Genomic DNA, 57,671 nt, shown 5'->3' with positions numbered 1-57,671 from the left:
TTATTTTCGAAGAGTATTAATTTATCTAGTTGCAAATACTCAATACTCTATGGCACTTCTATAATAATCTGCAGATTTGCTACAACCAATCATTTCAAAAATACGGACAGCGTCCTCCATCTTTCTCTGTCCTTCCTCCGCTCTTCCTTGCTTACTATCAAGCAAACCTTCTGCCCATAGGTAGACTATTCGAAAATAGGTTTCATTTTCTTCAAAGAAGTTCTCTTCAATTTGTTTTTTGAAATAGAGGGCATTGGTAAAATCATCAACTTCAATACAGGCCATAAAACCATTGAGGAGCAAGGTGTGCATCATATTCCGATTTTTCCCCACTCCTTGCAAGAAATCTGACTTCCGCAACATTTCCCGAGTATACTTTGTCAAAAGCTGAACTGATAAAAGAGGAGAGCAGGAAGAAAAGAACGAAAGTTCATAGAGTCCCCAAATTTCAACAGAGAATAGATAATCATGTAGGACTCTTTCTTCCTCAAAGGTCAATGTAACCGTCTCATCAATAGCTTTCATATAGGATTTTATCAAAATAGCATTGAGAATGTGTTGCTGCTTATCCTTTGAAAAAGGAAGTTGTTGATATTCTCTCTGGTAGATAGTGCGCAAGGATGTCAAATCTTGAGGGTCGATAGCCTCAAACATCCTGTTTCTAAATTCAGAATAGGCATCCTGATGAAAACCTCTCGCCAAAAATAACAATTCTTCCATACTCGCATGAATATTCTCCAAAGCTGTGATTAACTTTGGAGCAGATATTTCACTCTGACCATTTTCAAAACGCGACAATAAGGATGCTGAAAAGCGACCACCTGTTGCTTTTCTCAAGGAGATTTTTCTGGACTCCCTTAACTCTTTAAAAACTTTTCCTAAATTCTTCATCCTCTTACCACTCGTCTTTTATTTTTTCCTATTTTACCACATTTCCTAATAAATACTAGTTCCACGCCAGCATTTACAATCTGAGCCAGGCATGATACAATGAATAACATCAGATATACGAAGGAGAACTTATGAAAAAGAATATCTTGACAACCCTTGTAGCTGCTCTTGTCTACTTTCTCTGCATCGGAATAGGGGTTCTACTAGGAAACCTTGTCGACCACACTGGAAATATGTTTTACGCCCCTGCCTTTTCTGCTCTTGTGGGCGGTAGCGTCTATATGATCCTTTTAGAAAAAGTGCCTCGTTTTGGAGCGATTACTACGATTGGACTTGTAATTTCTCTATTTTTCCTAGCTAGTAAGCATGGTGCTGGTGCCTTTCTGCCAGGAATCATCTGCGGTCTTGCAGCAGATGGCATTGCTCATCTTGGCAACTACAAAGATAAGGTCAAGAACCTTCTTTCCTTCCTAGTTTTTGCTTTTGGTACTACAGGTCCCATCCTACTTATGTGGATAACTCCTCAAGCCTATATCGCAACTCTCGTAGCTCGCGGAAAATCCCAGGACTATATCGATCGCATCATGGTTGCACCAAATCTCACTACCATCCTTCTCTTTGTAGCAAGCGTCCTTATCGGTGCTCTACTTGGTGCCTTGATCGGACAAGCCCTTAGCAAGAAATTAACACATAAACAGTAACAAAAAAGCTCCTTGTCTCTAATATTTATTTGAGACAAGGGGCTTTTTTAATGAAATATTTAAAATTCACTGTAAATAAATTCTTGGATGTTTGAAAAATCTGTGACAAGAGAATAAATCACGATGCTTAAAATAACCGTGTAGAAAAACAAGGTCCACAATAGTAAACGTTGTGTGTCAGTTAGTTTCATTTGCAAATTTGTAAAGTTCTTTTTCAACTTCCATCCATCCTTTCACCCCAACGTGCATCACGTCAAATAAAAAGTAATCTTCATACTCTTTATTTCCATAGTTTAACACAGTAGCACCATGGCTTTTGGCAACATTTTCTATTTTTTTGTAAGTTTCTTCACGCATTTCTCGTGAAACACCTGTGTAATCATTCCACTTACCATTTACTGGGAGTATAATAACTTCAACTTCAATTCCCAATTCCTTAGCAACTGTCAAGAAGAGTTCCATATCTGAATACTCTGGTGACTCCAGATAGCTCAAATCTTTGTTAGAATCTTTCAATGAAGCATAGCGATCTCTCAAATAAGTATTGTAATAGTTGTTATCCACAGCGTAATCATTGTTGTCTGTTTTCTTTTTAACTTCTGCTACAAATTGATCTGTCAGCTGCTCCCAATTATAGTCAGGTGTTTTATCTCCTAATGAAGGATAATCTGATTTGGCATGATTTTCATAGAATTTTCGTTTAAGCTTAAAGGAATAAATCGTGTTATCTAACTCCAATAGTTTTTTATCAACAATGGTTCCTTTTCCTTCTATAAAGTAGCTTTTATACTTTTTATAGATATCGTTCTGTTGTTTATTCCCTTTGGTAATCTCAATAATGCGATTGATCAGTTTTTCTTTGGTTTCCTTACTGATTTTCTCGTTATCTAGCATGTGAAAAATGTGTTCCTGAGAAGCCTTATTTAAAAAAGCATCTTGATGGGTTCCATCCTTTTCGAACCATTGAACAGACTCTACGATGGCTACTTTTCGCTTACTCATAGCTCCTTCAATCGAGCCCAAGGTTGTAGCTTGAATGATATTTTGAGAATAACTGGTTCCTATCTGCATGATATTAAAATCATTGTAGTTAAAAATTTTATTAGGATGGTAATCTTCCTTTACCGTCGCAACTAACTCTGAGGAACCCAGTAGAACTAGTGTGTTGGGAGTGATATTATTTGTTAGAATATCCCTACTTTTATACTTTTCATAAGAAGTGCTGTAGCGAATACTATTGTCCTTGACTTTATAATAATCATCAACCTTCTTGACATATGTCACATTTAAAAGGGCAAGTGTCGCAATTACGAGCACAAGCGATAGTAAAAATGCTTTTAACTTAATCATCTTGTTTTGTCCAATCTCCTTGATTTAGCAGATTCCTTTAAATTTCTTTATCTACTTAAAATTATCCTGATAATCTTATAAGGTTCTCCTGAAAAGATAAAGAAACCAACCATAACTAAATTCATGGTCACAAACCAACTCATTAGTTTGTACCAAGTTTTATTCTTATGTTTCTTATAAAAAGTGCTTTTCTTTTGATAAATTTCAAATCCAGACATCAGAACGCCATGGTAAAATCCATAAGCGATATAGCTGACACTAATTCCATGCCAAAATCCCATGACTAGCATATTGACCATATAGGCATAGGCTGCATTGTGCAATCTATTCTTAAACCATTTTTTTCTGATAACCTGCATCAAAACTCTTGAAAATACAAAATCTCTCAACCAAGTTGACAAGGTGATGTGCCATCTAGTCCAGAAATCCTTGATATCAATACTCAAGAAAGGCTTATTGAAATTCATCGGTGTCTGAATGCCCAAAATATTACTGCTCCCAACAGCCATCAAACTATAACCCGCAAAGTCAAAGAACAGATAGAGTGTATACAAATACATATATTTGATTGAGTAGACAACTGTACCAGTATTGCTTAGAGCAAGCAGCATCTGGTAAATATAGGTTGATAGAACCACCTTGTAGAGAAGGCCTAGAACAATGCGATAAATACCATCACCTGCTAACTCTAGGTAGTCTTTTCTAGGCATGACTTCATTGATCTCTTTTAGAAATCTTCTGCTACGATCGATTGGTCCCGAACTAACTGTAGGGAAAAAGAGTAGAAACTGAAGATAATCTTTTACACTGATTTTTTCTTTGATTAAACCATCCGATATTTCCAGCATGATTTGGATAGTTTTAAAGGACATATAAGAAATCCCAATAAAAGCCAACAAATGTAGCTGGGTTAAGGCAAAGACTTTATTGACTACTAAAGGTAAAATGGATAACATAACCAGTGGCTTCAACCGTTTTGAATCCATTCTTTGTGCTATGAAAACCAGAAAATACTGGTAAATGATGAATGCCAGTAAATAAACAACCATGGCTTTACTCTTACCATAGATGGCTCCTGCAAATAAAATTGACAGACTTAAAATATAATAATCCTTACGCTTGCCAAAGTAGTTTAAAACAAAGCCAATCAGTAAAACTACAAACAATAGAAGGAAAAACTCATTCCCCTCAAAATAATTCATACTAGCCGAACTCCTTTATCATTTCATAATTCTCTACAGATAGATCACTACCTTAGTCATATCGAAATATGCTTTCTCATTATACCATACTTCCAAAAGTTTATTCCACTTGAATAACAAATATAGTTTATAAAAAGAGCCACACGGCTCTTCAAAAGTAGTCAACCCCTATCCATAATTAAAAATTGCCCCTATAGAGGTTGGTTACCATATAGTGAAAACTCTTAGAATTGCTGTTCTATGCTCTTTTTATACTCAATGAAAATCAAAGAGCAAACTAGGAAACTAGCCGCAGGCTGTACTTGAGTACGGCAAGGCGACGTTGACGTGGTTTGAAATTGATTTTCGAAGAGTATTAAGAGTTTTTTATTTTCTCTAATAATAGAAAAAGATTGAAGAAAATTGTCCAAAATTGACTTTTTCTTCAATCTGAGAGCCAGCTGGCTCTTTTTTATTTATGGCTTAATTTCTTGGTCAAAAAGTCTCCCAAGAACTGAATTGTAAAGATAATCAGGATAATGATGAGTGTCGCAAGGACTGTTACATCATGATTGAAACGGTTAAATCCATAGGCGATAGCTACGTTACCGATACCACCTGCTCCGACCGCTCCCGCCATAGCTGTTTCACCAACTAGTGAGATCAAGGTCACAGTTGTCACACGGATCAAGTCTGGTAGACCTTCCGATAGGTAAACACCTACGATGTCCCAGAAAGTAGCTCCGCTAGCTTGAGCTGCCTCGATGACACCGCCATCTAGCTCTGCCAATACCACCTGTACCTGACGAGCAAAGAAGGCAAAGACTGCAAAAGATAGGGGTACAATAGCCGCATTTGGTCCGATACTTGTCCCTACGATTAGATGAGAGAAGGGTGACAATACAGCCAAGAGAATGATAAATGGCACCGCACGGAAGATAGAGGTAATCTTGTCTAAAATCCAGAAAACAACTTTATTTTCCAAGACACCACCTGGAGCTGTCAAGACAAGGAAAAGCCCTGCAACCAGCCCTAGGAAACCTCCGATGATGAAGGAAAGAACCGTCATATAAAGGGTCAAGTAGATTGCTGTTCCCCAGCCAGCTTGACCAGACCAACCCATCTTATAGACGTTTGGTAAGTATGCTTTAATCAATTCTGCCATCTTACTGTCCTCCCTTCAATACTTTTAGTTGCACACCAGCCTGACGGATAGCATCTTGAGCACTTGCCAAGGCTTCTTTTTCTCCTGACAAGACAACCACAAGTTCACCCACAGGAGTACCATCCAAAATTTCAATGTTTCCATAGAGAATATTGGCTGTTACTTGGTAATGTTTGTACAATTCATTCAAAAGTGGCTCATCTGTAGAAGCTCCTGCGTACTTGAGTTGCACCAAGAGGCTATTCTCAGATAGGTGTTCCACGATTTCTTGTTTCTCAATCTTGACCATAGCTTCATCGATACCTGTCGCAGTCGAGATAAAGTCCTGAGTCAATGGTTGCTTAGGATCAGAGAAGATTTCAAGAACGGTACCTTCTTCAATCAATCGACCATCCTGCATAACAGCAACACGGTTAGCAATATCTTTGACAATCTGCATCTCGTGTGTAATCAGGACAATGGTCAAACCTAGTTTACGGTTCAATTCTTGCAAGAGTGACAAGATCTGTTTCGTTGTCTTTGGATCAAGAGCTGAAGTTGACTCGTCTGAAATCAAGATTTTTGGATCATTGGCCAAGGCACGCGCAATAGCCACACGTTGTTTTTGACCACCAGATAATTGTGAAGGATAGTTTTCGGCACGATCTGCAAGACCAACTAAGTCCAACAACTTAGCTACTTTAGCCTTCTTTTCTTCCTTGCTGAGGCCAGAGTGTTTGAGGGCAAAGGCTACGTTTTCCTCTGCTGTTTTCTGGCTCATCAGGTTAAAGTGTTGGAAAATCATCCCTATATCTTGACGTTTATGACGTAATTGCTCCGCAGTTAAGGTAACCTTGCCATCAAAAATTACATCATTGTCTACAGTAATTCGACCTGCAGATGGTTTTTGCAAGAGGTTAATCACACGAACTAGGGTTGATTTCCCTGCTCCAGAATATCCAACGATTCCGTAGATATCCCCTTCTTGGATGTGAATTGTCACATCCTTGACCGCTGTGATGGTTCTTTTCTTTTGGTGAAAAGTCACGTCGATCTGATCTAACTTGATAATATCTCTACTCATAGCTTCTAATCAGCTCCTCTACTAATTCAATATGGGTGTAATAATCTGCGATTCGCACATTTTCATCTCCACCATGGTCTCGGCTATTAGCATTTCCTAGACCAAAGGCAACCATAGGTACTTCTAAGGCATCAAAGACCGTATGCATAGGTCCTGTCCCTGCAGTTGTTGGCAAGACAGATACGCCCTGTGGATAGAATTTCTTGGCCAACTCAATAACATTGAGAATAGATGGTGCACTCATATCGCTTCGATAACTCATCTCACCCAAGGTATAGTATAATTCTACCTTATCAAAGCCGTTTTTGTCTAGTTGTTTCCGGATTTTATCCAAAACATCATGCGGGTCCAAGCCAGGAACCAAACGAACTTCTAGCTTGGCACTAGCCTCTGCTGGTAGAATCGTTTTAACTCCTTGCCCCTGATAACCAGACTGAATCCCTTCGATATTGAGTGCTGGTTCAAAGAAGAACCGTTTGAGAAAGGCTGTACGTTCCTCTTGTAAAAGTGGCAATTCCAAGCCATAAATCTGGCTGACTTCCTCTGGATTGCGTTGGGCATAGGTTTCAACCAAGGCTAACTCTCGTTCATTCGGCTCTTGTACTTCTTCGTACAGACCTTCAACCAAGATACGGCCATCTGCAGCTCGCAAACTGGTCAAGGCTTGAATGAGATACCATGGAGCTGACTCCACAATACCTCCATAGCTAGAGTGGATATCCACATCGGCACTCTTGACCTTGGCATCAAAAGTCACAATTCCCTTGTTTCCACCAGAGATTTCTAGCTGTTCCAAGGCATTTTTGGTTCCTTGTTCCCAGACCAATAAATCTGCACCACGAAGCTTGTTCGCATGTTTTTCTAGATATTTGTCCAAGTCCATAGAGGCAGATTCTTCTGCACCTTCCATGATGAAACTGATATTGACTGGTAGATCATCATGATGCTGCATGTATTTTCTAAGAGCACTCAAGCGGGCGGTGATATGTCCCTTGTCATCATCAACCCCACGTCCATACATGATGCCATCACGGACAGAAAGCGTAAATGGATCCTCTGTCCAGACTTGGTCGCCATCCGCAGGTACTGTGTCATAGTGGTTGTAGAAAATGATAGTCTTGGCATTTGGGCGTGAACTTTTAAAATGCGCCATGACAAAGGGTGCCGTATAACTCTCATCAATCTCGACCTCTGCACCTACACGCTTGAAGATTTCGCCTAGATAACGAGCCACCTCTTTAAGGCCGACTTGTTGGGCAAAGACTGATTTTTTAGAAATCAAGGTCCGCAACACTTCAAAGTAATGTTGCGCTACATGATCCTTTTCAAACTTTTCAATTTGTTCTTCTTGGCTAGGGAAAACCATTTTCTCTCTACCTTTCTACTAGGACTTGTACCTTTGGAATCAATACAAGTGGATGTTCCTTTTCTTTAGTCTCTATATAAAAGCAAGAGGTGGAAAAAATCTCTCCCACCTCCCTGTGTTTATTACCAAACTGGTTGATCCAAGCCGTCTGAAGTTTCTTCGATGACTTTTTTCACTTCATCAGTATGGTAAGCTGCGATAATTTTCTTGATTGCATCAGCTTTAGGTGATGATTCCCAATCTTTTTTCGCAACGATGATGTTGTACCATTGTTTTGAGTTTTCGTCAGCTTGCTCTTTAAAGAGTGCTTTCTTGTAGTCCAATTTTGCTTCTGTAACAAAAGTGTTGTTGACAACAGCCGCATCAACGGATGATAATGAACGAGCTGTTTGACTTGCGTCTAATTCAGTGATTTTCAAGTTCTTTGGATTTTCTGTGATGTTTGCGATTGTCGCAAGCGCAGTTCCTGAAACGTCCAATTTGATCAAACCAGCTGATTGAAGAAGGTAAAGAGCACGACTTTCGTTAGTAGCATCGTTAGGTACAGCGATTTCTCCGTTTGCTGGGATTTCTTCCACTTTAGTGTACTTGTTTTCTTCTCCGTTTTTACCTGAGTAAAGGCGGATTGGTGAGATATAAGTATCTGCAATCGCTACAAGGTCTTTCCCGTTTTCTTTGTTCCAGTTGTTCAAGAAGTTGTAGTGTTGGAAAGCGTTCAAGTCTACTTCACCATCAGCAGTTGCTTTGTTTGGTTGTGAGTAGTCTGTAAACTCTGTGAATTCCAATTTAATTCCGTCTTTTTCAACCAATTCTTGGACTTTGTCCCAGCGTGCTTCTTCTGAACCGCTACGGTTAACAGTCGCGATTTTAACTGTAGTTGTGTTGTCTGCTTTCTTGTCTGAATTTCCGCAAGCTGCAAGTGCAAGGCCTGCTACTGTAGCGATAGCTGCTACGCCTAACCATTTTTTAATTTTCATGATTCGTTCTCCTTTAAAAATAATACTGTAATAGTATCTCACACTTTATTTGATTTCGCAAATTGTTATTAGATAGGCAGACATATAGTTTTAAACTATATGTCTAAAAGTTACAAAATCATCCACCTACGAGAGAATGGATGATTTACAAACTTATTTGATGTCAGCTTCTGCTGGGAGGTAAGAACCACCAAAGAACTGTTGAGATAATTTTTCAAGAGTTCCGTCTTTGTAGAGTTCTTGGATGCGTTTGTCAACAAATGATTTCAATTCATCTTGACCTTTTGCAAGAAGTGGGTAAACGTAAGGTTGTTGGTCACTTGGAAGTTCGATGACTTTCAAGTTATCCAAACCTTGGTTTTTGATAACTGTTTCTACACCGATTTTATCAAAAATCTTGTAGTCAAATTGTCCATCGCTCAAACGTCCCATGATTTGTTGGAAGTCAGCTTTTGTATAGTTAAGGACAGTTGGGTTATCTGCGTGTTGTTTGTTGTATTCTTCCAATTGTTTAGCTGATGTTGTTCCTTGAACGACTTCAGTAGATTTTCCACCGATATCATCAAGTGATTTGATGCTGTTATCATCTTTCTTAACTACGAGAACATTAGGGTTTTTAGCAGTTGGTGCTGCGTAAAGATATTTTTCTGCACGTTCTTTAGTGTAGCTGATGTTGTTAACCGCCATTTGGTAACGATCTGCGTCAAGGCCTGCAAAGATACCTGACCATTCTGTCTTTTCAAACTTGACATCATACTTGTCAGAGTCTTTAAAGATAGCGCGAACAACCTCAATCTCAAAACCAGTCAACTCACCGTTTTCTTCATAGTTAAATGGTTTTGGTGACGCGTTAGTTGCTACAACGATTTCTTTTTTACCAGATGTTGCTTCACCAGATGCAGCATCTTTCTTTTCACCACCTGAGCAAGCTGCCAATACACCTGCGGCTACAAGCCCTAGGGCAGCAAGTGATGAATATTTAACGATTTTTTTCATGATATTTCCTCCAAAATAGAATACAATCTTATCTTAACAGAAAAAAAGGAATTACGCTATTATATGATTTCTATATTTGTGATAGGTTTTCTTTATGGCTGATTAAAAGACCAAACGTAGGACTGCTATCAAGACCACCCCAAAGAGAACAGTCCCTACCAGATTGCGGTAACGAAAGGCTACAAAAGCCGTTGGAAAGACTGCTAAAAAGTCTAACCACTTTATCTGCGGAAGACTTCCAACTTTTCCTGTCACCACGCTTGAAAGAATCAAGGCAAAGATAATAGAAACTGGTAGAAATTTCAAAAAGCGCTCTACGATAGGCGGCAAACCCTTGTACTTGGCTAGGATAAAAGGAATCATTCTTGGAATCCAAGTCACCAAGCCAGAAAAGACAATTGCTAATAAAATATACTTACTGACCATCCAAGACCACCCCCATGGTACAACCTAGCAAGGTCGCAAACAGAACAGCTAATGACTGAGACACCACCGTCAAGAGCAAAAAGAAAGATACAGCTACAACTGCTAAAATTATGAAGAGATTGCGCAAAGGAATCCGTTTTTGCATAATCTGAAACTGGGAAGTAAAAATCCCAATAAACATCCCCACTAGGGCAAAATCTAAGCCAAAAATTTCTGGATTTGGTAGAAGTCCACCTAGAGCAGTTCCGACAACAGTTCCAACAAACCAAGCTACATAGCTGTTAAGGTTGTTCCCGTGCATCCACATAGGATTGACCTTATCCGTATGCACCAACTCGCCCATCAAAACGCCATAGGTCTCATCGGTCAAGAGGCTGGACATGCCGATATTGTGCCAAAGACTAGTATGACGAAAATAGGTCGATGCATGCAAACTGAGCAAGAAGAGACGCAGATTAATCAAAAAGACCGTCATGGCAATAGCAGCTACTGGAGCTTGAACTGCTATCAAGGCTATCATAGCAAACTGGGCACTCCCAGCATAAACAAAGAGACTCATCAGCCCCATTTCTACTGGTGTCACATAGGGCGAACCGATAATCCCACAGGCAAGGCCGATGCTAACATAGCCCAGAGCCGTCGGCACCGCAGCCTGCACACCTTCCCAAAATCCTTTTTCTTTCATAGATTTCCTCACTAATCATTCCTTCAGCAACTGCTTTCCAAACAGTCACAGCAAACATCATTATAACATATTCGTGAAATAGAAAAAAGTCTGCTGACTGACAAGAACAGAAAAAGACTGGGAGGCCAGTCTCAAACATATATTATACAAATTCTCCGTTAAATACTTTCACGAATATTCGAGAGCATGACAAAGGCAACTAGAAGGAATAGCAATAAAACAAGGCTAACTGCCAGAGTTCCAAAGCTAGTAGCAATGGTTACCAAAGCTATTGTAAATAAGCTAGGTAAAACAACCGTAATGGCGCCGATAGAGGATTGAACTGCTCCCATTGACTCCTCAGGTATTTGTTTAAAAACGAGTTCCTGTAGTCGAGGAGAGAGAACACCTGCGAAAAAGGCGTCCAAAGCACTAAAGATGAGAATCCAGTCAAAACGAACTGCCACAAAGCCAACTAAAAGGAGTAATTGGATAATAAGCGAGGCATATAGGGCTAGTTTTATGGAGATTGTATTCTTCAGATAGCCACTCACAAGGCTTCCGACAATAAGGGCTGACAATTCAAGGGTGGATAACAAGGCAAGAGATTGACCTGTTTGTAAATTCAAAAAGGGCTGATTCCTCAAAAACAGAGTAGAAACAGGAACTGTAACATTTATCACTGCTTGACTAATAGAGATAATAAACAAAACCAAGAGCACCTTATTCATATTCCATATCAATTTTGATGATTGGAGCAGATGCTGGCAAAAGGATTTTACAGAGAGTCCTTCTTGATAGCTAATCGTTTTTTCTACTTTCAAGAGGTCTGTTTTTATGAAAAGAATACCTAAAAATGCGATTAAAAAGGTCAGAGCATTCAGTAAGGAAATAGACTGGATAGATAGAATACCTAGTAAGACTCCTCCTAGAATATTACTGATTGTTTTCACTAAACTAACAGTTGACTGTTTAAATCCAATAGCTTCTGCCAGATGGTCTTGCCCAATAATTCTAATGAAAATCGGAGTGAGCATGGCGCCTGAAAAATAACTCAATGTGTCAGATAAGAGGTTAATCAGACAAATAAATGCTACTAATAACAAGGAAAAGGACTGCCCTGAAAGTGATAAAGAAACGATAGAGTAAAGCAAAAATTTTGCAAAACTAATCATTGTATATTTTAGGACACGATGATGTTGAAAATCCGCCAAAACTCCCAGAAAGATTTGCAGAACTTGAGGAAGGGTTTCTGAAATCGTGATCAGTAAAATCGCCAAAGGGGCAAAAGATGCATCTGCCACATAATTCAAAAAGGCCAGATAAAAAATCGTATCCCCAACCGTTGAAATCCACTGGTTGATAGTTAATTGCCTAAAATCTCTATTTTGAAGAAATACTTTCATCACAACTCCTTTTTAAGTTCAAATGGGAATCTTTCCCCAAGGATAGACCGCGATACTACTAACAACCAAAATTACAGTAACATCAAAAGCTGACCAATACCATTGTAGACTATATGCAGTCCAATAGGCCAATAAATTGACTTTGTCATTCTAAATAAGACTGCAAATATAAGACCTCCACCCATATAGAAGACAAAGTCTGTCAATACCCAACCATGATTACTAATATGCAATATTCCAAACAAAGCAGCAGAACCAAGTACATCTAGCCCCCATTTCTTTCCTTTTTCCAGAGCAGTCATCACTAATCCACGATAAATCATGTCTTCAAAAATGGGACCTGCAATCACAGGATAAAAAAAATACATCAAAAATGCCGTAGCTCCTGTAAAAGTAGGAGCAGCATGTTGATAAGAAATTTCATTTCGAGTAGGTGGGAAAAGAAAAAAGGTGACAAAATTCCAAGCAACAAAAGCAAGCAGAGCTAGGAAGGAATAGAAAAGATAGGATCTTTTAAACTTTCTATTGTTGATTTTCTGCCATTTCCCCGACCAAATCATAACAATAAGAGCAAATAAAACCACAAGAAAATTCAACATCATATCCGACAGATAATAGGTAAAGTCAGATAGACCAAGAGCAAAGTCGCTAGATAAAACCAGACCACTGAACTTCTGGTCAGCAATAACTAGTAGAGCAGCTATAATAAAGTAGTAGCGTGAGATTATCTTTTTCATCCTATTTTCTCCTATATTACGAAATAAAGAAAGCCCTAACCCAAACAAAGGCAAGGGCTTTAAATATCAATGACGACGATTAACAGTGGAAGAATCATGGTTAAAATATTTCTTCCAGAAATTAGTGATTGACCAAGGTGCTCCTAAACCTACTCCAATTCCACCGCCTGGGTTAACCACAGTGTTGCCTCCTCTAACATCTTGCAACTCAGCTTCTGTCAATTCCATTGTTTCTGCAAATTGTAAATTTAACATTTTTTACACTCCTTCAATTATTTTCATTTGTAAACCACTTCTGCGACCTAGGATTTGCTTCAAGTGCTTTACAAAAACACTATAACACGAAAATTAGCTTATTGTAGAAAATCGCATATTTGATATTTTTTCTTATAGAAATTTCAGATTTGCGATTTTGGTAGATTTGATTATTTCACTGGTATAATAAAGTTATTACTAATGAGGAGTGGAGGAACTATGAAAAAACAAATTTTAACATTATTGACAATCGTTGCTGAGATTATTATCATTTTCCCGTTTCTAACTAATCGATAAGTTCTTTGTATTGCTGAAAACGCAATTCGAAGAGGGCTATCAATTGTGGATTTTCTAATACTTGCAGAGATTGGATAAAGTGTTCAATCTCTTTTTGATTGTTTCCTTTGGTTTGAAGGAAAATACTCATTTTCTTTAAAAATTGCCACAATACTTTTTCAAAAACATCGTATGGACGAAGCATACTCTCCAGCTCAGCTTCAAAGATTGGGATGTAAGAGAAAAGTTTGCGCTCCATGAGCTCTGATATAATATTCAGAAAGCCACTTTTCATATATAGTCTATTATGTACCAACTCTTTAAATTCCTTAGATTTCTCAAGTAAAGTGGTTGATAAAAATATCAAATCTTGATTGCTCAAGAAAGGCATGGTATTACAGAATATATAGAGTTCAAACCAGGTCCAAGACTCAATAGCGTAGAGGTAGGTAGTTAAAAACTCGCTATCCTCCTCTGCTAGCGGATAGCTTTTATCTAAGGAATGGATAGCATCTTTAATCACAATGGCATTCAAACGACGATAGGTCTCTGCCATCTGTTCTCGCTCGACTTCCTCCAACAGTTGCTCTAAGCCAGCGATATCTTGGTGGGCAAAGCGATCCACAACCTTTCTGCCAAATCGCATATGTGGAGATTCTTGATAATTGTTGAGCTTATGACCAAACTCATCGAAGGTCACATTGATTCCTTGGATGGCTAAGATCAGTTTGTCCGCAGATAGCATAGACTGTCCTAGTTCAAACTTGGACAACTGAGAAGCTGTTAGACCCTCACAGGCCACATCTGACTGCTTGAGTTTTCTCGCCAAGCGCAATTCCTTGTAAAATTCTCCCAATTCCATTCTCTCAATCATCTGACCACCTCCTATTTTTTATATAGTATATCATTATTTTTATGGTTTTGTCAAAATATTCTGACATTTAAGAGAGCAAAAAAGCCAGCCTTAAGCTGACTCCTTATTCCATAGTATCAAAGGCGAGACTTGGTTTGGCATTGAGGTCCAAGTTTGCAAAGTTTTCTTTGTTCCACTCGCTGACGCTGGCATAAGCAATCATACCTGCATTGTCTCCGCAGAGGCGCAGAGGTGGAATGATGACATTGACATCTGTGATTTCAGTTGCTAGGCGTTCTCTGAGACCTTTATTGGCTGCCACACCTCCTGCCACAACTAGGGTTTTAACAGGATATTTCTCCAAAGCCTTCTTAGTTTTTGCCATAAGAATATCCAGTACAGCTGCTTGGAAGGAAGCACACAAATCCTCTGTGGACAAGCTTTCTCCCTTTTGCTCGGCATTGTGATGAAGATTGATAAAGGCCGATTTCAAACCTGAGAATGAAAACTCCAGATTATCTTCCTTAATCATGGCACGAGGAAAATCATAAATATCCTGCCCTTGATGAGCTAGCTCATCAATCTCACGACCTGCAGGATAGGTCAAACCCATGACACGGCCGACCTTATCATAAGCCTCACCAACCGCGTCATCTCGCGTTTCCCCAACAATCTTGTAGTCACCAGCCTCAGAAACATAAACCAACTCTGTGTGTCCACCGCTGACCAAGAGGGCTAGCAAGGGAAACTCCAAAGGCTCCACGCTCTGAGCTGCCATGAGGTGACCAGCCATGTGGTTAACAGGGATAAGTGGAAGTCCATGTGCCCAAGCAAAGGCCTTAGCAGCTGATAAGCCAACTAGCAAGGCTCCGACCAAGCCCGGTCCATAAGTAACCGCAACAGCTGTCACGTCCTCTTCGGTAATCCCTGCTTCTGCCAACGCCTCCTCGATACAGGCTGTAATGACCTCGACATGGTGACGACTGGCTACTTCTGGCACTACGCCCCCAAAACGTTTGTGACTCTCAATTTGACTAGCAATAACATTGGACAAGAGCTGGTCGTTGTTTTTCAAGACGGCAACACTAGTCTCATCACAGGATGTCTCAAATGCTAAAATATATCTATCCTTCATCTATTTCTCTCTTCATGATAATGGCGTTCTCAACTGGATCATGGTAATAGGCCTTTCTCTCAGCGATGATAGCCATCTTTTCTTTCTTGTAAAATGCTTGCGCTCGGTGGTTGGACTTTCTAACTTCGAGGAAAATCTCCTTATCTGTCGGCAATTGAGCAAACAAGGCTGACGCAATTCCCTGACCCTGATAGTCTCCTTTAACAGCGATTTGCAAGACTTCTGCTTCAAAGAGATTCTCCTGAACGGCTAAAAAACCAATCACTTCTGCCCCATCATAAGCTAGAGCATACCAGGTCTGGTCTTGAGACAGGTCTGCTTGGATTTGTTCCAGCGTCCAAGGACTGACTGGGTAAACAGCTGCCATCACATCGTAGATGGCTTGAGCCAAGTCAGGCTGCTGTTGGATTCGTTTAATTTCTATCATAGGCGTTTAATGTAAGACTCGCCAGACTCGGTATGGTTCTTGAGCCAGTTTTCCTCAGCCTCGACTCGTTTGAGGTAATTCGGCACAAAGTCGTGCAAGGAGTCTGCTTCCTTGTCCCAGGCCCAAAGAGCAAGATTAACTGCATTTGGCAGGGTTTCTTGGTAATTAGCCTGTGGCAGTTGTTCTTGGATTTGATCCACAAAGGCTCCAACTTCACCGACAAAGGTTACCTGGTCAGCATCCTTGACTTGTTCTAGGACTTGCTCAAAGGACAAATGCGCTTCTGGAAAGACAGGCTGGGCATTTTCATAAAATCCTGCATAAACATTATTGCGACGCGCATCCATCAAAGGAACCACCAAACCTTCCTGCTGGCTCGGTACCAGAGCTAAAAGGCTAGACATCCCCACTAACTCAATGTTCAGGGTATGAGCCAAGGTCTTGGCAGTTGCTACCGCGATTCGCAGACCTGTATAGCTACCAGGTCCTTCTGCCACAACGATTCGATCCAAATCCTTGGGTGTCCAATCTAGGCTGGCCATCAAAAAATCAATGGCTGGCATAAGGGTAATACTGTGATTTTTTTTGATATTGATTGTCGTCTCTGCAAGAAGCTGCTTGTCCTCTAAAATAGCAAGAGAAAGAGCCTTGCTAGACGTATCAAAAGCTAATACTTTCATAACACATTCCTATCTTTTTGTCTGTTTACTATTATACTACAAAAGCCCTCGCATGGGAATTTTCTTTGTTTTGAAACAAAATTGTCCTGCCAAACAGACAGGACAAGTACTTAAGCATTCAAACCAAAGTAAAATACAAGCCAGACCACATAGGTCACAAGAAGGAGGAAAATAGAATACAGTGTTACAAAGAGAATTTTCCAGTGTAAAGCTGTTTTTCTATGTTCCAGCCGAACAAATACTAAATTGCCACCGTAAACACAGGCAACAAAAACAGCAAATACCAAGAGACGAATCACGATAGCTAGTTGAAACATAGAGAGCCTCCTTTCTTCAATCCTAAAGGTAAATATTTCAAAATTATCATCTAACGAAAAGGAGCCCAAGCAGTTGTAGCAGTATGTAGAATTTCCATCCAAATAGGTGAAACACAAAATCAAGCATAGCTAGTCCTCCTTAATCAAGAAAAACCTCTTTTCTAACTTTATTATAGCACTTGCATCTGATGTCTTCAAATACTTATACAAGGTAAAATGAAACGCATTTCAAGCTCCTTACTTTCATGTTTCCTGCTTTTACTAATTCCCCTTTTTATGTTATAATTGAGATAATTGTAACGAATCAAGGTCAATCGAGACAAAAAATGAACTGGAATCAAACCAGCTTCAAACTGAGCATTTTTGAATATAGCTGACCTGAAAGCAGAAAGGAAACATATGATTTACAAAGTTTTTTATCAAGAAACAAAAGAACGCAGCCCACGTCGTGAAACAACACGCTCACTATACTTAGACATCGATGCTAATTCAGAACTTGAAGGACGTATCGCCGCTCGCCAGCTTGTCGAAGAAAATCGTCCAGAATATAATATCGAGTATATCGAACTCTTGTCTGACAAATTGCTAGACTACGAAAAAGAAACTGGCGCATTCGAAATTACGGAGTTCTAATATGGCCTACACTCTTAAACCAGAAGAAGTCGGCGTTTTTGCCATTGGTGGTCTAGGAGAAATCGGAAAAAACACATATGGTATCGAATATCAAGACGAAATCATCATCGTTGATGCAGGGATTAAATTCCCTGAGGATGACCTACTTGGTATCGACTACGTTATCCCTGATTACTCTTACATTGTAGAAAATATCGACCGCGTCAAGGCTCTCTTGATTACCCACGGACACGAGGACCATATCGGAGGGATTCCTTTCTTGCTCAAGCAAGCAAACATCCCTATCTATGCTGGTCCACTGGCCCTTGCCTTAATCCGTGGAAAACTCGAAGAGCATGGACTTTTGCGCAATGCTACACTTCACGAAATCAACCACAACACGGAGTTGACCTTTAAAAACCTTAAAGCAACTTTCTTTAGAACAACCCACTCGATTCCAGAGCCATTGGGAATCGTCATCCATACACCTCAAGGAAAAATCGTCTGTACAGGAGACTTCAAGTTTGACTTTACACCAGTTGGGGAACCTGCAGACTTGCACCGTATGGCAGCCCTAGGTGAAGACGGAGTGCTTTGCTTACTCTCTGACTCGACCAATGCTGAAGTTCCAACCTTTACAAACTCTGAAAAGGTTGTCGGCCAGTCAATCATGAAGATCATCCAAGGTATCGAGGGACGTATCATCTTTGCATCCTTTGCCTCAAATATCTTCCGTCTCCAGCAAGCAACGGAAGCTGCTGTTAAAACAGGGCGTAAGATCGCAGTATTTGGGCGCTCTATGGAAAAGGCCATTGTCAACGGGATTGAACTTGGTTACATCAAGGCACCTAAGGGAACCTTCATCGAGCCAAATGAAATTAAAGACTACCCTGCAGGTGAGATTCTTATCCTCTGTACAGGTAGTCAGGGCGAACCCATGGCAGCCCTCTCTCGTATCGCTAACGGGACTCACCGTCAAGTGCAACTCCAACCTGGTGATACTGTTATCTTCTCATCTAGCCCAATTCCAGGAAACACCACTAGCGTCAACAAATTAATTAACATCATTTCTGAAGCTGGTGTTGAAGTTATCCATGGTAAGATTAACAACATCCATACTTCTGGACACGGTGGTCAACAAGAGCAAAAACTCATGCTCCGCCTCATCAAACCAAAATACTTCATGCCTGTTCATGGTGAATACCGCATGCAAAAAGTCCACGCTGGACTTGCCGTAGATACTGGAGTTGAGAAGGACAATATCTTTATCATGAGCAATGGTGATGTGCTTGCCCTTACTGCAAATTCTGCTCGTATCGCTGGTCATTTTAATGCTCAAGATATCTACGTCGATGGAAATCGTATCGGTGAAATCGGTGCAGCTGTGCTTAAAGATCGTCGCGATCTATCTGAAGACGGTGTCGTTCTAGCTGTCGCAACCGTTGACTTCAAGTCTCAGATGATTCTATCTGGACCAGATATTCTCAGCCGTGGATTTGTCTACATGAGAGAGTCTGGCGACTTGATTCGCCAAAGCCAACGTATCCTTTTCAATGCAATTCGCATCGCTTTGAAAAACAAGGATGCCAGCGTCCAATCTGTCAATGGCGCTATCGTAAACGCCATTCGACCATTCCTTTACGAAAATACTGAACGTGAACCAATCATCATTCCGATGATTCTCACACCAGATGAAGAATAAGAAAAAATTCTCTGAAATCGAATGACTTCAGAGAATTTTTTTATTTTACAATAAGTTGTACTAATTATTTTTCTTTAATCAACTAGTCTATAAATCCTATCGCTCTCACCGACGCTTGGTCTCAATAGCTTTTTTCACCAAAATCTGTTGATAAGCTTCCATATCTCCGCGTTTCAATGATTCTTCTTCATGAATGGATAATCGCCATTTATAAGCCTGAATTTCCTTATCCAACAACTCCTGAGGTGCCCCAATCAGATTCAAAATAGTCAGACGCTCTTCAATACTCTTTAAAGGATAAACATCTGCAAGATTAACTGTTCTAGTCACACTTGTGGAGCGTTTTCTATGAATATAAATGGCTTTATTCATATAGGCAATCTTATCTGCTTGAAGATAAACCTTATAGGTCGTATAATCGTCTTCTACCTTCTGATACGTTGGATAGACAATATCCTTGAAAAGCTCCGCTTTATAGAGTTTTGCCCACGGAACAGTAAAACATTGACTAAGATTATATTTTCCGTCATATTGATGATGGAACCAATCAAAAGGGCTATACACTTGTTCAAAATAGTTGTCTGCACCTACATGGATTAAAAAACTCCCCTGATCTTCAATAAACTGAGTGAAATTACCAATTGCAATATCTGCATCCGTTTTTTCCAATAAATCATAAAGGCTTTGGATATGGTCTAACTCTAGCCAATCATCATTATCAACAAAGACAATGTAATCACCTGTCACAGCTTCCAAGGCACGATTACGACTGGAAGCAACTCCTCCATCTGGCTTATGGAAAACTTTAACACGCGCATCTTGATTCTTATATCGTTGACAAATAGCTGCTGAACCATCCGTTGAGCCATCATTGATTAAAATAACTTCAAGATTTTGATAAGTTTGTTGAAGAATGCTATCTAAACATTTTCAAGATAGGTCTCTGACATATAAACAGGAACGATAACACTTATTTTTTCAATTTTTAGTCTAAGTGCTTCAAATATCGCTGGATTGATACAATCATATTCTCTTAGCCACAAACTCTTGATTATATTTCTCCATACTAAGTTGATGATTGAAACACAAATTGTCAGCAAGTGAAATACTAAGCTAAACGCTATATAGTTATTGTTATCTTTATCTAGGAAGATCTATTCTAAAGCTTTCACGATACTTCCCTTATTTATCCATCATTTAAAAAAGTAACTTCAACTCTTCCCTGGTCACTAAGTACGGATTCATCTTTTGTTTATCATAAGCAGATTGATATTTTTCTGGATTTACAAGTTGAGATAATTCGTCAATCATCTCTGCTACACCATCCCTTGGAAACACATGGTCAGTAACATAAAACTCTGGTTGGTGACACGTGTCCTTAAAAGCATAAAGGATCATGCCATTTTCAAGAGCTGTACGGCTACCATCAAGTATTTCCTGCGCATGAGAAATATCCAGATAAATGCTACACGTTTGTAAAAGTTTCTCATATATCTCTCTAGACAGGCCTGGGTAGAGATGAACATTTGCATGACAATCCAAATCTAATAAACGCCCTCCCATTACTGTTAGCGCAGCAATATGAAATTCAAAATTCGGTAGGGCAGATACAAGCACTTCAATTTGTTCTAGTTCTTGCGTATCTGTCAAAATCAAAATATGCGGACGAAACTCCCTAAAGGCGCCAAGAAACGTCGGCAGATAAATCAGGGGAGGATTCATATTATCTGTCTTAAATTTCAAATCTCGGGTCAGTAGTTTCCCACAACGCTCTTTTAGATACGAAATATCTTCCGTGGAAAACTCTTCTCTCATATAAAATACTAACTGATTAGATGAGAGGTTAGGCATTTCCCTAAGCAAGTTTATATCTGATAACACTATGCAATCACCTGTAGATAATTGTTTATCTAAAACCAGTTTTCTTGCTTCATCAATTGAAGAAAGCCCCTCTTCCCGACCATTTGCTTCTCGATAAAGTGCACGATCATGAGATGAAAAAAGATAGAGTTGCTCTTGATTTTCCTGACCATAAATGTCTATCTCTTTTTTTCCACCACTCCAAATTTCTCTATGAAAACAAGTTCCCGATAAATCGTAATGATCTTTTGCACAACAAACACCTTTGTTATCGTACCATTCGACTACCTCCACTATTTGTGGCCACTGAGGAGAGCAGTAAATCTTCCCTTTTTTATTTCCTTCTGCTACGATATCTCCTGAAGAAAGAACCTCCCAAAATCGAGGTAAGGGAAGTTGAGTCATGTGTAAGGGACTTGAATTTTCATGATTAGAAAAAAAACTAGTAAAAATATTTTTAATCGTTAATGGTTTCAGATCCTTCCCCATAAGTTCTAAATCTTTTTTTAGGCGATCGTCATCTGAAGACCATTCCCTCGTCAGATAATAATACATCATTTCTTTTTTATTCCCATTCTCTAGTCAAAAATTCATACCATTGTTTTGTTATGCAGTCTGATAAATATTCTTCAGCCAAGCGGTAAGAGCCTTCCCTGAACTTTTTGATTTGTTTGAAGGCTTTCTCTAAAGCTTTTGTTAAATCAACCACAATTTCCTCATCCGAACGAGCATCAAAAGGAACTAAATAACCATTTTTACCCTCTTGAATAAAGGTCTGATTTCCATAAGGTACATCTAAACCAACAAGAGCTTGTCCAGAACCAATTGCTTCTAACAAAGTTATACCAAAAGTTTCCCATTCCGAGGTAGCCAAATAAAGTTCATACTCTTTGAAACGGTTTGAAATTGTCTGATGCCCCTTAAGATGGATATAATTTTGTGCTCCTAGATTGGCAATCTCTGCTTCAATATCCTGCCATAGCATCCCTTGCCCATAGATATCTAAGTTGACGTCTGGAAAAATTTCATGAAAAGCAACGATGGCTTTGATTGCTAAGTCTAACCGTTTTCGGCGTTCAAACCGCACGGCAATCATCACAGAATAAGGTTTTCGTTCATCAGCTAATTGCAACTGTTCTAGGGCAGCTACTGGAAGAACGCGAACTTGACCAGTTTTCCCTAGTAATGCTAAATGTTTTTCCAATTCATCCTTCTGTGATTGCGTTGATACTAAAATATCATCAAATTCCTCGGCATATTGAAAAAGGTGATAGTATTCAGAATTGATCTGATCTCCCCAATAATGAATAGAGTGCACAACACAGGATAATCTTGCTTCTCCTTTTAAACGTAAAATAGGTGATGTGAAGGGAACATTCTCTAGACGATCAATAAATACATGATCCTCTTTACTAAACTGCAACTCTGATAAGGCTCGCTCTAAAAATTCAGACTCACTATAGAACCACTCCGATCCACACCGATAAACTGCTTCAGTATCCTCACCTGGTTCTTTCTTAATCTCTTCAAAGGCTATGGAACCATCTCTATTATGAAACAGTCGGCGAACAACTCTAGCTTCTAGACCAAATCCAGCATCCACTGCTGTAAAAAATTCTGTGAACAGCTTTTTCTTACCATAATGTTCTCTACGAAGTAAACGACCAAATACATAATAATCTACATAATCCACATAATCCGGTTTTAGACTGTTTTTATGTAGAATGGTAGTCACACCATCTTGTTCTTGAAAAATCAATTCACAATTATTTTCCTTATATTCAGCAGTCAGGTGTAAGAGCTGCTTCATATCATCTATACGGATCCCCAAGCTCATATCACGCTGATCTGTCAACAACATATGTGCTAATAGGATTTCTTCCTCAAGATGACCCAAAGAAAGGTAATAGTCCCATTTAAAGCGAGGAGGGACCTGTGTAAAAACAAAACTGGCAGGAAGGTCCAAGTCGCGAAAAACCTTCCCACGATATGCTTGAGCAACATCTACACCATTTGGTTCTAAACCCACCATAAGATTAAAAGTGTAAAGCATTCTTTAACTCCAAACTAAACTCTAATCACAAGCATCAAATCATAGACTCCATAAAAGAAGTGAACTAGCGAATGATTAGATTATCTACTAAAACTTTCTCATTTATCTAACGAATTGAGGTAAGCTTTAATCGCCACTACCATCGCTTCAGGAGTTTGTGAAGAAAAAATCTGACTTTCTCCTATTTGGTCCTTACTGGTATTATCAAAAGCAAAGATCGGTTTCCCTAATTTATGAATCTCCTGAGTGATATTCATAATTTCGTTAAAATGATTGATATCCAAATAAAAATCGATTTTGCTAAGAACATTTTCAAAATTATAAGGATTGAACTGTGGATAAATGGACACATTTAAATATCGTTGTAAATCGACCACTTGGGAGGCAAAAGTTGTATGAGCCAAAATATGAAAATGAGCCTCAGGTAGTGCTTTTATCAAAAACTCCAAGTGCTCCATCTCGCAAGCATTTGTAAAGATTGCAGTATGATATTTTTCTTTTTCTGTAAGCTCATCTAAACCATGTTTGATAATCTCTTTCCGTAAGATAATATCTGACCAATCTAAAGCATAGAAGAACCACCACTTATCTCCCAAGCGATTATTATATACAGCTGACCATGGTTTTTCGTCTGTATAATGAATAACAGAAACCTCTGATTCATATTGATTCGCTTTTACATACCATTCATCTTTTTGAAAACGTGTCGCAATAGTATCCATTCCAACCATAAAATTGTAATTGACGTCTAGCTCTTTCCATTGCCCTACAAAAAATCGGTTTAAAATTCCTTGATCACCAAACTCAACTTCATGGTACTGATCTGCTAATTCAAACAATTTTGTTGAAATCGCATGCTCTCTCCAATGGGCATTATTTATCAATAAAACGCCTGAATTAAAATTTGTTTGCTGCAATTCATCTCTAACTGCTGCGACTGGGCCATCACCTAGATCTATTGCAAAAAGGGGTGTTAAATCTCCATTGACAATAATATCCGAATCAAGATATAAAACCTTATCTTCCTTCAGTATGTCTGGAATAAAAAAGCGAAAATAAGCTGCGTATGATAAATGCGCCGTTGGTAAACGATATTTTCGGAGATGATTATTAGAAATCTTTACATTTACAATTTCTGAATGAATAGCTTTCAATCGCTGATTCATAATACGAAACCATTCCGAAGGTAGATCGTCATTAAAAACATAAAATTTTATATTATCGTTATAAGCACAAACAGACTTGATAGTAGTTTCCACCTTATCCATATATCCATTATCTGCTCCAAGTACGATTGCTTTCTTCATTTTTCAATCCCTTTTATCTAACGTTTATTATCTTCTCTATTGACTAATAAAATCTGTCGAATTTCATCTACCATTTTTGAAGTTCTTCATGGGCGATTACTTTATCAAAGAGTTCTGCTTGATGGGCTACAATATCTAAGGGCAGCACAGTTTTTCCCTAGATCTTGATAGGTTTGATTGAGAATACTATCTAGACATTGTCGTAAGTAGTTTTCAACGTTGTAAACTGATACAATTATACTAATTTTTCTGTCATTTTTATATTTCTCTTTATACTTTTCCAAAGTTAGGAAAAACGGTTCTTCAGTAGGATTCCCAATTCACTACTAGCTTTCTATAGTTTGCGGAAAAATTCTCTGATGAAAGCTGAAATATCTTTACTCATGATTTTATCCAGCCTCTCAGTAGTCAACTCCTCTGACCGGTTCCACCAATATCCTTGATTTGACCATCGGGTAACAGTTGAAAAAAGCGCTGATGTTGCTTATTTTTATGTGAAAAGATACAGAATTTTCCAGATACTGATACCATTGCTAATCTTCCCCTTATAACTTTGACCAAGAACACGAATCTTCTATAGAGAGTTTTTTTCCCAAAAATCTTTATAAAAATCTAGTATTTTTTAGTCAAAATCCTAGATTTATTCCATTTTAATTATACCTTATTTTTAGCAAAAGAGCTATCATATAAATATATCTATTAGATATTATTGACACATTCAACTATCAATATAAGTCAATCATCTTTATTCAGTAAGAATATTTGATATATAGAATTATCTTCTAAACTTGAGATTATTTCCTTATTTTTCAAGAATCAAAAAACCTAGATTCTAACAGCTAGTAAATAACTAACGGTTAAAGTATAGGTTTACTCAGAAAACAATCATTATTTCACAACAAGCTCATAACGAGTTTTGCTGGTGAATGTTTCACCTGCTTTGAGGATGACTTGGTCTTTAAGGTCGCTATGAATAGCATCTGGTAAAGCTTGCGCTTCAAGAGCAATCCCATTGTGCTGAATCATTGACTGACCAGCGATGATGACACTCTCATCCACAAAGTTTGCTGTGTAGACCACAAAGCAAGGAGCCTCTGTCTTGAAGAGCAGGAAGCGACCTGAACCTTGGTCATAGAGGAAACCAGCATTGTCATGTCCTGCAGGAAGAGCAAATGGATGGTCCAAACCAGATACGAGTTTGATTTGTTCATCTTCGTCTGCAAAAATATCCTTAAGCAAAGCTCCATTGTAGATATGCTTGACCACATCACGATTAGCATCCGGTGTTTTAGCTGGCACGCCGTCTGGAGCGATTGGATAGATGCCTTCAGTGTTCAATTGGAAGACATGGCGGTCAACAGTCTGAGTGAAATCGCCTGACAGGTTAAAATAGCTATGGTTGGTTGGATTGACCAAGGTATCCTGGTCTGTCGTCACCTTGTAGCTAACTTCGTAGGCACCACTTTCTTCCAAGTTGTAGCTAATCCAGATCTTAAGATTTCCAGGGAAACCTCCAGTCCCATCTGTTCTTTCTGTGTAAAGAGTCAAACCATGGTCACTCACTTCGACTAGCTCAAACAAGTTAGAATCCCAACCAGTTGAGCCACTGTGGTTACAGTTGCTAGCATTGTTGACTTCAAGATCATAGGTCTTACCATTGAGTTCAAATGTTGCTCCTGCAATACGACCTGCCACTGGACCTACACTTGCTCCATGTTTAGGGCTATTTCCCACATAGCTTTCGAAATCGTCAAAACCTAGGATAACATTGGCAAAATTGCCAGTCTTATCTGGAGTTACATAGCGTAAAATTGTTGCTCCATAAGTCATGATTTCCAGTTGGTATCCTGCCTCCGTTTCAAAACGGTAAGCGAGGACATCCTTGCCATCAACTTTCCCAAATACACGTTCTGTGTATGCTTTCATCCTTCTCTCCTTTTTCTAATTCAATTAAGTAAACAAACCATAGAAAGCGCATTCACGTTCTATGGTTTTATTGTATGATTTACAGACACCTTTGTCAAGAAACCATAGATATTTTATTAACAAAAGTCGTTTCTTCTATTTCTGATCTATGCTTCTACACGTTCAGTCCATGAAGTAGCTGTTGTTTGAAGTACTTTATTGAGTTCATCAATGTTTTCAAATCCAGTTGTACAAAGCCATTCGCGAGCTGCTGCTTCTCCATCTTTGATGTAAGCTTCAACAGATCCAGCCCATGTTGCACGTCCACAAAGAACACCATTGAAGTTTGCGCCTGATTCGTGAGCAAAGACAAGAGTTTCTTGGAAAAGTTTAGCTGATACACCTGCACTCAAGTAGATGTAAGGAAGGTTAGTAGCTTCGTCTTGGGCTTTAAAGAAGGTAGCAGCTTCTTCACGTGTATGAACGATTTCTCCATCACCAAAGCCTTCAACGTATTTCACGTTAACTGGAACTTCTACTTTCAAGACATCGATGTTGAAACGTGGATCTGAGAAGACTTTCATAGCGCCGATAACCTTGTGTGGTTTTACTTTAGCGTATTCTGCAGAACCAGCGTCAGCAATCTTTTCATCGTAAGCAAGAATTTCAAGGAAGAATGGAATATCTTCAGCCACACACTCAGAACCAATGCGTTCGATGTAGGCTTGTTTTTGTTGATTAAGTTCGTCAGAGCTATCTACGTCATAGTAAAGCAAGAACTTAACAGCATCTGCCCCTTGTTCTTTGATACGTTTTGCAGACCAAACATCCAAGCAGTCTGGCAAGCGTTTTGTACTTGTTGTGTCGTATCCAGTTTTCTCATAAGCAAGGAGAAGACCAGCTTTTGGATCAAGAGCTTTTGTAGCTGGAAGTCCATACTCAGGGTCAAGAAGCATAGATGAAGCGTATTTAGTCAATTCATCCGCTACCAATACTTTGAGTTCTTCCATTTGAGTTACTGTTGGCTCTTCTGTTTGGTATTGAGCCATGAGGCGTTTCAAAGCACCACGTTGGTCAAAAGCAAGAGCTGAGATGATCCCATTTTCGTCTGAGAGTTTTTGCAAGCAAGCAAGTTTATTTGGGCTTAATGTTAATTTACTCATAGATTCTTCCTTATTTTTCAAATTCGTGAATAATGACACCTTGAACAACACGGTTCACTGTACCTGTAGGTGATGGTGTATCTGGTCTGTTACCAACTTTAAGTGAAGTCAAGAGAGCAAATAACTGACCATAAACGATGTAAGGGAAGACACGGTAAACATCATTCAGAACCCCACCGCACCCAAGCGCGACTTCCTTAACATTTTCAAGTCCGAAGGCTTGGTCGCTCAAGAGAACAACACATCGAGCAATTTGGTCGCCTGCAACTTCACGAACCAAGTCTAAGTCATATTTACGAGTGTAATCTGTTGTAGTACCAAATACCAAAACGACTGTATCTTCGTTGATAAGAGATTTTGGACCGTGACGGAAGCCAACTGGACTTTCATACATAGTCGCGACTTGACCAGCAGTCAATTCCAAAATTTTAAGCTGGGCTTCGTGAGCAAGTCCGAAGAATGGGCCCGCACCTAGATAAATCACTCGGTTAAAGTCTAGGTCAACCAACTCTTTGACATCTGCCACATTGTCAAGAATTTTGCGAGCTAAACTAGATAGCACGTCGAAACGTTCAGCTTTAACAGCAAAGTCTGTTGGATCAAATACCAAGAGCGCTGTCAACATCATTGAAGTGAAGCTTGAAGTCATAGCAAAGCCAGCATCGTTAGAAGCAGCTGGTTGCAAGAGCAAGAGGTTACGGTCATCACCATGCGCTTGAAGAGCCAATTTCCCTTCAGCCGCACAAGTGATGGTTACTTGATAAAGTTCATCAACCAAGGCCTTAGCCAAGTCAACTGTTGCCACACTCTCAGGCGAATTTCCGCTACGCGCGAATGATACCAAAACAGTCGCCACATCTTTTTTCAAATAAGTTTGTGGGTTTGCTACGATATCAGTTGTCGCAATAGCATTAAAGTTCCATTTACGTTCATCATAAACTTCCTTAAAGTAAGGAACTAGAGTATCACCTACATAAGCAGAAGTTCCAGCACCAGTTAGGATTACTTTGATATAGTCATGCTTATCTGCAATTCCTTGCAAGAAAGCTGCAATTTCATCACGTCGTGCTTGATAAGTTTCAAAAGCTTCTTTCCAAATGTCTGGTTGTTGGTAAATTTCGCGAGTTGTGATTTCTGCCCCCAACTCAAGCAATTCTTCTTTTGTATAATCTAGCATTGAGTTCCTCTAATCTATTATTATATTGTTTTTTATTTAAAATATGGGAATGGGAGTAAGCCCCATTCCCATTTATATTCTATGAAATATGTTCTAACAGTATTTCTGTTATTACACCTTATTCATCTTCATCGTCGTCGAAGCTTGCCAATAAATCATTAACTTTGACAATACTTTCTGAAGCACGATTTTTATAATCTGCATCAGCGCCAGTAAGGCTTGCATTGATAAATTCAATAACCATTGGAAGATTCATTCCTGCGTAAAGTTCAATGTCACGACCTTCCATAATCAGACGGCTCACCACGTTACATGGTGTTCCACCAAGGAGGTCAGCAAAGACTAGGAAATCATCCAAACCTTCAACAGCGGCTTCAAATTTCGCAGTGAAATCTTCTGGTCCATCTTCTGGAAGAAGAGCAACTGCATGAATATTTTCTTGTGGACCCATAATCATTTCTGTGCTACCTTTAAGTTCTTCACAGAAACGTCCATGGCTCACTAAAATCAATGATTTACTCATAAATTATGCGCCCATTCCAAGTAAGAATTTACCGATGAATGAAAGTCCAACAGCAAGAGCAATGATGATACCGATTGCTTTAGTTGAGTTCATACCTTTCTTACCAAGCAACCAGAAGATGAATGCTGTGAAGATTGCTGGAAGCAAGCGTGGGAAGATTGAGTTCAAGATATCTTGGAAGTCAATCATTTTCTCACCGATTGGCAATTTGTATGAAATTTCAAAGTTGATCATTGTTGCTACAAGAGCACCCATCATGAACACACCAAGTACAGATGCAGCTTCAATCAAAGCTGTCAAAGTGCTTTGCATGTTGTTGATAAGGTTAACCCCTTCTTTGTATGCAAATTCCAATTGTTTCCAACGGAAGATGTCATACGCTACTGCAACTGCGATCCAAAGGAAGATACCCCAAGGTTGACCAGCGATAGCCATTGTTGCAGCGATAGATCCCATGATAGCAGGTACAAGTGAACCAAAGATAGTATCTCCAAGAGGAGCGAATGGTCCCATCAAACCTGTCTTGATACCGTTAACCGCATCTTTTGAGCCAACGCCATCTTTTTCTTCCATAGCAAGGTCAAAACCAGCGATGATTGTGTGGAAGAATGGTGAAGTGTTGAAGAATTGAGTATGAACTTTCATCATTTCTTTCAACTCAGGAGTTCCATCTCCATACATTTTACGCAATTGTGGCAAGATCATGTAAAGGTAACCTGATGCTTGCATACGCTCGTAGTTCCATCCCAATTGGAAAGTGAACAAGCTACGTTTGTTAATTTGATTAAAATCTTCTTTTGTTAATTTGTAATTAGAATTCGTCATCTTCAATTTCCCCACTTTCTGATGGTGTAGAAGGTGCTGCTACAGCAACTTTTTGGCTGTTCTTGAAGTGAACAACCGCAAGGAAGATACCTACGATAGAGATACCGATCATAGACAATCCTTTGAAGTTGTTGGCAAAGCCAATTTTTTCAGCAACGTCAGCAGGAAGAGTGCCAATGATACCAGCAACTGCTCCACCAAGACCTGTTACGTATGAGTAAAGAACAGTCAACATAGCTGTCAAACCGAATCCCATAGCAAGGTAGTGAAGGTTACGTTTAACTGGAAGGTAACGAAGCAAGATAGCGAATCCAAGACCTGGAAGCATACGACCTGCAAGAGTCAAACCGTCTGCAACCCATTGGAATTCTTTAACAAGATTTACAACTGCTTGTACGAATTCTCCACCAAAAGCAAGGGCGAAGAATACTGGAAGGGCACGAGAAGCAGCCCATGGAAGCGCACCAAGAAGGTAGTTACGTTCGATTGCTTTATAGTCAAAGCGTTCGATCGCAGCATCAATACGGTGTGCGAAGAATGTAGTAGTCATACGACCAAGTACGTCGAAGTAAGTCAAAAGTGCCGCTACTGGTACAGCGATTGTAGTGATCGCAAGATCTGTTTCGATACCTTGTGAAACTGAGAAAGCTGTCGCAAGAACCGCACCAGAAGTTGCGTCGATACGAGAAGCACCACCGAAGGTACCTACCCCAAGGACAAACAACTGCAAGCTACCACCGATAAACAAACCAGTTGTCAAATCTCCCATGATCAAACCAGTAATGAAACCAGCGAATACAGGGGAACCTGCAGAAGAAACGATCGTCAACTCATCACAGATTTGATAAGCTGAGTACAGAGTGAGAAGTAAAATTTGCCACCATTGTATCATAACAATGACCTCCTAAAAATTTTTTCCTATTTTAATAAGCTCAAAAAGTCTGAAACTGGATCATTTGGAACCATTTGAGCAGTAAGTTTAACACCTTTTTCCGCCAATTTGTGGAAATCTTCTACGTCTTTATCTACAACGTTGATTGAACGTGTGATAGAACGTGTTTCTGGTGTTTGAGACATATTACCAACATTGACTGCTTCAAGCGGTACCCCTGCTTCCACTAATCCAAGGAAGCGGTCTGGTTTACGAGCAACGATAAACAAACGTTGGCTATCGTATTTACCAGCAAGGATATTCGCTGCCGCTTTCTCAATTGGCAAAATACTCAATTTCACACCTGGTGGTGTTGCAAGTTTCAATCCGCTCTTTTCAACATCGTTGTTAACAACTTCATTGTCAACGACCATGATACGTGAAACATTCAGTTTAGCAGACCAAAGGTTTGCTACTTGTCCGTGGATCAAACGTCCATCAATACGGCATCCTACAATTGTCATAAATTTTCCCCCTTTATATGTTTTAGTGTAGGTTTACGAGTTAAGTGTATGTGATCTCTATACTCCCCTTCAGTTTCAAAGATAATGATGCGGTTAGCACCTTCCTTGAGATAGCTGTGCGGAATATAAAGCGATAAGGTTGGACCAACATTCCAGAAACGACCTAGATGACGGCCATTGACATAGGCAATCCCTTTACCAAACTTAGATAGTTCTAAGTAGGTGTCCTTCGGAGCCTCAACTTCAAAGTCATAGGCGTAAAAGGCAGGTTGTCCTTCTGTCCATCCTTTTGAGAAATCAATCTTTTCAGGATTATCTAGTGGAAGCGGATAGTGTTCCCAGTTCAGCATGAAGTGTAGGTCTTTGCAGACACCTGTACGAATCCCTTTTCGTTGTGTATCTGCTAGGAACTTATGCCCGTAATTGACACGCCCCATATTTTCTACCAGGACATCAAAACGAGAGAGCGCTTTCTTTTCTCCTTGATAGAAGATGTCCTCACCAATTTCTGTCTGGTACTGAGTTGTAACCCATTTACCATCTACAAATAGCTGAGCTCTGTCTCGACCGTCAATGATACGGATACGTTCTTCTTCTGCATCCCAACTAGCTTCTGTACGATAGAGTAGATAACCGTAACTTTGTCCCAACTCTTCCATTTTCTTAGGATAGAGACTCTCGATAGGACTTGTTAGGCTATCCAAGGTTTCGAACAGAGAAACTTTCTCAACCAGTGGAATGTTTTCAACTTCCATGCTCTCTTTGTAAAGCGGTTCTAATTGTGGATACTCAGGATAGTAAGTCGCCATCATTTCCTTAACTGCCATGTATTTAGCAGTTGGATTCCCAGCTTCATTAAGGAGAGCGTCATAATCATAAGATGTTACTTGTGGTAAATCAATAGTTCCTCGAGCTGAACAACCATTCATAAAACCAAAGTTGGTTCCACCGTGGAACATGTAAAGGTTGATAGAGCCTTGCTCTAATACCTCGTGTACGGCTTCTGCTAGCTCCTCTGGCTCACGCGTGATGACTGGTTCTTTCCATCTGTTAAACCATCCATCCCAGAATTCCATACACATGAGTGGCCATTTCTTGCCATACTCATCAAAGAACTCTTGCATTTGCGAGAAGTTAAAGTTAGCTTTTGAACCAAAGTTTCCTGTCACAAAGAGATCATCTTCAATCAAGGTACCAGCTTTCAGAGTTGCTCGCCATGGACCATCAGATGTAAAGAGCGGACAAGTCACTGAACGTTCTTCCATCAATCGACGAATCTCACGCAAGTAGGTTTTGTCCTCACCGTATGAACCGTACTCATTTTCAACCTGCATCATGAGGATGTTACCACCATTATCCAACAATCTTGAAACAAGACGTGGAAGTAAATGATCATAGTAACGTCCTACCATTTCAACAAAGGCTGGATCAGAGGAACGGATTCGCATGTCTTTATTTAAAAGCCATGCTGGTAAACCACCGAATTCCCACTCTGCACAGATAAAGGGAGATGGTCGAACAATAGCATACAAGCCTAAGTCCTGAGCTGTCTGAAGAAATTTTTCAATATCAAGATTGCCTTCAAAATTGAAGTTTCCCTCAGTTGGTTCATGTAAATTCCAAGCGACATAGGTTTCAACAGTGTTAAAACCTAAAGCCTTGAGATTGTACAATGAATGATACCAGTCTTCTTCAGGAATTCTAAAATAATGAATGGCACCCGATAAAATTTTGAATGGTTTCCCATCTAGGTAAAAATCATCCTCAATTTTAAACCTTGTCATTTTACCACCTCATACTTTTCGTTTGCGCTTTCATTTGTTGTTATATTAAATGATAAACTAATGAATCCATCTTGTCAATAGATTTTTCGAAAATTATTTAAAATTTTTCTTTTTTTTTTACTGAATTGTTTTCTAAAATTCTTTTAAAAAAATTTTTTTCTTAAATATTTTCGATCCAGATAGCATAAATATATAAGTTTATAACCTCAAATAATATGTAAGTCAATCACTTAGCCTATTATTTTATTTTTTTTACATTATTTACTATCATTTCCAAACCATTTATGATAAAATCGAAGATGGAGAAGGAAAAAATGAGGTAAAAATATGGCAATTCCAAAGTATCAATATATCAAAGATGAATTGAAAAACAAAATCATTTCAGGTCAATTTGCAAGTGGCGACAAGTTCTACACTGAAGCAGAATTGATTGCAATGTATGACGTAAGTTCGATCACTGTTGTTCGCGCCTTAAACGACCTTGCTAAAGACGGTTATATTGTCCGCCAACAAGGAAAAGGAACCTTTGTAGCTCGCGCTCGCAAGCACAAACTCGTAGAATTTTCTGATGTAGAAATTTTTGAAACCAAGGACGATAAAGTCACTGTTCTTTCCATTGAACGCGGTAACGATCTTAACTACTTAGAAAAATTGGGATTGCGTGGCGATCAATTTTATTACAAAATCGAACGTATCCGTGAATCTAACGGTGTTACTTATATCTACCACACATCTTATATCCCTGAACAATACATCAATGCAAACTATCCAAATCTTGAATACTATAGTTCTATCTATAATCGTTTCAAATTGGACTACCACATTCACATGAATGACGAGCATTTTGAAGAAATCAATGAAATTGTATTTCCAACTCCAGAACATGCTGCTTCTATCCTAGGAATCGACTCTCAGTTCCCAACTGTTCTCCAAACCAAGACAACTAAACTTGAGTCAACTGGCCAAGTGTTGGAATACATTGAAACATACAAACGTTCTGATTTCTATAAGATTAAATTTATCTCATGTGATCGCGATCACTAAACATTAAAAAGTCTGAGACAATCGTTTCAGGCTTTTCTATTTTTCATTATAGCACGCCAGCTTTTAGTAGGAAATATCAAATGGCTTTAAACTATAATTTGGAGAAATTTTACTAAAAACAGAGCAAAAATTGAAAAGCAGTTCAAATTAAATAACTTCTTATATTTTTTATAGGTATTTTATTAAAATACTTGACTTTACTAGATTCAGATAATACAATGGAATCAGTTTGTGAAAACGCTACCAAAACAATAAATTAGGAGGTTATTTAATGAAACCAGAAAATAAACAGCGTTTCTCTATTCGTAAATACGCAATCGGAGCAGCCTCTGTCTTGATCGGCTTTGCCTTTCATGCGCAAGCTGTTGCCGCTGATGGAGTCGTACCTACTACAACAGAGAATCAACCTACTATCCAAGCCGCAGGAGAATCGTCTCCACAGGCCAGCGAAGAAAAACTTGAAACTAGTCCTACACCAGAAGCCGTAGTTCCTGCAGCTCCAGTGACACCTGTAACAAACACTGAAGCACCAAAAGTTGAAGCTACTCCTGCACCTATTGTAGAAAAAACTGTTACAACCGAAGAAACTCCAGCAAAACCAGAAGTAACTGAAGAAGCTAAGCAGCCAGAACCAGAAAAGGCAGAAAACAAAGAAGTTGCTAAAGTTGAAACTCCTGTAGTCGCTACAGAGAAAGCAGCTCAAGTCAATGAAAAACTAGCTAAAAAGAAAATCGTTTCAATCGATGCAGGGCGTAAATACTTCTCTCCTGAACAACTGAAAGAAATCATCGACAAAGCCAAACACTATGGCTATACTGATCTTCATCTCCTAGTCGGAAATGACGGCTTGCGTTTTATGCTTGATGATATGTCTCTAACTGTAGGGGACAAGACTTATGCAAGCGATGATGTCAAACGCGCTGTTGAAAACGGAACAAATGCCTACTACAACGATCCAAACGGCAATCATCTAACTGAAAGCCAAATGACCGACTTGATTAACTATGCTAAGGATAAAGGTATCGGCCTTATCCCAACAGTGAACAGTCCTGGTCACATGGATGCTATCCTCAATGCCATGAAAAAACTAGGTATTGAAAAGCCTAACTTTAACTATTTTGGTAAAGAATCAGCACGTACTGTCGACCTCGACAATGAAAAAGCAGTTGCCTTCACAAAAGCTTTGATTGATAAGTATGCAGGCTACTTTGCTGGTAAATCTGAAATCTTCAACATCGGTTTGGATGAGTACGCTAACGATGCTACGGATGCTAAAGGATGGAGCGTTCTTCAAGCCTATAAATGGTATCCAGAAGATGGATTCCCAGACAAGGGCTATGACAAATTCATCGCCTATGCTAATGACCTAGCTCGTATCGTCAAATCTCACGGTCTAAAACCTATGGCCTTCAACGACGGTATCTACTATAATAGCGATACAAGTTTTGGTACCTTTGACAAGGACATCATCGTCTCTATGTGGACTGGTGGCTGGGGCGGTTACGATGTCGCTTCTTCTAAATTACTAGCTGAAAAAGGACACGAAATCCTCAACACTAATGATGCATGGTACTACGTTCTCGGCCGTAATGCTGACGGACAAGGGTGGTATAACCTAGATCAAGGATTGAACGGTATTAAGAGCACACCGATTACTTCTGTACCAAAAACAGAAGGAGCTGACGTTCCTATTATCGGTGGTATGGTAGCTGCTTGGGCTGATACTCCATCTGCTCGCTACTCTCCATCTCGTCTCTTCAAACTCATGCGTCAATTTGCAAACTCAAATGCTGAATACTTCGCTGCTGATTACGAGTCTGCTGAACAAGCTCTGAAAGAAGTTCCAACAGACCTTACTCGCTACACAGAAGAAAGTATTGCAGCCGTTAAAGAAGCTGAAAAAGCCATCCGTTCTCTCGATAGCAACCTCAGCCGTGCTCAACAAGATACTATTGACCAAGCGATCGCAAAACTCCAAGAAGCTGTTAGCAACTTGACCTTCACTCCAGAAGCTCAAAAAGAAGAAGATGCTAAACGCGAAGTTGAAAAACTAGCTAAGAACAAGGTCATCTCTATCGATGCTGGTCGTAAATACTTCACGCTAGACCAACTTAAACGCATCGTAGATAAAGCCAGCGAACTCGGTTACTCTGACCTTCACTTGCTCCTTGGAAACGATGGACTTCGCTTCCTACTTGATGATATGAGTATCTCAGCAAACGGCAAGACCTATGCTAGTGACGATGTGAAAAATGCCATCATTGAAGGAACAAAATCTTACTACGACGATCCTAATGGAACTACTTTGAACCAAGCTGAAATTACTGAACTTATCCAGTATGCTAAAGATAGAGGCATTGGAATTATCCCTGCTATCAACAGCCCTGGCCACATGGATGCTATGCTTGTCGCTATGGAAAAACTAGGCATCGCAAACCCTCAAGCTAACTTTGACAAGGTTTCAAAAACAACCATGGACCTTGAAAACGAAGAAGCAATGAACTTTACGAAAGCCCTTATCGGCAAGTACATGGACTTCTTTGCAGGCAAAACTAAGATCTTTAACTATGGTACAGATGAGTATGCCAATGATGCTACCAACGCTCAAGGTTGGTACTACCTCAAGTGGTATGGCCTCTATGGTAAGTTTGCGGATTATGCTAATAGCCTAGCTGCCATGGCTAAAGAAAAAGGTCTTCAACCAATGGCCTTTAACGACGGTTTCTACTACGAAGACAAGGATGATGTTGAGTTTGATAAAGACGTTATCATCTCTTACTGGTCTAAAGGATGGTGGGGTTACAACCTTGCATCTCCTCAATACCTAGCAAGTAAGGGGTACAAATTCCTTAACACGAATGGAGATTGGTACTACATTCTCGGTCAAAAACCAGAAGATGGTGGTGGCTTCCTCAAGAAAGCTATTGAAAATACTGAAAAAACTCCATTTAACCAACTAGCATCAACTAAATATCCTGAAGTTGACCTACCTACTATTGGTAGTATGCTAGCTATCTGGGCTGATAGACCAAGCGCTGAATACAAGGAAGAAGAAATCTTTGAACTCATGACTGCCTTTGCAGACCACAACAAAGACTACTTCCGTGCTGACTACAAAGCACTACGCGAAGAACTTGCTCAAATCCCTGAAAACTTAGAAGGATATAGCACAGAAAGCCTAGACGCTCTCAAAGCTGCTAAAGAAGCTCTTAACTACAATCTTAACCGTAATAAACAAGCTGAGTTGGATGCACTTGTAGCTAATCTTAAAGTAGCTAGACTAGGTCTTAAACCAGCCGCAACTCACTCAGGAAGTCTTGATGAAAGCGAAACTCCTGCTGCTGTTGAAAACCGACCAGAGCTTCTCGTTAAGACAGAAGAAATTCCTTTTGAAATCGTTAAGAAAGACAATCCTAACCTCCCAGCAGGACAAGAAAAAGTCATCACTGTCGGTGTCAAAGGAGAACGTACAAATTACCTTTCTGTCGTGACTGAAAATGGTATGGAAACCGAAACAGTTCTTGAAGACAAAGTCACAAAAGAACCTATCACTCAAGTGGTAGAAGTTGGAACTCCAGTCACTCACGTAGGAGACGAAGAAGGAGTTGCTCCTGTTGCAGATGCAAAACCACGTGTTGTCATCGAGGACGAAGAAATTCCATTTACAACCATCACTCGCGAGACTCCTTCGCTACCTAAGGGACAATCTCGTATCGTGACTGAAGGTGTGAACGGTCGTCGCAGCCATTTCTACTCTGTAACTACGGCTACGGATGGATCTGAAGTTAAGACTCTAGTTAGCAGTGAAGTGAGCCTAGAACCTATCACCCAAGTGGTGGAAGTGGGGAACCCTGTCACTCACCTTGGTGATGACAAAGGACAAGCTACTATTGCTGAAAACAAACCAAGAGTTGACATCCAAAATGAAGAAATTCCATTTACAACCATCACTCGTGAAACTGATCAGTTGCCTAAGGGACAATCTCGTATCGTGACTGAAGGTGTGAACGGTCGTCGCAACTACTTCTATTCTGTAACTACGGCTACGGATGGAACTGAAGTTAAAACTCTAGTAAGCAGTGAAGTAAGCCTAGAACCGATCACTCAAGTCGTAGAAGTGGGAAACCCTGTCACTCACCTTGGCTATGAAAATGGACTAGCTCCTATCGCTGAAAACAAACCAAGAGTTGACATCCAAAATGAAGAAATTCCATTTACAACCATCACACGTGAAACCGATCAATTACCTAAAGGACAAGCTACTATCGTAACTGAAGGTGTAAACGGCCGTCTAAGTCATTTCTATTCTGTAACTACGGCTACAGATGGAACTGAAGTTAAAACTCTAGTAAGCAGTGAAATAAGCCTAGAACCTATCACCCAAGTGGTAGAGGTGGGGAACCCTGTTACTCACCTTGGTGATGAAAAAGGACAAGCTACTATCGCTGAAAACAAACCAAGAGTTGACATCCAAAATGAAGAAATTCCATTTACAACCATCACTCGTGAAACTAATCAGTTACCTAAAGGACAATCTCGTATCGTGACTGAAGGTGTAAACGGTCGTCGTAGTCATTTCTATTCTGTAACTACGGCTGCAGACGGAACTGAAGTTAGAACATTGGTTACAAGTGTCGTAGCGCAAGAACCTGTTACTCAAGTGATTGAAGTGGGGAACCCTGTCACTCATGCTGGTGATGAACATGGACAAGCTGCCATCGCCGAAGAAAAACCAACACTAGAAATCCCAAGCGAGCCAGCTCCAGCAACTGTTCCTGCTAAGGAAAATAAAGCTCTTCCTCAAGGTCCAGCTCCTGTAGCAAAAGAGAAAAAACTACCTGAAACAGGAACTCAAGGCTCAGAATGGTTAATTGCTACTGGTCTTATGTCAGCTCTTACAGCTTACGGACTTAGCAAGAAAAAAGATTAAAGATGAATCTTTTGATATAAGATAAAAAGCGGGACTTAAGTCTCGCTTTTTGCATTAGATATAAAAACTATTTTGCTTGTGGGTCTATTACAAAATATTAGTCACCAAGCCCGAGGCGCTCAAAGATATCATCCACTCGTTTGGTGTAGTAAAGAGGGTTGAAGATTTCATCAATTTCCTCTTGTGTCAAACGTGAAGTCACCTCTGGATCTGCTTCGAGAAGAGGTTTAAAGTCTACTTGATTGTCCCAAGAGTAAGCTGTTTTTGGTTGTACCAAGTCATAGGCTTGCTCACGGGTCATGCCTTTCTCAATCAAGGTCAACATAGCACGCTGGCTAAAGATCAGACCGAAAGTTGAGTTCATGTTGCGGATCATGTTTTCTGGGAAGACCGTCAAGTTCTTGACGATATTTCCAAAGCGGTTGAGCATGTAGTCAATCAAAATGGTCGTATCTGGTGTAATGATGCGCTCAGCTGATGAGTGAGAGATATCACGCTCATGCCAGAGAGCGACATTCTCATAGGCTGTAATCATATGACCACGGATAACACGCGCAAGACCTGTCATGTTTTCAGAACCGATAGGGTTGCGTTTGTGAGGCATAGCAGATGAACCTTTTTGACCTTTGGCAAAGAACTCTTCTACTTCGCGTTGCTCAGACTTTTGCAAGCCACGAATCTCCGTCGCCATACGCTCGATGGAAGTCGCGATGCTGGCAAGAACTGCAAAGTACTCAGCGTGAAGGTCACGAGGAAGCACCTGTGTAGAAATTTCCTGAGCACGGATACCCAATTTTTCGCAGACGTATTTTTCAACAAATGGTGGAATGTTGGCAAAGTTCCCAACCGCACCAGAAATCTTACCAGCTTCTACACCAGCAGCCGCATGCTCGAAACGCTCGATATTGCGCTTCATTTCGCTGTACCAAGTTGCTAATTTAAGACCAAAAGTTGTCGGCTCAGCGTGCACACCGTGGGTACGACCCATCATAATGGTGAACTTGTGCTCCTTAGCCTTGTCAGCGATGATGTTGGTGAAGTTTTCAAGGTCACGACGGATGATGTCGTTGGCCTGCTTGTAGAGGTAACCGTAGGCCGTATCCACCACGTCAGTAGAAGTCAAGCCATAGTGAACCCACTTACGCTCTTCACCAAGCGTCTCAGAAACCGCACGCGTGAAAGCCACCACATCGTGACGAGTCTCTTGCTCGATTTCCAAAATACGGTCGATGTCAAAGTCCGCTTTTTCGCGAATCAAAGTCACATCTTCCTTAGGGATTTCCCCCAACTCAGCCCATGCCTCGTCAGCCAAGATTTCCACCTCAAGCCAAGCACGGTATTTATTTTCTTCACTCCAAATGTTCGCCATTTCTGGGCGAGAGTAACGTTCGATCATTGTTTTATTTTCCTTTCTTTTTCTACTTCAAATTTCTTACCAAGAATAATAAAGAATCAATTAAAAGACTAGTTTAAATCTCTTTTTCTAATCTATTAATTACTTCCTCAGCACGAAAAATCACCTTGAAACTATTATAATAATCTACTGCATCGTCTCTATAATGTACAAAATGATTCCTAAGCCCTATAAAATCTCTTAGAAAATTTAATTCTTCATCCGTAATAATTTTTTTATCCTTGAGTTCCATCAAGGCTATTTGTATTGATTTCTCTGGCGCATTTGGAATGCACTCTTTCAAAATATATTCTAATCTTCTATATTGAGAAATAATAAGACTATCAAGGGAAACATTACTTTTCTCCAAATTATATCTTCTTCTTAGTTTTAAATTTTTAGAAAGAAGTGTAAACAAATATATATATACTCCTAAAAATATTAACACTATTGATATTATAACAAAGATACTATCTCTAGAATATAAATAATCCGATTTGTAAACAAAAGAAAATAACAGTAGCATTAAGCCACTAAAAGCATATAATAGACCTAATAGTTGAAATCTACTGTAACGATTCTCCAGTTTATTACGTAAAGGAACCTTTATTTTTTCATCTATAATTACTAAGTTATTTACCGTAATATCACCTACATCTCTAGAATCTTCCATAAGTTTTTTCAATAATAATTTTTTATATTCCTCTGCCGCGTCATCTAAGTAATCAAATATTTTATTATTCATAAGCATTATCTCTCCTTTAACACAGTGTAATAAAACTGTGCAAATAAAATGAGTAAAGTGACAGCTATTATAAGAATAAACATTGGTAAATTAATTTTATTAGCATCACTATCCCACATCCATCCTACTACGACCGATAATATTGATGTAAACACTTGAAGTATTCCTATAATTATTTTATCTCGTTTGGATTGTCTAAAATTCTCTTTAAGATTAGAATTCGCCTCTAAAACATGACTTCCAACTACTTCTTTAACGCTCGAAGATGTTCTACTCCTATGAGTTTTTTCTACCTTATCAGTTTCTTCAATTAGTATTTCTGAATACTCTTCAATCGCTTCCTTAATATTATTCTTCGCATCCTCAGAGTAACCGGATAAAGAAGAATCTATAATTTCTATTTCCATAACTATAAAACCTTTAACAAATCACCTATTCTACATAGAGTTCTAAATTTTTTTGTACTATCATATAGAATCGAAGTTTTTCTCGGAGAAAATTTATAAACATTTTCTAAATATAATGATGTAACTTCCCCAGCTAAACCAACAAGAAGGGAGATTGTCGCCAATAAATACTCTTCGCTTATAATAATTTTTTCATTTATATTATAATTTGAATTTTTACATTCTTTTAAAAATTTTGTATCCACTCGTGAATTATTGTGGATTATGGCATTTCTTCTAGCAATTATATTCGAAAAATATGTAATTTCTTCTCTATAATTATCATTAAAATAATTTTTTAATTCCAACTTACATGGATCCTTTAAAAAAATATTTTTAGGATTACCATAAAAAATTGATCGAACTTTTTCTTCAATAATTTTTTCGATAATATCCTCAGAACGATCGTACTCATAGATTAAGTTCATTAACTTTGAGGAGTCCAAAGGTGACTCGCCTAATTTCCTAGGGAAATTATTAAAATTAATTTCAGCTAAATAGTTAATATAACTCTCAAACATTGTGATGGCTTCAATAAAGTGAAGCTTTGTATTTTTAAAATCTATAAAATGAGATTTCTTGCCAGAATAAAATGCCGCCTTAGAATAAATTAACTCACCAGAATATATACTCGGATAAGGAATATCCTCAAGATTATACCCCCTCATTGCTTTGTTTAACATTACATACTCTTGAAGATTATCTTTCATCTTAGCTTCGAATTGTTTAAATTTAGTTACTATGTTTTGTGGAATAAACTGACTAAACTCATTCATTCTAATTATCACTCACTTTCAATAATTGATTTATTCTTATATTACTTATTTCAATATTTATAACAGACATATTCGTCCTCAGATAAGAAAGATATAATCAAAACTTAATTCACTATTCAAACTCCTCTTTCCCAATCCATACAGACGGATAGTGCGATAAAATGTCGAGATAGACATCCAACGACAAATCATAAATCGCTAAGCTAAATGGTTTTCAGAGTATTGAGTAATCAGCTCTTCAAACTCCGTTTTTACATTTTCATAAATGTAATTATAGTAACATTCTTAAAAAAAAGGGATTTGGAACATTTTGATTGGGGATATCTTTATTTAATTCATTTATTTGAACTAATTCTGCGTAATTTCTATTTTCCATTATTTTATCTTTATAGTTTTCACCACCATAAAATACACAATCGCGAATCTCCTTATACAAATCTACTCCAGTATATTTACTTAGCTGTCTATACTTTTCTTTTGCAATATATTCTCCGAGCTTTATCTTATAATTTATTATTAATGTTCCTAAAGTATAAGATGAAATACACATATTTCCGATGGTTGTAAACACCTCTTTTTCAGCATCCAATTTTACATCTACAACAATCTCTCTATATTGACTAATAATATCAGCTAATTGTTTATTGCTAAAGTATTCATTTATTTCCTTAGGTAATCCAATTTGTTCTATCATTTCTGGAGTTACAACAATTTGGATACACTTTTTTATTGCATCCACCATATATGGATTTAAAAAATTATTAATGATTATTGGAATAGTAACCGATAAGATAACTCCCACAAAAAATGTGCTTTTCGAAACTTTTCTTAGGTAGGGGAGAGGTAAAACAATTGTTAGAGCAAGGTAACAAATAAGCACTAAAAAAAAGTAAAATAAAATTACACTAAACTTTTGAATATCCTCAAAGGAATTAAGTATTAATATTGAAACTGTTATTGGAATTAAGTAATATTGGAAGCTAACCCAGTAGTACCTATATCTCAACAAATATATCATCAAATCTACAAAAAATAAAATGTAGCTTATTATCCTTATAACGAATATAACAACTTCATTTGAAAAAAAAATAAGAATTAATGCAAACACACTCATTATTAGCATGATAATAAAAGACGAAAATTCGAATAAACGTTTATCTATAATTCTTCTTTTTTCAATATCTGTTTTCATAGATTCATCTAAAATGTAAAAATAATTTTTATCCCTTACTTCTTTAATTAAATTCTTTATATTGTTAAACGGGTTGTCTCCTTTAATATAATAATATCTAGAAATGAAGAAAAGTAATATGCAGGATATTAATAATAAAGTTTTGTTATTTGAACATACTGCTAATAAAAATACTCCAATACTACATAAACTTAAAAATTTTTTAAAATTTAAGAACACTTTTTCAAACTCACCTCTTAAAAATCTATCTCTTTCCCAAACTCATCCACACTATCTGGCGTATCACTAAACAAAGTCACATGTCCCATCTTGCGGTTGTGCTTCGCTTCTATTTTACCATACATGTGGAGGTGGGCGCTTGGATTTTCTGTGACATATTTTTCAGCAGCCTCGACGTGTTGGCCGAGAACATTGAGCATAACAGCAGGAGCATGAAGGTGAATTGCTGGGAGTAGTGCTCCGAGAACGCCCAAGATATGAGTATCAAACTGGGAGAAGTCACAAGCTTCAATCGAGTAATGGCCTGAATTGTGTGGACGTGGCGCTATTTCGTTGACAATGATGTCATCAGCTGTCGCAAACATTTCCACGCAGAGGGTTCCAGAAAGGTTTAGTTGTTCTGCTATTCGTACTGCCATGACCTTGGCTTTTTCAGCTAGACTTTCTGAAATGCGAGCAGGCACAATGGTTTTTGAAAGAATGTTGTTGCGGTGGATATTTTCCTGAACTGGGAAGACTGTCACGTCCTTGCCATTTCCAGACACGATGACAGAAATCTCCAGGTCAAAGTTGACAAATTCTTCCAAGACGCAGTCTGCTGAATCTGCTAGTGCAGAAGCTTCTTCCAAGTCTGCTTCTGAGCGAATAACTTTTTGTCCATGCCCATCGTAGCCACCGGTCGCCGTCTTGAGGACATAGTTTTTCGATAGGTCGATATCTGCCAAGTCTTGACTTGAGGTCACAACCTTGTAAGGTGCAACGGTGACTTTGGCCTTGTTTGAGAGAAAGTCCTTTTCAAAAATGCGATTTTGAGAAATGCGGAGCAAGTCCGTTCCTTGAGGGAGTTGCCCATCCTTGATAACGGCATCCAAACCGTCGGCATCCACATTTTCAAACTCATAAGTGAGGACATCGCAACGCTCCGCCAACTGGCGAAGAGCGTCCACATCATTATAAGAAGCCACGATGATCTCCGCCACGCGAGAGGTCGGGCAATCCGCTGCAGGATCCAGCGCGATAACCTTGTGACCCATGTAGATGGCAGAAATGGCCATCATCTGACCAAGCTGACCGCCCCCAATAATTCCGATTGTTTTAGATGAGCTCATTTGTAGACTCCTCTGCGATTTTTCCTTGTTCTTCAGCAAAATTAGCAAGGGCAGTCGCGATGGTTTCGTCTTCTACTGAGAGGAGGCGGAGGGCAAAGAGGGCAGCGTTAGTCGCTCCAGCCTCACCGATAGCCATTGTCGCAACAGGTACGCCTCCCGGCATCTGAACGATAGAGTAGAGAGAATCCACACCGCTAAGGGCACGTGATTTGACAGGTACCCCGATGACTGGAAGTGTAGTCTTGGCTGCTACCATCCCTGGCAAGTGGGCTGCACCACCTGCACCTGCGATGATGACCTTAATGCCACGGCTACGTGCTTCTTCAGCATGTTTGAACATGAGGTCTGGTGTACGGTGTGCGGAAACAACTTTCTTTTCGTAAGCAACACCGAAGTTGTCGAGGACTTCAGCTGTTTTTTGCATGGTTGTCCAGTCAGATTTTGAGCCCATGATGATGGAAATTACTGGTTTCATAGTTAATAATATCCTTTTCTTTTTTGATAATGGTCTTAGGTGGTGGGGACGGAAGCAAACCTTCGGTTTCATTCCTAAACTTTGAGCCTAAGGTCTCAAAGTTTCCCCCGACCAGAACAGAAACTGTTCTGGTCTTTTCACTACGGCGACCATTATCGTATTTGGCGACTTCGTCGCGTTATTTTTATACTTTTACTTTATAGCCTTGCTTCCGATATCTGTTCGGTAAAAGAGGCCTTCTGTGTTTTGTTTGTTGAGTTGGCTGTAGATAATGTTTTGGCCGTCTTTGACGGTGTCTGCTGTTGTGACGAGCATGTAGACACGGCCTCCGTTTGAAAGAAGGTCTTGTCCATTTTCAGCGAATTTAGCTCCGGCATAGTAAGTGATGATGTCACCTTCTGTCTTGGCTGGAAGCTTGACACCCTTCTCATAAGCGAGTGGGTAGCCGTTTGAAGCTACAACCACGCCTAGTGTCACACCCTTGTCCGTCCAAGTGATGGCTGGCTCTTTACCATCTAGGATATCCGTAATATTTTGCGCAAAATCAGAAGTCAAACGAGGCAAGATGATTTGCGTTTCAGGATCTCCGAAACGAGCGTTAAACTCGATGACTTTGGGTCCATCAGCTGTTAAAATAAGCCCAGCGTAAAGGACACCAAGATAGGGGCGCCCTTCTTTAATCATGCCTTCGAGGACTGGCTTGACAATGGTGTCAACCGCTGTATCAATCACGCTCTGTGGCAAGTGAGGAACTGGCGCATAGGCACCCATCCCACCAGTGTTAGGTCCCTTGTCCCCATCATAGGCACGTTTGTGATCCTGAGCCGTTGGCATAATGTAGAACTTGTCACCATTGACAAAGGCAAAGAGAGAGAACTCTTCTCCGTCAAGGAATTCCTCGATGACCACACGCGCACCTGAGTCACCAAATTTATTGTCCAAAAGCATCTCATGAGCAGCTTCGACGGCTTGCTCGACTGTCTCAGCAACGACAACACCTTTCCCAAGGGCCAAACCGTCTGCCTTGACTACGATTGGAGCGCCTTTTTCTTCGATATAGGCCTTGGCTTCCTCGAAATCTGAGAAGGTCCCATAGGCTGCTGTTGGAACGTCATATTTGACCATGATTTCCTTAGCAAAATCCTTAGACCACTCAAGCTCAGCCGCAGCTTTAGTCGGACCAAAAGCCTTGAGCCCAGCTTTATTAAAATCATCCACGATCCCAGCTGCAAGGGCATCATCTGGACCGATAAAGGACCAAGCAATATCGTTGGCTTTTGCAAACTCAATCAATTTAGAATGTTCGGAAATAGAGATATTTACCAATTCCAGACCATCCAGAGTCATCCCGTCATTCCCAGGAGCTACAAAGACTTTTTCAACGTCTTTTGACTCAAGCAACTTCTTAGCAATGGCATGTTCACGACCACCCGCGCCGACAACTAACAGCTTCATCTTTCAACCTCTTTTGCGAATTATTTACTAATATTATAACACAAACGTTCGTTTTAATCTTGTTTCACTTAGCATTTTAAACCAAAAAAGGAAAGAAACTGTTTTCTTCCCTTTCATTTTCTTAATGTCTAAAATGCCTCACGCCTGTGAAGACCATGGCCAATCCGTATTTATCCGCTGCTTCGATAGATTCTTGGTCACGGACGGAGCCTCCTGGCTGGATGATGGCCTTAATTCCTGCTTTAGCGATTTCTTCCACATTATCCGCAAATGGGAAGAAGGCATCCGAAGCAAGAACAGCACCGTCCAGACAGTCTTTAGCTTGGTCGATGGCAATACGGACTGAAGCCACACGGTTGGTTTGACCTGGGCCAACTCCAAGTGTCATGTGGTCGTTGGTTACGATAATTCCGTTTGATTTGACGTATTTAATAGCTTTCCAAGCGAATTCAAGGGCAGTCGCTTCTGTCTCAGTTGGTTGGCGTTTGGTCACCACTTGCCAGTCAGCTGGACTTTCTTTGACCACGTCTTGGTTTTGTACGAGAAGCCCACCAACCACACCTGTGTATTCTGCTTCCACTTCGCTAGCCTCTTGAGCGTCAAATGGCAAGGCAAGGATACGCAAGTTTTTCTTTTTGTTGGTCAAAATGGCTAGCGCTTCATCCGTATAGCTTGGTGCGATGATGATTTCAAGGAAAACACCGTGCATCTTCTCAGCAGTCGCAGCATCCACCTCACGGTTGAGAACGACAATACCACCAAAGATAGACACTGGGTCAGACTCATAAGCGTAATCCCAAGCAGTTTCGATGTCATCAGCTTGACCGATACCGCATGGATTCATGTGTTTGAGAGCCACAACGGTTGGACGGTCTTTGAAATCACGGATGATACGAATGGCAGCGTCCGCATCGCGGATATTGTTAAAGGATAATTCCTTACCGTTAAGCTGTTTCGCTGATGCAATTGAGTAATCTGTTGGCAAAGCTTTTTGATAGAAGTCAGCGTCTTGTTGAGGATTTTCCCCATAGCGCATAGCCTGCTTAAGGTCATAGGTCAAGGTCAGTTTTTCAGGTTTTACTTCACCCACTTGAGCTGTGAAATACTCTGCAATCAAGGCATCATAAGCCGCTGTGTGACGGAAAACCTTGGCTGCCAGACGTTGGCGAGTTTCGTAAGTTGTTTCGCCATTTGCTGCCAATTCGTCCAAAACCACAGCATAGTCAGTAGGATCTACCACAACTGTTACGCTAGCATGGTTTTTAGCCGCTGAACGAAGCATGGATGGCCCGCCGATATCGATGTTTTCAACTGCGTCAGCATAAGTCACGTCTTGTTTGAGGATGGTTTCCTTAAATGGGTAAAGGTTAACTACAACAAGATCGATAAGCTCAATCTGATTGTCCTTAGCCGCTTCCAAGTGGCTATCCAAGTCACGACGAGCAAGAAGCCCTCCGTGGATATTTGGGTGGAGAGTCTTGACACGACCGTCCATCATTTCTGGGAAACCAGTCACATCGTCGATGGCAATGGTGTCCACCCCAGCATTGTCAAGGGCAATCTTGGTCCCACCTGTAGAGATGATATCCCAACCAAGTTTTTTAAGTTCTTGGGCAAATTCTACAATGCCCGCTTTGTCTGAGACGCTGATTAAGGCCTTTTTCGTCATTCTATTCCTCTTTCTTTAGATCCAAGCGCATAGCGACTTCGTTATTTTCTTCTATAAATCCTGTTTCCTGAAAACCCAAACTAGTCAGTAGGTGCTTCATTTTTTCATTTCCAACCACATAATCTGCGATAATATGATTGCAAGTGCTATCCATCTGAGCCTTTTTGATCAAAACTTCCAAGGCTTTTCGTCCATAACCTATTCCTTGGTACTGCTGGCCAATCATTATCCTCCAGATAAAGTATTCCGCTTCATCCTTATCTATTTCCAACAGGAGAAAACCAACTACAAGCTTATTCCAATAGATTGCCATTGGAAACACATCCCCATTCTCTCGGTAGAGCCATGCGTCAGCTAAAGAGCGTACATTTGGAGCCACGAAACGTGCTCGTTCATCAGCGTCAGATATTTTCAAATCCAGCACTGCCTGAAAACTGCTCTCATCTACTAATTTCATCTCAATCATTTTTTCTCCTAGCAATATTGCATAATCAAAACTTGATTTACTTTTTATCTACTCTCCACTCCCAAATGTTCCAATACTTCTGGATAAAGTTTGTACTCTGTTTCGTGGATGCGAGTCTCGAAAGTATCAAGGGTATCCCCTTCAAGGCGTGGCACACGGACTTGTTTGATAACCTTACCGGTATCAACACCAGAGTCCACCCAGTGAATAGTCACGCCAGACTGGTCAACGCCTGCATTCCAAGCATCCTCAATACCATGAGCACCTGGAAATTCGGGGAGATAAGCTGGGTGAATATTGATGATACGGCCTTCATAAGCTGCTAGCAAGGTTGGACCGACGATTTTCATGTAGCCTGCAAGACAAACCAAGTCAATCTGGCGTTCATCCAAGAGATCGACGATGGCTCCTTCATAGTCTGCCTTGTTTTCAAACTCCTTGAGTTCAAAAGCGTAGGATAATACCCCAAGATTCTCTGCACGCTCAAGTACATAGGCATCCCGATGATCTGAAAAGACAAATTCTACTGGAAATTGTTCTGCAATCACCTGAAAGTTTGAGCCGTTGCCAGAGGCAAAAACAGCAATCTTTTTAGCCATTATTTAATCACCACACTTGCATCTGTCTTCTTGACAATCCGACCGATTTCATAGACAGGTTCGTCGAGAAGTTCTTTGACACGTTCCACATTTTCTGGTTTTACTGCAAGCATGAGACCAATCCCCATGTTGAAGATTTCAAACATTTCTTCGTGTTTGATTTGGCCATATTTTTCAAGAGCTTTGAAAATTGGAAGAACTGGAACCTTGCTTTCATCAATTTCAGCAGCCAAGTCATCCGCGAACATACGTGGTACATTTTCAATGAAACCACCACCTGTGATGTGGGCAATACCGTTAACCAATTCTTCTTTGATGAGTGGCAAAGCTGCTTTGACATAGATACGAGTTGGTTCCAAAAGGACGTCCTTAAGTTTTCTACCTTCCAACTCTGGGAGAACTTCTTCCCCTGTGTAATCAGCAAAGACACGACGAACAAGTGAGTAACCATTTGAATGTATTCCGCTTGAGGCAAGTCCAAGAATCACATCTCCGTCAGCTACTTTTGAACCGTCGATGATTTGAGATTTTTCTGCAACACCAACAGCAAAACCAGCCAAGTCATAGTCATCTTCACCGTACATACCAGGCATTTCAGCCGTTTCACCACCGATAAGGGCTGCACCAGCTTGCACACAACCTTCAGCCACACCAGCAACAACTTGTTCTAGTTTAGCTGGTTCATTTTTACCAGTTGCGATATAGTCCAAGAAGTAAAGAGGCTCTGCACCTGCAGCGATGATATCGTTGACACACATGGCCACACAGTCCTGACCAATGGTATCATGCTTGTCGTACTTGATAGCCAGCATAAGTTTGGTTCCGACACCGTCCGTCCCTGAGATCAAAACAGGTTCTTTGACACCTGTCTTTGAAAGATCAAACATGCCACCGAAACCACCCAGAGCTCCCATAACACCTGCGCGTTCTGTACGAGCCACGTGTTTTTTGATCCGTTCAACAACTTCATAACCCGCTTCAACGTCCACACCCGATTGCGCATAAGCATTTTTATTTGTCATTTTATTCATTCCTTTTCTTTTTTGAGAAAGACTACGACGTATTTTTAGATAAACGATTATTTTATCTAAAAATACTAGTCAGGTCTCTAGCTTTGGTCCCATAGGAGAAAGCGTCTACTGACAAATGCTTTAGCTTTTAGTCAGTAGTGAGACGTGGAGCGTATGCATTCTTATTTGTCATTTGTTTATTCCTTTTCCTTTCCTCCAATGGGGAATTTTATTTGTAAAAACTCGTTTTTTCTTCTAAACTTCTACGATATTCTTCTTCATAATCATAGAGAGGAGTTGGATATTTCCCATCAAAGTAAGCCACACAGAGACCGCCATTTGGCGCATCTGTTTCAATCCCAATAGAGTCAATCAAGCCATCAATCGAAAGATAAGTCAGGCTATCCGCACCAATGATTTGGCAAGTTTCCTCAACGGTATGATTGGCCGCAATCAACTCCTGACGTGTCTGGATATCAATCCCGTAGAAACAAGGATAGGCAAGAGCAGGGCTACCGATGGCAACGTGAACTTCTGATGCCCCCGCTTCTTTCAAGAGTTGGACAATACGACGAGATGTTGTTCCTCGCACGATAGAGTCATCAATCATGACCACACGTTTGCCTTTAACGACACCAGAAACGGCAGACAATTTCATCCGAACCCCTTGCTCGCGCAATTCTTGAGTCGGTTGGATAAATGTCCGTTGTGTATATTGGTTCTTGATAAGACCCATTTCATTTGGCAGACCTGATTCTTCGGCAAAGCCCATCGCTGCACTGAGTGAGGAGTTTGGCACACCGACCACAATGTCAGCTTCATGCTTGAACTCACGTGCTAATTGAGCTCCCATTCGCTTACGAGCCGTATGGACATTGACACCATGGATATTGGAGTCAGGACGGGCAAAGTAGATATACTCCATGGAACAGATAGCCAGTTGAGTATCATTTGTATAGCTGTCATACTGGATGCCATTGTCATCAATAATGACAATCTCGCCTGGTTTTACGTCGCGAATCCACTCAGCACCGATTACTTCAAAGGCACAGGTTTCAGATGAAACCACTACTGCTCCATTAGCCATTTTCCCGATTGACAGAGGTCGGAAGCCATTTGGGTCAAGCGCTGCAATTAACTTATCTTCAAACATCAAGAGATAAGCAAAACCACCTTTAACAAGACTGAGTGCTTCCTTGATTTTACCCATCAGGTTTGGATTGTGGCTACGGCGAATAAGGTGAGCCAAGATTTCTGAGTCAGAGGTTGAGCTGAAAATCGCTCCTCTTTGTTCCAATTCTTGCTTGAGCGATTCTGCATTGGTCAGATTCCCATTATGAGCCAAACCAAACTGCATATCGTGAAAGCGGAAGAGGAAAGGTTGGATATTGTCTACAGAAGCTTCTCCCGCAGTCGCATAACGCACGTGCCCAATCGCTCCAGTTCCTGTCAATTTATCCAAATTCGCAGGATTTTTGAAGACTTCTGATAAAAGCCCCATATCACGATGACGCTTCAATTTCCCTTGGTCATTGGAGAGGATTCCTGCCCCCTCCTGACCACGATGCTGAAGACTATGGAGTCCAAAATAGGTCAATTTGGCAGCGTCTGGGTGACCCCAGATACCAAAAACACCACATTCTTCATTAAGAGATTTTACTTCGTATGTCATTTTATATACCTAATTTTTATTTGTGTATCATTCCTTCAGTAGAGCGGAATGATACGGTAGAAGCTCGCTTCACTCGCAAAACAAAACATTTGCAATCATCATGAGCTAGACCTACATGACTTTTACATTATTGATACTATCTATTAGAAAATCTGCAAATCTTATTTTCCAGTAAAGTATTTAACCGCTGATGCAAAGAGGTGTTGGTCTTTATTTCCTGGAATATTTTGGAAGAGACCGTCTTCGAAACGTTCTGAGTGACCCATCTTACCAATAATTTGACCGTTCTTACTGGTGATACCTTCAATCGCATTCACAGATCCGTTAGGATTGTATTTTGAATCCATGCTTGGTTGGCCTTCGAAGTCAACATATTGGCTAAAGATTTGACCATTGTCACGAAGCTCTGCAAATTCCTCAGCTGTCATGACAAATTTACCTTCACCGTGTGATACTGGGATGGCATGGATGTCACCAACCTCAACTCCGGCAAGCCATGGTGAGTTGGTGTTGGCAATACGTGTCTCAACCATCTTGGCCACGTGTTGGTTAGCATCATTGTAGAAGAGGGTTGGACTCGTGCTACTTACATCTTCAAAGTTTCCATATGGAAGAAGACCTGATTTGACAAGGGCTTGGAATCCGTTACAGATACCGATGATCAAACCACCACCTTCGATGAAGCTATCAATGGTTGCACGTACTTTTTCATTGAGCAAGATGTTGACGATGAATTTAGCTGATCCATCTGGTTCATCCGCTGCTGAGAAACCACCTGCAAAGAAGATAATGTTAGCTTTTTCGATATTGTCAACCATAGTATCAACAGACTTGACAATCGCTTCTTCATTAAGTGTTACAAATGGTACCAAGTTGACTTTTGCACCTTCTTTTTCAAAGGCTTTAGCTGAATCGTACTCAGAGTTCGTACCTGGGAATACTGGGATGTAAACCACTGGTGTCTCAACTGTTTCTTTAACTTTGATCACAGCATCTGATGCCACAGCTGGTACTTCTTCCAACTCAGTTGCTTGTGCAAATTCCGTTGGGTAAACCTCTTCCAATTTACCTTGGAAGGCACTGTCAAGCTTGTGTCCATCAAGCGTTACATCATTGACAGTAAGTGTAAAGTCAGCTGCTGTTTGTCCAATCTTGGCAATCCCTGCAATATCTTCCGGAGATGTGAAGACGAATCCACCCAATTGAGCTGTCAAGGCAGTCTCAAGATTTTCAAGGGTTACAGTGGCACCAATATGGTTACCAAATGTTGCAAGGGCAAGGGCTTCAAGGACACCACCATATTTGACAGCTGATGCTGCTGTTACTTTGTGATCAGCTTGGATGGCTTCAAATTGAGCAAAGTTAGACTTGATAAGATCGAAGTCAATTTCTTGTGCCAAAGCTTGACCTGGGATGTAATAGATATTTTCACCAGCAGCTTTAAATTCTGGAGAAAGGACCTTACGGCTATCTGCAGTTGTGACACCAAAAGCAACCAAGGTTGGTGGTACTGTCAATTCTTCAAAGGTACCAGACATAGAGTCTTTCCCACCGATAGACGGTAAGCCAAGCTGGATTTGTGCTTCGATAGAACCTAGGAGAGCTGCTACTGGCTGACCAAAACGCTCTGCTTGTTTATCCATCCGCTCGAAGTATTCTTGATAAGAGAAACGAGCCTTAGACCAGTTTGCACCAGCAGCAACCAAACGGGCAGTTGCTTCGATCACTGCATAAGCCGCACCATGATATGGAGACCATTCTGCTACATAAGGGTTGAACCCTTGTGCCATAACAGAAGCAGTTGTTGTCACACCATGTTGGACTGGCAATTTCTGTACAGAAGCTTCAGTTGGTGTAATTTGGTAGCGACCACCAAGTGGGTGATTGACTGTTGAACGACCAACTGAGCTATCAAAGATGGTTTGCAACCCTTTTTGACTAGCATGGTTGAGGTCAGCCAAGACTGCAAGCGTATCTGCTTCAAGTGTTTCAGCGGATGTTTGACGTTCTTCTGGAATCTTGACATCCTTGTCAACCACCTTAGCATCTACAACCACACGTACACCATTTGTATCAAGGAAACGACGTTCCAAATCAACGATGGTTTCGCCATTCCAATGCATAACAAGATTTGGTTTTTCAGTCACTGTTGCAACGACAACAGCATCAATATTTTCTTTGTTACATGCTGCAATGAAGGCATCTACATCTTCTGGACGAACTACCACGGCCATCCGTTCTTGAGATTCAGAGATGGCAATTTCTGTACCGTTCAAGCCTTGGTATTTCAATGGCACTTTGTCTAGGTCAATTTCAAGACCATCTGCCAATTCACCGATCGCTACGCAGACGCCACCAGCACCAAAGTCATTTGATTTCTTGATCAGACGAGTCACATCACCATTACGGAAAAGACGTTGAATCTTACGCTCTTCGATGGCATTCCCTTTTTGAACCTCAGCACCAGCTGTTTCAACAGATTCAACCGTTTGAACCTTAGAAGAACCTGTCGCACCACCGACACCATCACGTCCAGTCTTACCACCAAGCAAGATAATCACATCACCTGCTTCAGGTTTTTCACGGACAACATTTTCCTTAGGAGCCGCACCGACAACGGCACCTAGCTCCATACGTTTGGCAACGAAACCTGGGTGGAAGTATTCACGAACATAAGTTGTTGCAAGACCAATTTGGTTACCATATGAAGAATAACCGTGAGCCGCTGTTTTAGAAATCACTTGTTGTGGCAATTTCCCAGCGCGAGTCGCTGAAATTGGAGCTGTAATATCACCAGCACCTGAGATACGCATGGCTTGGTAAACGTATGAACGACCTGACAATGGGTCACGAATAGCCCCACCGATACAAGTTGCCGCTCCACCAAATGGTTCAATTTCCGTTGGGTGGTTGTGAGTTTCGTTCTTAAACATGAGAAGCCATGGCTCTTTCACACCATTGACATCCACTTCAATTTCAACCGAGCAAGCATTGATTTCATCTGACACTTCCATGTCGTCCAAACGACCATTGGCACGCTCATAACGACCAAAAATAGTCGCCATATCCATCATGGTTTGAGGTTTTTCCGTACGTCCCAACTCATCACGCATGGCAATATACTTGTCATAAGTCGCTTGCAATTGTTTTTGGAATTTAGAAGCTGAGAAGTCGATGTTTTTCAACTCAGTCTCGAAAGTTGTGTGACGGCAGTGGTCAGACCAGTAAGTATCCAAGACCTTAAGCTCAGTTTCAGTTGGCACACGTCCAATAGACTTGAAGTAATCTTGGATGAAGAGAAGGTCATCCACTTCCATGGCCAATCCTTGCTCTGCCTTATACTGTGCAAAATCTTCTGCTGTATAAGTTTCAAAGAAATCCAAGTTTGGAATGGTCTTATCAGACTCAGAGAATTCCTGTTTAGCAATGCCAACAGTGATATCTTTGAAACGAGAGTCCACTGGGTTCAAGAGGTAGTTTTTGACAGCTTCCAATTCATTCGCATCAATATCCTTATTGACCAAGTAAAGTTGTGCTGTGTTCACTGTTACATCATTTGAACTACCAAGTAAAAGCAAAGCTTCCTGTGAAGATGCCGCACGTTGGTCAAATTGACCAGGCAAACTTTCGATAGCAAAGAAAGCAACCTTCTCAAGATCAGCCTGAACCGCAGCTTCATCCAAAACAGTATCGGTCACCTGCTCAGAGAAGATATGTTTTTCCGCACGCGCAAACAAATCCTCTGCTAAATTAAAGACATCGTAAACCTGAACAATCCGAAGATCATTCAAGGTTTTCAACTGAAGATTATGCTGTAATTCTTTTACTAAAGAGTCAGATTTGACACGAAAATCAGCTTTTTTCTCAACGAAAATACGTTTATCCATTTTAGTTCCTTTATCTATTTCTACTTAAAGATTGTAGTGAAGATCAAGTAAAACTTTACTTCAATCCTTGTAATTTCTCCAGCACAACCTTATATACATCCGTTAAACTGCCCAGATCTCTACGGAGTGAAAAGGTCTAGTAGACCTTTTCAGCTTGAGTCCCTTTTCTTTAAAGACGAAGGTTTTTCGTTTCAAACAGGTTACTTCAATCCCTGCAACTTCTCCAAAACAACCTGATAAACATCTGTTAAACTGCCCAGATCTCTACGGAAAACATCCTTATCCATATGGTGCCCTTCAGCATCCCAAAGGCGGCAGTTATCTGGTGAAAATTCATCTGCCAAGATAATTTTGCCATCCTTATCAAAACCGAATTCCAATTTGAAGTCAATCAAACGAAGACCAATTTGTGCAAACCAATCTTTCAACAATTCATTGATACGACGTGTTTCTCCCTTGATATAAGCAATTTGCTCATCATTGGCAATATCCAAGAACTTCACATGCTCATCATTGATGAATGGATCATCCAAATCATCGTTCTTGTAGTAAAATTCAACGATTGGAGTTTCTAAGTCCAAACCTTCTTCCACGCCAAAACGTTTTGAGAAAGAACCTGCAGTCACGTTACGAAGAACAACCTCCAAAGGAATGATGGTCACCTTCTTATTGAGTTGTTCTGTGTCAGAAATACGTTCGATAAAGTGTGTCGCCACACCAGCCACATTCAATTTTTCGAAAATAAGAGACGAAATCTGATTATTCAACACACCTTTCCCCTCTATGGTCTCTTTGCGAGCTCCATTCAGCATAGTGGCCTGGTCCTTGTAGACCGACTTAATCACATTTTCGTCTTCTGTAGTATAGATATCTTTAGCTTTTCCCGTATAAATAAGTTTACTGGACATTTTCTTGTTCGCCTTTCACATTACTTTACATCATTCTAACACAGCTTTTACTAAAAATCAAATATTTCACGAACTATATTCGATGTCATGTCTGAAAAAGTACAGAAAAATCGCAAACGATTTTTCAATTGCGATTTTCTAAGATTGATTTGAGTTAGAATGCGAACCTTATTCTTGTTTCAAAAAGCGGTCAAGATAGTAGCGTAAAAAACTCTTCCTACCTCTAATCATGGTTAAACGACCTTCAAGTCCATAACGAAGTTTTTCTGCTTGTTCAGCATTCAAATCCGTCTCTGCCTCTAATTTAAAGAAATTGCCCTTTTCTGTCTGAGTCGCACTGGTATCGATATTGGTAATCTTGGATGTCAACACTAGTTGCTTATTCGCATCTGTTACTGTTGTAAATCGTACTTCATTTCCATGCTTGAGACCAGCCACTTCCTTAGAACTGATATAAGCTGTCAGTTTCGCCTTCCTCTCCCTAGCCAACTGCGGAAAAAGGTG

General features: G+C 40.1%; 51 protein-coding genes and 1 pseudogene (1 of these 52 cut by a window edge). 5 read left to right on the top strand and 47 right to left on the bottom strand.

What is annotated here, in order from left to right; all coding sequences use genetic code 11:
* Positions 1-39 precede the first annotated feature (39 nt).
* On the bottom strand, positions 40-891 hold the full coding sequence (locus QM867_RS02270) for an Rgg/GadR/MutR family transcriptional regulator (protein ID WP_414315069.1): 852 nt from the start codon (positions 889-891) through the stop codon (positions 40-42).
* 131 nt (positions 892-1,022) lie between these two features.
* Between QM867_RS02270 and QM867_RS02265 the strand changes: the two genes are divergently transcribed.
* Complete coding sequence (locus QM867_RS02265; protein ID WP_414315068.1) at positions 1,023-1,592, top strand: MptD family putative ECF transporter S component; 570 nt, start codon at positions 1,023-1,025, stop codon at positions 1,590-1,592.
* 177 nt (positions 1,593-1,769) lie between these two features.
* Here QM867_RS02265 and dltD read toward each other — a convergent pair whose 3' ends face one another.
* The 17 genes from dltD to QM867_RS02180 all read right to left on the bottom strand — a co-directional run bounded on the left by dltD (position 1,770) and on the right by QM867_RS02180 (position 16,866).
* On the bottom strand, positions 1,770-2,942 hold the full coding sequence (dltD, locus tag QM867_RS02260; protein WP_414315067.1) for a D-alanyl-lipoteichoic acid biosynthesis protein DltD: 1,173 nt from the start codon (positions 2,940-2,942) through the stop codon (positions 1,770-1,772).
* A 47-nt stretch (positions 2,943-2,989) separates the two neighbouring features.
* Positions 2,990-4,144, bottom strand: coding sequence for a D-alanyl-lipoteichoic acid biosynthesis protein DltB (gene dltB / locus QM867_RS02255; protein ID WP_371607926.1), 1,155 nt, complete (start codon positions 4,142-4,144; stop codon positions 2,990-2,992).
* A gap of 451 nt (positions 4,145-4,595) precedes the next feature.
* Positions 4,596-5,288: a methionine ABC transporter permease gene (locus tag QM867_RS02250; RefSeq protein WP_004250431.1), complete on the bottom strand. Its 693-nt coding sequence runs from the start codon at positions 5,286-5,288 to the stop codon at positions 4,596-4,598.
* A gap of 1 nt (position 5,289) precedes the next feature.
* Positions 5,290-6,351: a methionine ABC transporter ATP-binding protein gene (locus tag QM867_RS02245; protein WP_371607927.1), complete on the bottom strand. Its 1,062-nt coding sequence runs from the start codon at positions 6,349-6,351 to the stop codon at positions 5,290-5,292.
* A complete protein-coding gene (locus QM867_RS02240) occupies positions 6,344-7,717 on the bottom strand; it encodes a M20 family metallopeptidase (RefSeq protein WP_371607928.1) in 1,374 nt (457 codons plus the stop codon). The genes QM867_RS02245 and QM867_RS02240 overlap by 8 nt, the downstream gene beginning before the upstream one ends.
* Before the next feature lie 122 nt (positions 7,718-7,839).
* Positions 7,840-8,694 (bottom strand): MetQ/NlpA family ABC transporter substrate-binding protein, encoded by an 855-nt coding sequence (locus tag QM867_RS02235; RefSeq protein WP_414315066.1) that lies wholly within the window; start codon positions 8,692-8,694, stop codon positions 7,840-7,842.
* 153 nt (positions 8,695-8,847) lie between these two features.
* Entirely contained in the window at positions 8,848-9,690 is an 843-nt protein-coding gene (locus QM867_RS02230; protein WP_045762539.1) for an amino acid ABC transporter substrate-binding protein, read from the bottom strand.
* Between the two features lie 102 nt (positions 9,691-9,792).
* Positions 9,793-10,116 (bottom strand): AzlD domain-containing protein, encoded by a 324-nt coding sequence (locus QM867_RS02225; RefSeq protein ID WP_045762538.1) that lies wholly within the window; start codon positions 10,114-10,116, stop codon positions 9,793-9,795.
* A complete protein-coding gene (locus QM867_RS02220) occupies positions 10,106-10,801 on the bottom strand; it encodes an AzlC family ABC transporter permease (protein ID WP_153224596.1) in 696 nt (231 codons plus the stop codon). Before QM867_RS02220 ends, QM867_RS02225 begins: the two co-directional genes overlap by 11 nt.
* A gap of 158 nt (positions 10,802-10,959) precedes the next feature.
* Entirely contained in the window at positions 10,960-12,186 is a 1,227-nt protein-coding gene (locus tag QM867_RS02215; RefSeq protein WP_414315065.1) for an MFS transporter, read from the bottom strand.
* A gap of 71 nt (positions 12,187-12,257) precedes the next feature.
* On the bottom strand, positions 12,258-12,923 hold the full coding sequence (locus QM867_RS02210) for a CPBP family intramembrane glutamic endopeptidase (RefSeq protein ID WP_061088509.1): 666 nt from the start codon (positions 12,921-12,923) through the stop codon (positions 12,258-12,260).
* A gap of 66 nt (positions 12,924-12,989) precedes the next feature.
* Positions 12,990-13,178 carry a peptide pheromone VP1 gene (locus tag QM867_RS02205; RefSeq protein ID WP_049495454.1) on the bottom strand — a complete coding sequence of 63 codons (189 nt, stop codon included), beginning with the start codon at positions 13,176-13,178 and terminating at the stop codon, positions 12,990-12,992.
* Between the two features lie 286 nt (positions 13,179-13,464).
* The gene (locus QM867_RS02200; RefSeq protein ID WP_023945164.1) at positions 13,465-14,328 is read right to left on the bottom strand and encodes an XRE/MutR family transcriptional regulator; all 864 of its coding nucleotides are present in this window, start codon (positions 14,326-14,328) and stop codon (positions 13,465-13,467) included.
* Positions 14,329-14,431: 103 nt separating this feature from the next.
* Entirely contained in the window at positions 14,432-15,442 is a 1,011-nt protein-coding gene (tsaD, locus tag QM867_RS02195; RefSeq protein WP_153196079.1) for a tRNA (adenosine(37)-N6)-threonylcarbamoyltransferase complex transferase subunit TsaD, read from the bottom strand.
* Complete coding sequence (gene rimI, locus QM867_RS02190) at positions 15,432-15,869, bottom strand: ribosomal protein S18-alanine N-acetyltransferase (RefSeq protein ID WP_414315064.1); 438 nt, start codon at positions 15,867-15,869, stop codon at positions 15,432-15,434. The genes tsaD and rimI overlap by 11 nt, the downstream gene beginning before the upstream one ends.
* The gene (tsaB, locus tag QM867_RS02185; protein ID WP_414315063.1) at positions 15,866-16,549 is read right to left on the bottom strand and encodes a tRNA (adenosine(37)-N6)-threonylcarbamoyltransferase complex dimerization subunit type 1 TsaB; all 684 of its coding nucleotides are present in this window, start codon (positions 16,547-16,549) and stop codon (positions 15,866-15,868) included. Before tsaB ends, rimI begins: the two co-directional genes overlap by 4 nt.
* Before the next feature lie 110 nt (positions 16,550-16,659).
* The gene (locus tag QM867_RS02180; RefSeq protein WP_414315062.1) at positions 16,660-16,866 is read right to left on the bottom strand and encodes a hypothetical protein; all 207 of its coding nucleotides are present in this window, start codon (positions 16,864-16,866) and stop codon (positions 16,660-16,662) included.
* 399 nt (positions 16,867-17,265) lie between these two features.
* On the opposite strand from QM867_RS02180, the gene QM867_RS02175 reads away from it, so the two are divergent.
* Positions 17,266-17,499 carry a DNA-dependent RNA polymerase subunit epsilon gene (locus QM867_RS02175; protein WP_000639582.1) on the top strand — a complete coding sequence of 78 codons (234 nt, stop codon included), beginning with the start codon at positions 17,266-17,268 and terminating at the stop codon, positions 17,497-17,499.
* 1 nt (position 17,500) lies between these two features.
* The gene (gene rnjA / locus QM867_RS02170; protein ID WP_045762525.1) at positions 17,501-19,180 is read left to right on the top strand and encodes a ribonuclease J1; all 1,680 of its coding nucleotides are present in this window, start codon (positions 17,501-17,503) and stop codon (positions 19,178-19,180) included.
* A gap of 105 nt (positions 19,181-19,285) precedes the next feature.
* Here the strand turns inward: rnjA and QM867_RS02165 are convergent.
* The 13 genes and pseudogenes from QM867_RS02165 to QM867_RS02105 all read right to left on the bottom strand — a co-directional run bounded on the left by QM867_RS02165 (position 19,286) and on the right by QM867_RS02105 (position 33,172).
* A pseudogene (locus QM867_RS02165) lies at positions 19,286-20,163 on the bottom strand (glycosyltransferase family 2 protein).
* Positions 20,164-20,377: 214 nt separating this feature from the next.
* Positions 20,378-21,598 carry a hypothetical protein gene (locus tag QM867_RS02160; protein WP_414315061.1) on the bottom strand — a complete coding sequence of 407 codons (1,221 nt, stop codon included), beginning with the start codon at positions 21,596-21,598 and terminating at the stop codon, positions 20,378-20,380.
* Between the two features lie 7 nt (positions 21,599-21,605).
* Positions 21,606-23,093, bottom strand: coding sequence for a glycosyltransferase (locus QM867_RS02155; RefSeq protein WP_414315060.1), 1,488 nt, complete (start codon positions 23,091-23,093; stop codon positions 21,606-21,608).
* Positions 23,094-23,191: 98 nt separating this feature from the next.
* Positions 23,192-24,400, bottom strand: coding sequence for a glycosyltransferase family 8 protein (locus tag QM867_RS02150; RefSeq protein WP_414315059.1), 1,209 nt, complete (start codon positions 24,398-24,400; stop codon positions 23,192-23,194).
* A gap of 104 nt (positions 24,401-24,504) precedes the next feature.
* Positions 24,505-24,684 carry a glycosyltransferase gene (locus QM867_RS02145; RefSeq protein ID WP_371607937.1) on the bottom strand — a complete coding sequence of 60 codons (180 nt, stop codon included), beginning with the start codon at positions 24,682-24,684 and terminating at the stop codon, positions 24,505-24,507.
* Between the two features lie 604 nt (positions 24,685-25,288).
* On the bottom strand, positions 25,289-26,326 hold the full coding sequence (locus QM867_RS02140) for an aldose epimerase family protein (RefSeq protein ID WP_075232296.1): 1,038 nt from the start codon (positions 26,324-26,326) through the stop codon (positions 25,289-25,291).
* Between the two features lie 146 nt (positions 26,327-26,472).
* A complete protein-coding gene (gene lacD, locus QM867_RS02135; RefSeq protein ID WP_248034502.1) occupies positions 26,473-27,468 on the bottom strand; it encodes a tagatose-bisphosphate aldolase in 996 nt (331 codons plus the stop codon).
* Positions 27,469-27,478: 10 nt separating this feature from the next.
* On the bottom strand, positions 27,479-28,645 hold the full coding sequence (locus QM867_RS02130) for an SIS domain-containing protein (RefSeq protein ID WP_075232295.1): 1,167 nt from the start codon (positions 28,643-28,645) through the stop codon (positions 27,479-27,481).
* 118 nt (positions 28,646-28,763) lie between these two features.
* Positions 28,764-29,168, bottom strand: a complete 405-nt coding sequence (locus tag QM867_RS02125; protein ID WP_414270626.1) for a PTS sugar transporter subunit IIA — start codon at positions 29,166-29,168, stop codon at positions 28,764-28,766.
* 3 nt (positions 29,169-29,171) lie between these two features.
* Entirely contained in the window at positions 29,172-29,993 is an 822-nt protein-coding gene (locus QM867_RS02120; protein WP_000185292.1) for a PTS system mannose/fructose/sorbose family transporter subunit IID, read from the bottom strand.
* On the bottom strand, positions 29,980-30,885 hold the full coding sequence (locus QM867_RS02115; protein ID WP_075232293.1) for a PTS mannose/fructose/sorbose/N-acetylgalactosamine transporter subunit IIC: 906 nt from the start codon (positions 30,883-30,885) through the stop codon (positions 29,980-29,982). The genes QM867_RS02120 and QM867_RS02115 overlap by 14 nt, the downstream gene beginning before the upstream one ends.
* 26 nt (positions 30,886-30,911) lie before the next feature.
* Entirely contained in the window at positions 30,912-31,388 is a 477-nt protein-coding gene (locus tag QM867_RS02110; protein WP_414294771.1) for a PTS system mannose/fructose/N-acetylgalactosamine-transporter subunit IIB, read from the bottom strand.
* A complete protein-coding gene (locus QM867_RS02105; protein WP_414294772.1) occupies positions 31,385-33,172 on the bottom strand; it encodes a glycoside hydrolase family 35 protein in 1,788 nt (595 codons plus the stop codon). The genes QM867_RS02110 and QM867_RS02105 overlap by 4 nt, the downstream gene beginning before the upstream one ends.
* Before the next feature lie 327 nt (positions 33,173-33,499).
* Here QM867_RS02105 and QM867_RS02100 point away from each other — a divergent pair, with 327 nt between their 5' ends.
* Entirely contained in the window at positions 33,500-34,216 is a 717-nt protein-coding gene (locus tag QM867_RS02100; protein ID WP_045762517.1) for a GntR family transcriptional regulator, read from the top strand.
* A 271-nt stretch (positions 34,217-34,487) separates the two neighbouring features.
* A complete protein-coding gene (locus tag QM867_RS02095; RefSeq protein ID WP_414315058.1) occupies positions 34,488-39,146 on the top strand; it encodes a G5 domain-containing protein in 4,659 nt (1,552 codons plus the stop codon).
* Between the two features lie 97 nt (positions 39,147-39,243).
* Here QM867_RS02095 and purB read toward each other — a convergent pair whose 3' ends face one another.
* The 16 genes from purB to QM867_RS02015 all read right to left on the bottom strand — a co-directional run.
* Positions 39,244-40,542, bottom strand: coding sequence for an adenylosuccinate lyase (gene purB / locus QM867_RS02090; protein ID WP_371607941.1), 1,299 nt, complete (start codon positions 40,540-40,542; stop codon positions 39,244-39,246).
* Positions 40,543-40,615: 73 nt separating this feature from the next.
* Positions 40,616-41,284 carry a hypothetical protein gene (locus tag QM867_RS02085; protein ID WP_371607942.1) on the bottom strand — a complete coding sequence of 223 codons (669 nt, stop codon included), beginning with the start codon at positions 41,282-41,284 and terminating at the stop codon, positions 40,616-40,618.
* Between the two features lie 5 nt (positions 41,285-41,289).
* The gene (locus tag QM867_RS02080; RefSeq protein ID WP_371607943.1) at positions 41,290-41,691 is read right to left on the bottom strand and encodes a hypothetical protein; all 402 of its coding nucleotides are present in this window, start codon (positions 41,689-41,691) and stop codon (positions 41,290-41,292) included.
* 2 nt (positions 41,692-41,693) lie between these two features.
* Positions 41,694-42,506, bottom strand: a complete 813-nt coding sequence (locus QM867_RS02075; RefSeq protein ID WP_414315057.1) for a hypothetical protein — start codon at positions 42,504-42,506, stop codon at positions 41,694-41,696.
* A 271-nt stretch (positions 42,507-42,777) separates the two neighbouring features.
* The gene (locus tag QM867_RS02070) at positions 42,778-43,917 is read right to left on the bottom strand and encodes a hypothetical protein (RefSeq protein WP_371607945.1); all 1,140 of its coding nucleotides are present in this window, start codon (positions 43,915-43,917) and stop codon (positions 42,778-42,780) included.
* A 17-nt stretch (positions 43,918-43,934) separates the two neighbouring features.
* Complete coding sequence (gene purK / locus QM867_RS02065; protein ID WP_414315056.1) at positions 43,935-45,026, bottom strand: 5-(carboxyamino)imidazole ribonucleotide synthase; 1,092 nt, start codon at positions 45,024-45,026, stop codon at positions 43,935-43,937.
* The gene (gene purE / locus QM867_RS02060; protein ID WP_414315055.1) at positions 45,013-45,501 is read right to left on the bottom strand and encodes a 5-(carboxyamino)imidazole ribonucleotide mutase; all 489 of its coding nucleotides are present in this window, start codon (positions 45,499-45,501) and stop codon (positions 45,013-45,015) included. Before purE ends, purK begins: the two co-directional genes overlap by 14 nt.
* 192 nt (positions 45,502-45,693) lie before the next feature.
* Complete coding sequence (purD, locus tag QM867_RS02055; protein WP_414315054.1) at positions 45,694-46,956, bottom strand: phosphoribosylamine--glycine ligase; 1,263 nt, start codon at positions 46,954-46,956, stop codon at positions 45,694-45,696.
* Positions 46,957-47,077: 121 nt separating this feature from the next.
* Positions 47,078-48,625, bottom strand: coding sequence for a bifunctional phosphoribosylaminoimidazolecarboxamide formyltransferase/IMP cyclohydrolase (gene purH, locus QM867_RS02050; protein ID WP_414315053.1), 1,548 nt, complete (start codon positions 48,623-48,625; stop codon positions 47,078-47,080).
* Between the two features lies 1 nt (position 48,626).
* A complete protein-coding gene (locus QM867_RS02045) occupies positions 48,627-49,091 on the bottom strand; it encodes a GNAT family N-acetyltransferase (RefSeq protein WP_281335550.1) in 465 nt (154 codons plus the stop codon).
* Between the two features lie 44 nt (positions 49,092-49,135).
* Positions 49,136-49,690 (bottom strand): phosphoribosylglycinamide formyltransferase, encoded by a 555-nt coding sequence (gene purN / locus QM867_RS02040; protein WP_281335551.1) that lies wholly within the window; start codon positions 49,688-49,690, stop codon positions 49,136-49,138.
* Positions 49,690-50,712 carry a phosphoribosylformylglycinamidine cyclo-ligase gene (gene purM, locus QM867_RS02035; RefSeq protein WP_371607953.1) on the bottom strand — a complete coding sequence of 341 codons (1,023 nt, stop codon included), beginning with the start codon at positions 50,710-50,712 and terminating at the stop codon, positions 49,690-49,692. The genes purN and purM overlap by 1 nt, the downstream gene beginning before the upstream one ends.
* A gap of 217 nt (positions 50,713-50,929) precedes the next feature.
* Entirely contained in the window at positions 50,930-52,372 is a 1,443-nt protein-coding gene (purF, locus tag QM867_RS02030; protein WP_414315052.1) for an amidophosphoribosyltransferase, read from the bottom strand.
* A gap of 161 nt (positions 52,373-52,533) precedes the next feature.
* Positions 52,534-56,259: a phosphoribosylformylglycinamidine synthase gene (locus tag QM867_RS02025; RefSeq protein WP_414315051.1), complete on the bottom strand. Its 3,726-nt coding sequence runs from the start codon at positions 56,257-56,259 to the stop codon at positions 52,534-52,536.
* A 200-nt stretch (positions 56,260-56,459) separates the two neighbouring features.
* The gene (purC, locus tag QM867_RS02020; protein ID WP_414315050.1) at positions 56,460-57,167 is read right to left on the bottom strand and encodes a phosphoribosylaminoimidazolesuccinocarboxamide synthase; all 708 of its coding nucleotides are present in this window, start codon (positions 57,165-57,167) and stop codon (positions 56,460-56,462) included.
* A 168-nt stretch (positions 57,168-57,335) separates the two neighbouring features.
* A protein-coding gene (locus QM867_RS02015; protein WP_414315049.1) for a bacteriocin secretion accessory protein crosses the window boundary here: on the bottom strand, positions 57,336-57,671 show its end. 1,005 nt of this gene lie beyond the right edge of the window; 336 of the gene's 1,341 nt are visible here — the last part of the coding sequence; its start codon lies beyond the right edge, outside the window; the stop codon is at positions 57,336-57,338.

This window comes from Streptococcus infantis, from assembly GCF_047463635.1.
Classification (GTDB): domain Bacteria; phylum Bacillota; class Bacilli; order Lactobacillales; family Streptococcaceae; genus Streptococcus; species Streptococcus infantis_W.
Note: the sequence above shows the minus strand (reverse complement) of the source record. Positions and strands in the feature narration are given on the sequence as shown.

What these genes read in the sequence shown, in the direction of transcription:
- QM867_RS02270 (WP_414315069.1), bottom strand. Translation starts at nt 891, where the DNA reads ATGAAGAATTTAGGAAAAGTTTTTAAAGAGTTAAGGGAGTCCAGAAAA.
- QM867_RS02265 (WP_414315068.1), top strand. Translation starts at nt 1,023, where the DNA reads ATGAAAAAGAATATCTTGACAACCCTTGTAGCTGCTCTTGTCTACTTT.
- dltD (WP_414315067.1), bottom strand. Translation starts at nt 2,942, where the DNA reads ATGATTAAGTTAAAAGCATTTTTACTATCGCTTGTGCTCGTAATTGCG.
- dltB (WP_371607926.1), bottom strand. Translation starts at nt 4,144, where the DNA reads ATGAATTATTTTGAGGGGAATGAGTTTTTCCTTCTATTGTTTGTAGTT.
- QM867_RS02250 (WP_004250431.1), bottom strand. Translation starts at nt 5,288, where the DNA reads ATGGCAGAATTGATTAAAGCATACTTACCAAACGTCTATAAGATGGGT.
- QM867_RS02245 (WP_371607927.1), bottom strand. Translation starts at nt 6,351, where the DNA reads ATGAGTAGAGATATTATCAAGTTAGATCAGATCGACGTGACTTTTCAC.
- QM867_RS02240 (WP_371607928.1), bottom strand. Translation starts at nt 7,717, where the DNA reads ATGGTTTTCCCTAGCCAAGAAGAACAAATTGAAAAGTTTGAAAAGGAT.
- QM867_RS02235 (WP_414315066.1), bottom strand. Translation starts at nt 8,694, where the DNA reads ATGAAAATTAAAAAATGGTTAGGCGTAGCAGCTATCGCTACAGTAGCA.
- QM867_RS02230 (WP_045762539.1), bottom strand. Translation starts at nt 9,690, where the DNA reads ATGAAAAAAATCGTTAAATATTCATCACTTGCTGCCCTAGGGCTTGTA.
- QM867_RS02225 (WP_045762538.1), bottom strand. Translation starts at nt 10,116, where the DNA reads ATGGTCAGTAAGTATATTTTATTAGCAATTGTCTTTTCTGGCTTGGTG.
- QM867_RS02220 (WP_153224596.1), bottom strand. Translation starts at nt 10,801, where the DNA reads ATGAAAGAAAAAGGATTTTGGGAAGGTGTGCAGGCTGCGGTGCCGACG.
- QM867_RS02215 (WP_414315065.1), bottom strand. Translation starts at nt 12,186, where the DNA reads ATGAAAGTATTTCTTCAAAATAGAGATTTTAGGCAATTAACTATCAAC.
- QM867_RS02210 (WP_061088509.1), bottom strand. Translation starts at nt 12,923, where the DNA reads ATGAAAAAGATAATCTCACGCTACTACTTTATTATAGCTGCTCTACTA.
- QM867_RS02205 (WP_049495454.1), bottom strand. Translation starts at nt 13,178, where the DNA reads ATGTTAAATTTACAATTTGCAGAAACAATGGAATTGACAGAAGCTGAG.
- QM867_RS02200 (WP_023945164.1), bottom strand. Translation starts at nt 14,328, where the DNA reads ATGATTGAGAGAATGGAATTGGGAGAATTTTACAAGGAATTGCGCTTG.
- tsaD (WP_153196079.1), bottom strand. Translation starts at nt 15,442, where the DNA reads ATGAAGGATAGATATATTTTAGCATTTGAGACATCCTGTGATGAGACT.
- rimI (WP_414315064.1), bottom strand. Translation starts at nt 15,869, where the DNA reads ATGATAGAAATTAAACGAATCCAACAGCAGCCTGACTTGGCTCAAGCC.
- tsaB (WP_414315063.1), bottom strand. Translation starts at nt 16,549, where the DNA reads ATGAAAGTATTAGCTTTTGATACGTCTAGCAAGGCTCTTTCTCTTGCT.
- QM867_RS02180 (WP_414315062.1), bottom strand. Translation starts at nt 16,866, where the DNA reads ATGTTTCAACTAGCTATCGTGATTCGTCTCTTGGTATTTGCTGTTTTT.
- QM867_RS02175 (WP_000639582.1), top strand. Translation starts at nt 17,266, where the DNA reads ATGATTTACAAAGTTTTTTATCAAGAAACAAAAGAACGCAGCCCACGT.
- rnjA (WP_045762525.1), top strand. Translation starts at nt 17,501, where the DNA reads ATGGCCTACACTCTTAAACCAGAAGAAGTCGGCGTTTTTGCCATTGGT.
- QM867_RS02160 (WP_414315061.1), bottom strand. Translation starts at nt 21,598, where the DNA reads ATGATGTATTATTATCTGACGAGGGAATGGTCTTCAGATGACGATCGC.
- QM867_RS02155 (WP_414315060.1), bottom strand. Translation starts at nt 23,093, where the DNA reads ATGCTTTACACTTTTAATCTTATGGTGGGTTTAGAACCAAATGGTGTA.
- QM867_RS02150 (WP_414315059.1), bottom strand. Translation starts at nt 24,400, where the DNA reads ATGAAGAAAGCAATCGTACTTGGAGCAGATAATGGATATATGGATAAG.
- QM867_RS02140 (WP_075232296.1), bottom strand. Translation starts at nt 26,326, where the DNA reads ATGAAAGCATACACAGAACGTGTATTTGGGAAAGTTGATGGCAAGGAT.
- lacD (WP_248034502.1), bottom strand. Translation starts at nt 27,468, where the DNA reads ATGAGTAAATTAACATTAAGCCCAAATAAACTTGCTTGCTTGCAAAAA.
- QM867_RS02130 (WP_075232295.1), bottom strand. Translation starts at nt 28,645, where the DNA reads ATGCTAGATTATACAAAAGAAGAATTGCTTGAGTTGGGGGCAGAAATC.
- QM867_RS02125 (WP_414270626.1), bottom strand. Translation starts at nt 29,168, where the DNA reads ATGAGTAAATCATTGATTTTAGTGAGCCATGGACGTTTCTGTGAAGAA.
- QM867_RS02120 (WP_000185292.1), bottom strand. Translation starts at nt 29,993, where the DNA reads ATGACGAATTCTAATTACAAATTAACAAAAGAAGATTTTAATCAAATT.
- QM867_RS02115 (WP_075232293.1), bottom strand. Translation starts at nt 30,885, where the DNA reads ATGATACAATGGTGGCAAATTTTACTTCTCACTCTGTACTCAGCTTAT.
- QM867_RS02110 (WP_414294771.1), bottom strand. Translation starts at nt 31,388, where the DNA reads ATGACAATTGTAGGATGCCGTATTGATGGACGTTTGATCCACGGACAA.
- QM867_RS02105 (WP_414294772.1), bottom strand. Translation starts at nt 33,172, where the DNA reads ATGACAAGGTTTAAAATTGAGGATGATTTTTACCTAGATGGGAAACCA.
- QM867_RS02100 (WP_045762517.1), top strand. Translation starts at nt 33,500, where the DNA reads ATGGCAATTCCAAAGTATCAATATATCAAAGATGAATTGAAAAACAAA.
- QM867_RS02095 (WP_414315058.1), top strand. Translation starts at nt 34,488, where the DNA reads ATGAAACCAGAAAATAAACAGCGTTTCTCTATTCGTAAATACGCAATC.
- purB (WP_371607941.1), bottom strand. Translation starts at nt 40,542, where the DNA reads ATGATCGAACGTTACTCTCGCCCAGAAATGGCGAACATTTGGAGTGAA.
- QM867_RS02085 (WP_371607942.1), bottom strand. Translation starts at nt 41,284, where the DNA reads ATGAATAATAAAATATTTGATTACTTAGATGACGCGGCAGAGGAATAT.
- QM867_RS02080 (WP_371607943.1), bottom strand. Translation starts at nt 41,691, where the DNA reads ATGGAAATAGAAATTATAGATTCTTCTTTATCCGGTTACTCTGAGGAT.
- QM867_RS02075 (WP_414315057.1), bottom strand. Translation starts at nt 42,506, where the DNA reads ATGAATGAGTTTAGTCAGTTTATTCCACAAAACATAGTAACTAAATTT.
- purK (WP_414315056.1), bottom strand. Translation starts at nt 45,026, where the DNA reads ATGAGCTCATCTAAAACAATCGGAATTATTGGGGGCGGTCAGCTTGGT.
- purE (WP_414315055.1), bottom strand. Translation starts at nt 45,501, where the DNA reads ATGAAACCAGTAATTTCCATCATCATGGGCTCAAAATCTGACTGGACA.
- purD (WP_414315054.1), bottom strand. Translation starts at nt 46,956, where the DNA reads ATGAAGCTGTTAGTTGTCGGCGCGGGTGGTCGTGAACATGCCATTGCT.
- purH (WP_414315053.1), bottom strand. Translation starts at nt 48,625, where the DNA reads ATGACGAAAAAGGCCTTAATCAGCGTCTCAGACAAAGCGGGCATTGTA.
- QM867_RS02045 (WP_281335550.1), bottom strand. Translation starts at nt 49,091, where the DNA reads ATGATTGAGATGAAATTAGTAGATGAGAGCAGTTTTCAGGCAGTGCTG.
- purN (WP_281335551.1), bottom strand. Translation starts at nt 49,690, where the DNA reads ATGGCTAAAAAGATTGCTGTTTTTGCCTCTGGCAACGGCTCAAACTTT.
- purM (WP_371607953.1), bottom strand. Translation starts at nt 50,712, where the DNA reads ATGACAAATAAAAATGCTTATGCGCAATCGGGTGTGGACGTTGAAGCG.
- purF (WP_414315052.1), bottom strand. Translation starts at nt 52,372, where the DNA reads ATGACATACGAAGTAAAATCTCTTAATGAAGAATGTGGTGTTTTTGGT.
- QM867_RS02025 (WP_414315051.1), bottom strand. Translation starts at nt 56,259, where the DNA reads ATGGATAAACGTATTTTCGTTGAGAAAAAAGCTGATTTTCGTGTCAAA.
- purC (WP_414315050.1), bottom strand. Translation starts at nt 57,167, where the DNA reads ATGTCCAGTAAACTTATTTATACGGGAAAAGCTAAAGATATCTATACT.